Source organism: Bacteroidota bacterium, assembly GCA_017303905.1.
GTDB lineage: Bacteria > Bacteroidota > Bacteroidia > B-17B0 > Aurantibacillaceae > JAHEYG01.
The window spans coordinates 346,029-403,699 of the sequence record JAFLBH010000002.1 but is presented as its reverse complement, the minus strand read 5'-3'; the positions used below and the strand labels follow the sequence as shown (position 1 = coordinate 403,699).

At 37.0% G+C, this 57,671-nt stretch carries 48 protein-coding genes and 1 tRNA gene (2 of these 49 cut by a window edge); 15 read left to right on the top strand and 34 right to left on the bottom strand.

Annotated elements, in window-relative coordinates:
• From J0L69_09480 to J0L69_09470, 3 genes are all read left to right on the top strand, one after another.
• Nucleotides 1–159: the end of a thioredoxin family protein gene (locus tag J0L69_09480; GenBank protein MBN8693418.1), read on the top strand. 459 nt of this gene lie to the left of the window's left edge; only the last 159 of its 618 coding nucleotides appear in the window; the start codon falls outside the window, past its left edge; its stop codon occupies nucleotides 157–159.
• A gap of 149 nt (nucleotides 160–308) precedes the next feature.
• Nucleotides 309–638 (top strand): hypothetical protein, encoded by a 330-nt coding sequence (locus J0L69_09475; GenBank protein MBN8693417.1) that lies wholly within the window; start codon nucleotides 309–311, stop codon nucleotides 636–638.
• Entirely contained in the window at nucleotides 619–786 is a 168-nt protein-coding gene (locus tag J0L69_09470) for a hypothetical protein (GenBank protein MBN8693416.1), read from the top strand. The genes J0L69_09475 and J0L69_09470 overlap by 20 nt, the downstream gene beginning before the upstream one ends.
• Here the strand turns inward: J0L69_09470 and uvrA are convergent.
• Nucleotides 783–3,611, bottom strand: a complete 2,829-nt coding sequence (gene uvrA, locus J0L69_09465; protein ID MBN8693415.1) for an excinuclease ABC subunit UvrA — start codon at nucleotides 3,609–3,611, stop codon at nucleotides 783–785. The two genes, J0L69_09470 and uvrA, sit on opposite strands and share 4 nt — an antisense overlap.
• Before the next feature lie 276 nt (nucleotides 3,612–3,887).
• On the opposite strand from uvrA, the gene J0L69_09460 reads away from it, so the two are divergent.
• The gene (locus J0L69_09460) at nucleotides 3,888–4,487 is read left to right on the top strand and encodes a sigma-70 family RNA polymerase sigma factor (protein ID MBN8693414.1); all 600 of its coding nucleotides are present in this window, start codon (nucleotides 3,888–3,890) and stop codon (nucleotides 4,485–4,487) included.
• Nucleotides 4,488–4,584: 97 nt separating this feature from the next.
• Nucleotides 4,585–5,640 (top strand): hypothetical protein, encoded by a 1,056-nt coding sequence (locus tag J0L69_09455; protein ID MBN8693413.1) that lies wholly within the window; start codon nucleotides 4,585–4,587, stop codon nucleotides 5,638–5,640.
• On the opposite strand, the gene J0L69_09450 is transcribed toward J0L69_09455, so the two are convergent.
• From J0L69_09450 to J0L69_09390, 13 genes are all read right to left on the bottom strand, one after another.
• Nucleotides 5,637–6,071, bottom strand: a complete 435-nt coding sequence (locus J0L69_09450; protein MBN8693412.1) for a GNAT family N-acetyltransferase — start codon at nucleotides 6,069–6,071, stop codon at nucleotides 5,637–5,639. The genes J0L69_09455 and J0L69_09450 overlap by 4 nt on opposite strands.
• Nucleotides 6,071–7,144 carry a CoA transferase gene (locus tag J0L69_09445; protein ID MBN8693411.1) on the bottom strand — a complete coding sequence of 358 codons (1,074 nt, stop codon included), beginning with the start codon at nucleotides 7,142–7,144 and terminating at the stop codon, nucleotides 6,071–6,073. Before J0L69_09445 ends, J0L69_09450 begins: the two co-directional genes overlap by 1 nt.
• Nucleotides 7,145–7,335: 191 nt before the next feature.
• On the bottom strand, nucleotides 7,336–7,638 hold the full coding sequence (locus tag J0L69_09440; GenBank protein MBN8693410.1) for a GIY-YIG nuclease family protein: 303 nt from the start codon (nucleotides 7,636–7,638) through the stop codon (nucleotides 7,336–7,338).
• Between the two features lie 49 nt (nucleotides 7,639–7,687).
• Entirely contained in the window at nucleotides 7,688–8,674 is a 987-nt protein-coding gene (locus tag J0L69_09435; GenBank protein MBN8693409.1) for an aldo/keto reductase, read from the bottom strand.
• A 65-nt stretch (nucleotides 8,675–8,739) separates the two neighbouring features.
• Complete coding sequence (locus J0L69_09430; GenBank protein MBN8693408.1) at nucleotides 8,740–9,153, bottom strand: DUF1987 domain-containing protein; 414 nt, start codon at nucleotides 9,151–9,153, stop codon at nucleotides 8,740–8,742.
• A gap of 130 nt (nucleotides 9,154–9,283) precedes the next feature.
• Nucleotides 9,284–9,670 (bottom strand): DUF1987 domain-containing protein, encoded by a 387-nt coding sequence (locus J0L69_09425; protein MBN8693407.1) that lies wholly within the window; start codon nucleotides 9,668–9,670, stop codon nucleotides 9,284–9,286.
• A gap of 97 nt (nucleotides 9,671–9,767) precedes the next feature.
• A complete protein-coding gene (locus J0L69_09420) occupies nucleotides 9,768–10,505 on the bottom strand; it encodes a PAS domain-containing protein (protein MBN8693406.1) in 738 nt (245 codons plus the stop codon).
• Nucleotides 10,505–11,308 (bottom strand): alpha/beta hydrolase, encoded by an 804-nt coding sequence (locus J0L69_09415; GenBank protein MBN8693405.1) that lies wholly within the window; start codon nucleotides 11,306–11,308, stop codon nucleotides 10,505–10,507. The genes J0L69_09420 and J0L69_09415 overlap by 1 nt, the downstream gene beginning before the upstream one ends.
• Before the next feature lie 110 nt (nucleotides 11,309–11,418).
• Nucleotides 11,419–12,834 carry an aldehyde dehydrogenase family protein gene (locus tag J0L69_09410; protein ID MBN8693404.1) on the bottom strand — a complete coding sequence of 472 codons (1,416 nt, stop codon included), beginning with the start codon at nucleotides 12,832–12,834 and terminating at the stop codon, nucleotides 11,419–11,421.
• 79 nt (nucleotides 12,835–12,913) lie between these two features.
• The gene (pckA, locus tag J0L69_09405) at nucleotides 12,914–14,530 is read right to left on the bottom strand and encodes a phosphoenolpyruvate carboxykinase (ATP) (protein MBN8693403.1); all 1,617 of its coding nucleotides are present in this window, start codon (nucleotides 14,528–14,530) and stop codon (nucleotides 12,914–12,916) included.
• Nucleotides 14,531–14,599: 69 nt separating this feature from the next.
• Nucleotides 14,600–15,010 (bottom strand): hypothetical protein, encoded by a 411-nt coding sequence (locus J0L69_09400; GenBank protein MBN8693402.1) that lies wholly within the window; start codon nucleotides 15,008–15,010, stop codon nucleotides 14,600–14,602.
• 72 nt (nucleotides 15,011–15,082) lie between these two features.
• On the bottom strand, nucleotides 15,083–15,496 hold the full coding sequence (locus tag J0L69_09395; protein MBN8693401.1) for a DUF423 domain-containing protein: 414 nt from the start codon (nucleotides 15,494–15,496) through the stop codon (nucleotides 15,083–15,085).
• Entirely contained in the window at nucleotides 15,496–16,608 is a 1,113-nt protein-coding gene (locus J0L69_09390; protein ID MBN8693400.1) for a DUF4476 domain-containing protein, read from the bottom strand. The genes J0L69_09395 and J0L69_09390 overlap by 1 nt, the downstream gene beginning before the upstream one ends.
• 49 nt (nucleotides 16,609–16,657) lie before the next feature.
• Between J0L69_09390 and J0L69_09385 the strand changes: the two genes are divergently transcribed.
• Nucleotides 16,658–17,980, top strand: coding sequence for a saccharopine dehydrogenase NADP-binding domain-containing protein (locus J0L69_09385; protein ID MBN8693399.1), 1,323 nt, complete (start codon nucleotides 16,658–16,660; stop codon nucleotides 17,978–17,980).
• A 59-nt stretch (nucleotides 17,981–18,039) separates the two neighbouring features.
• Here J0L69_09385 and J0L69_09380 read toward each other — a convergent pair whose 3' ends face one another.
• The 5 genes from J0L69_09380 to J0L69_09360 all read right to left on the bottom strand — a co-directional run bounded on the left by J0L69_09380 (nucleotide 18,040) and on the right by J0L69_09360 (nucleotide 22,205).
• Nucleotides 18,040–18,972, bottom strand: coding sequence for a T9SS type A sorting domain-containing protein (locus tag J0L69_09380; GenBank protein ID MBN8693398.1), 933 nt, complete (start codon nucleotides 18,970–18,972; stop codon nucleotides 18,040–18,042).
• 73 nt (nucleotides 18,973–19,045) lie between these two features.
• A complete protein-coding gene (locus J0L69_09375; GenBank protein MBN8693397.1) occupies nucleotides 19,046–19,681 on the bottom strand; it encodes a VTT domain-containing protein in 636 nt (211 codons plus the stop codon).
• Between the two features lie 18 nt (nucleotides 19,682–19,699).
• Nucleotides 19,700–19,999, bottom strand: coding sequence for a rhodanese-like domain-containing protein (locus J0L69_09370; GenBank protein MBN8693396.1), 300 nt, complete (start codon nucleotides 19,997–19,999; stop codon nucleotides 19,700–19,702).
• An 11-nt stretch (nucleotides 20,000–20,010) separates the two neighbouring features.
• Nucleotides 20,011–20,796, bottom strand: a complete 786-nt coding sequence (locus J0L69_09365; protein ID MBN8693395.1) for a phosphosulfolactate synthase — start codon at nucleotides 20,794–20,796, stop codon at nucleotides 20,011–20,013.
• A gap of 2 nt (nucleotides 20,797–20,798) precedes the next feature.
• Nucleotides 20,799–22,205, bottom strand: coding sequence for a tetratricopeptide repeat protein (locus J0L69_09360; GenBank protein MBN8693394.1), 1,407 nt, complete (start codon nucleotides 22,203–22,205; stop codon nucleotides 20,799–20,801).
• Between the two features lie 154 nt (nucleotides 22,206–22,359).
• On the opposite strand from J0L69_09360, the gene glmM reads away from it, so the two are divergent.
• Together glmM and J0L69_09350 are read left to right on the top strand one after the other, a co-directional pair.
• The gene (gene glmM / locus J0L69_09355) at nucleotides 22,360–23,754 is read left to right on the top strand and encodes a phosphoglucosamine mutase (GenBank protein MBN8693393.1); all 1,395 of its coding nucleotides are present in this window, start codon (nucleotides 22,360–22,362) and stop codon (nucleotides 23,752–23,754) included.
• A gap of 85 nt (nucleotides 23,755–23,839) precedes the next feature.
• Nucleotides 23,840–24,982 carry a cysteine desulfurase gene (locus J0L69_09350; protein MBN8693392.1) on the top strand — a complete coding sequence of 381 codons (1,143 nt, stop codon included), beginning with the start codon at nucleotides 23,840–23,842 and terminating at the stop codon, nucleotides 24,980–24,982.
• Here J0L69_09350 and J0L69_09345 read toward each other — a convergent pair whose 3' ends face one another.
• Both J0L69_09345 and J0L69_09340 read right to left on the bottom strand, forming a co-directional pair.
• Nucleotides 24,983–25,468 (bottom strand): cupin domain-containing protein, encoded by a 486-nt coding sequence (locus J0L69_09345; GenBank protein MBN8693391.1) that lies wholly within the window; start codon nucleotides 25,466–25,468, stop codon nucleotides 24,983–24,985.
• Nucleotides 25,468–26,517 (bottom strand): nucleoid-associated protein, encoded by a 1,050-nt coding sequence (locus tag J0L69_09340; GenBank protein MBN8693390.1) that lies wholly within the window; start codon nucleotides 26,515–26,517, stop codon nucleotides 25,468–25,470. Before J0L69_09340 ends, J0L69_09345 begins: the two co-directional genes overlap by 1 nt.
• A 161-nt stretch (nucleotides 26,518–26,678) precedes the next feature.
• Between J0L69_09340 and J0L69_09335 the strand changes: the two genes are divergently transcribed.
• Both J0L69_09335 and J0L69_09330 read left to right on the top strand, forming a co-directional pair.
• Nucleotides 26,679–28,757 carry a carboxy terminal-processing peptidase gene (locus tag J0L69_09335; GenBank protein ID MBN8693389.1) on the top strand — a complete coding sequence of 693 codons (2,079 nt, stop codon included), beginning with the start codon at nucleotides 26,679–26,681 and terminating at the stop codon, nucleotides 28,755–28,757.
• Between the two features lie 108 nt (nucleotides 28,758–28,865).
• Nucleotides 28,866–30,479: a S8 family peptidase gene (locus J0L69_09330; protein ID MBN8693388.1), complete on the top strand. Its 1,614-nt coding sequence runs from the start codon at nucleotides 28,866–28,868 to the stop codon at nucleotides 30,477–30,479.
• Between the two features lie 73 nt (nucleotides 30,480–30,552).
• On the opposite strand, the gene J0L69_09325 is transcribed toward J0L69_09330, so the two are convergent.
• The 9 genes from J0L69_09325 to J0L69_09285 all read right to left on the bottom strand — a co-directional run bounded on the left by J0L69_09325 (nucleotide 30,553) and on the right by J0L69_09285 (nucleotide 47,338).
• Nucleotides 30,553–32,742, bottom strand: coding sequence for a glutamine synthetase III (locus tag J0L69_09325; protein MBN8693387.1), 2,190 nt, complete (start codon nucleotides 32,740–32,742; stop codon nucleotides 30,553–30,555).
• A gap of 127 nt (nucleotides 32,743–32,869) precedes the next feature.
• Nucleotides 32,870–33,940 (bottom strand): gliding motility-associated C-terminal domain-containing protein, encoded by a 1,071-nt coding sequence (locus tag J0L69_09320; GenBank protein MBN8693386.1) that lies wholly within the window; start codon nucleotides 33,938–33,940, stop codon nucleotides 32,870–32,872.
• Between the two features lie 40 nt (nucleotides 33,941–33,980).
• A complete protein-coding gene (locus tag J0L69_09315; protein MBN8693385.1) occupies nucleotides 33,981–34,382 on the bottom strand; it encodes a hypothetical protein in 402 nt (133 codons plus the stop codon).
• A 95-nt stretch (nucleotides 34,383–34,477) separates the two neighbouring features.
• Nucleotides 34,478–34,831 carry a hypothetical protein gene (locus tag J0L69_09310; protein MBN8693384.1) on the bottom strand — a complete coding sequence of 118 codons (354 nt, stop codon included), beginning with the start codon at nucleotides 34,829–34,831 and terminating at the stop codon, nucleotides 34,478–34,480.
• A gap of 859 nt (nucleotides 34,832–35,690) precedes the next feature.
• Nucleotides 35,691–35,765 (bottom strand) — tRNA-Glu (locus tag J0L69_09305).
• Nucleotides 35,766–35,875: 110 nt separating this feature from the next.
• Nucleotides 35,876–37,561 (bottom strand): T9SS type A sorting domain-containing protein, encoded by a 1,686-nt coding sequence (locus J0L69_09300; protein ID MBN8693383.1) that lies wholly within the window; start codon nucleotides 37,559–37,561, stop codon nucleotides 35,876–35,878.
• Between the two features lie 132 nt (nucleotides 37,562–37,693).
• Nucleotides 37,694–39,595, bottom strand: coding sequence for an OmpA family protein (locus J0L69_09295; protein MBN8693382.1), 1,902 nt, complete (start codon nucleotides 39,593–39,595; stop codon nucleotides 37,694–37,696).
• Between the two features lie 9 nt (nucleotides 39,596–39,604).
• Nucleotides 39,605–40,528 carry a type IX secretion system membrane protein PorP/SprF gene (locus J0L69_09290; protein ID MBN8693381.1) on the bottom strand — a complete coding sequence of 308 codons (924 nt, stop codon included), beginning with the start codon at nucleotides 40,526–40,528 and terminating at the stop codon, nucleotides 39,605–39,607.
• 27 nt (nucleotides 40,529–40,555) lie between these two features.
• Nucleotides 40,556–47,338 (bottom strand): gliding motility-associated C-terminal domain-containing protein, encoded by a 6,783-nt coding sequence (locus tag J0L69_09285; protein MBN8693380.1) that lies wholly within the window; start codon nucleotides 47,336–47,338, stop codon nucleotides 40,556–40,558.
• A 265-nt stretch (nucleotides 47,339–47,603) separates the two neighbouring features.
• On the opposite strand from J0L69_09285, the gene J0L69_09280 reads away from it, so the two are divergent.
• Both J0L69_09280 and J0L69_09275 read left to right on the top strand, forming a co-directional pair.
• Nucleotides 47,604–50,984, top strand: a complete 3,381-nt coding sequence (locus tag J0L69_09280; protein MBN8693379.1) for a methylmalonyl-CoA mutase family protein — start codon at nucleotides 47,604–47,606, stop codon at nucleotides 50,982–50,984.
• 47 nt (nucleotides 50,985–51,031) lie between these two features.
• On the top strand, nucleotides 51,032–53,008 hold the full coding sequence (locus tag J0L69_09275; protein ID MBN8693378.1) for a tetratricopeptide repeat protein: 1,977 nt from the start codon (nucleotides 51,032–51,034) through the stop codon (nucleotides 53,006–53,008).
• Nucleotides 53,009–53,010: 2 nt separating this feature from the next.
• On the opposite strand, the gene J0L69_09270 is transcribed toward J0L69_09275, so the two are convergent.
• The 4 genes from J0L69_09270 to J0L69_09255 all read right to left on the bottom strand — a co-directional run bounded on the left by J0L69_09270 (nucleotide 53,011) and on the right by J0L69_09255 (nucleotide 55,816).
• Nucleotides 53,011–53,484, bottom strand: coding sequence for a sterol desaturase family protein (locus J0L69_09270; GenBank protein ID MBN8693377.1), 474 nt, complete (start codon nucleotides 53,482–53,484; stop codon nucleotides 53,011–53,013).
• Nucleotides 53,481–54,317 carry a squalene/phytoene synthase family protein gene (locus J0L69_09265; GenBank protein ID MBN8693376.1) on the bottom strand — a complete coding sequence of 279 codons (837 nt, stop codon included), beginning with the start codon at nucleotides 54,315–54,317 and terminating at the stop codon, nucleotides 53,481–53,483. The genes J0L69_09270 and J0L69_09265 overlap by 4 nt, the downstream gene beginning before the upstream one ends.
• A 7-nt stretch (nucleotides 54,318–54,324) precedes the next feature.
• Nucleotides 54,325–54,807, bottom strand: coding sequence for an RNA polymerase sigma factor (locus J0L69_09260; GenBank protein ID MBN8693375.1), 483 nt, complete (start codon nucleotides 54,805–54,807; stop codon nucleotides 54,325–54,327).
• A gap of 133 nt (nucleotides 54,808–54,940) precedes the next feature.
• Nucleotides 54,941–55,816, bottom strand: a complete 876-nt coding sequence (locus tag J0L69_09255) for a MerR family transcriptional regulator (protein ID MBN8693374.1) — start codon at nucleotides 55,814–55,816, stop codon at nucleotides 54,941–54,943.
• A gap of 92 nt (nucleotides 55,817–55,908) precedes the next feature.
• Between J0L69_09255 and J0L69_09250 the strand changes: the two genes are divergently transcribed.
• The 3 genes in view from J0L69_09250 to J0L69_09240 are tightly spaced (at most 29 nt apart) and all read left to right on the top strand, a layout consistent with a single transcriptional unit that may run on beyond the window.
• Entirely contained in the window at nucleotides 55,909–56,523 is a 615-nt protein-coding gene (locus tag J0L69_09250; GenBank protein ID MBN8693373.1) for a DUF1684 domain-containing protein, read from the top strand.
• Between the two features lie 4 nt (nucleotides 56,524–56,527).
• Nucleotides 56,528–56,929: an AAA family ATPase gene (locus J0L69_09245; GenBank protein ID MBN8693372.1), complete on the top strand. Its 402-nt coding sequence runs from the start codon at nucleotides 56,528–56,530 to the stop codon at nucleotides 56,927–56,929.
• Nucleotides 56,930–56,958: 29 nt separating this feature from the next.
• A protein-coding gene (locus J0L69_09240; protein MBN8693371.1) for a SpoIIE family protein phosphatase crosses the window boundary here: on the top strand, nucleotides 56,959–57,671 show its 5' portion. 328 nt of this gene lie beyond the right edge of the window; the window shows 713 of its 1,041 coding nt (coding positions 1–713); it begins with the start codon at nucleotides 56,959–56,961; the stop codon falls past the right edge of the window.

Sequence of the window (57,671 nt, the reverse complement as noted above, 5' to 3'; positions counted from 1 at the left end):
CAGGAAATCATGCTTCATTGGAAGGCAAATCAGGATACTATTTCATGGGAAGATTTTGAAAAGAATTTACACTTATGGTATGCCAAAGATAAAGGCTTAATCATAATGCATGAGATTACTAATCTACTTGTGGCTATTAAATCCAAAATGGAGGTCTGATTTTTTAAATCACTCATTTTTTCTACCATAAATAAGGTATCATAATTCTATACTAACAGCTTTTTGTTATTAAGCCTGCCGTTTATTAACCTGTTTGCGGTATTGTAACTGCTTTGTTTAAAACTGAATTTTGGTGTATATAAAACACCATGTGTAATTTTAAAATCATTAATAGTAATTCGTTTGGTTGTGTTGTGGTATGTAGTGGATGCGATCATCTTCATTTAGGGTTCGGTAATTTGCTTGTCGCATATAATGCGAAGGAATTTTTACGCTTTGTAAAAAAGGTTCAAAATACTTACGATAGTAATTATGCTGAAATGCTATTAAGCGGAGATAAAATTTATTTTAAAACTGAATGCGAAAACATGGTGATTGCCTTTAATACTGACGAATTAAAATCCCTCTATGAATTATTAACAGAAGCAGCATTGATGCTTCAAGTAAATTACTTGCTTTATGAGAACAACAAAAACTAAAGAGAAAAGTACAAAGGAAAAGAGTTTCGAAAAACTGAAAAACATGAAACGTGAATTAATAGCAATCAAATCGGATGCAGCTATGACAAGAGTTTTCGCGGCCTGTATTTCTTTTTCAGATTTCCTGAATAGTTCGGGAAATATTTAATTATTCAATTTCCCTTTCAGATATTTTCCGGTATGTGAATTCTTACAGTTCACTAAACCTTCCGGTGTGCCTTCAAAAACAACAGTACCGCCGTTTTCTCCGCCTTCCGGACCTAAATCTATAATCCAGTCGGCACACTTAATAACATCTAAATTATGTTCTATTACTACAATGCTGTGTCCTTTATTAATCAATGCTTCGAATGATTTTAAAAGCTTGGCTACATCATGAAAATGTAAACCTGTGGTTGGTTCATCAAACACAAAAAGAGTAGGAGAAGTGTTGTTTAAATAAATTAGGAAAGAAGCCAGTTTAATACGTTGTGCTTCTCCACCTGATAAAGTGCTGCTGCTTTGTCCGAGTTGAACATAACCCAATCCAACCCTCTCAAGCGCCTCCAGTTTTTCAATTATTTTTTGTGCGGTACGATTTTCTTTGTCCTGTCCGAAAAACTGAACAGCATCACTCACTGTCATGTTTAATACATCGGAAATGTTTTTTCCTTTGTAATTAATTTCTAAAGTTTCCGCCTTAAAACGTTGTCCTTTGCAGGTGTCGCATTGCAATTGTATGTCGGCCATAAATTGCATCTCAACTGTTATCAGACCTTCCCCTTCGCACACTTCGCAGCGTCCTCCATCTACATTAAATGAAAAGTGTGAAGGTTTGTATCCGCGTTGTTTAGCTAAACCCTGATCGGCAAATAGATTCCGTATGTCATCGTAAGCTTTTATATACGTTACAGGATTACTGCGCGATGATTTTCCGATGGGATTTTGATCAACAAACTCCAATTGTTTAATTTGTTTGAGACTTCCGCCAATTAAATGATCGTGACTCACATTTTCAAAAAAGCCCTCTAAGTAACGTTGTAAAGTTGGCACGAGCGCTTTTTTTACCAATGTAGATTTTCCGGAGCCGCTTACACCCGTTACACAGGTTAAAGCATTCAAAGGAAATTTAACGGTAACATTTTTCAAGTTATTGTCACTCACATTTCTGATTTCAATAAACTCTTTCCATTTACGGCGGTTAAATGGCGTTTCAATTTTGAGTTTATTGGTAAGATATTTTGCTGTGTAACTTTTACTGTCTTTGAGTAATTCTTTGTGTGTGCCTTGAAAAACTAAAGTTCCGCCTCCGCTGCCGGCTTCCGGACCAATATCAATGAGTTCATCGGCTGCGAGCATAATTTCTTCGTCATGTTCCACAATGATCACTGTGTTACCTTGTTGCTGAAGCGACTTTAATACTTTAATCAAGCGTTCGGTATCGCGTGAATGTAAACCAATGCTAGGCTCATCCAAAATGTATAAACTTCCAACTAAACTGCTGCCCAATGAAGTCGCTAAATTTATACGTTGACTTTCGCCACCGCTCAGCGTATTCGCAACACGATTTAATGTTAAGTAATCTAAGCCAACATCCGACAGATATTGTAAGCGATTGGTGATTTCTGTTAATAAACGTTTCGCGATTTTAGTATCGTGCTCATTCAATTTTAAATCTTTAAAGAATGGAAGCAAATCAGCCACCGGCATTAAAATTAAATCGGAAATATTTTTATCTGCAATTTTTACATAGTTCGCATCTTTGCGTAAGCGAGTGCCTCGGCAATCCGGACAGGTTGTTTTACCTCTGTAACGCGCTAACATAACGCGGTATTGAATTTTATAACTTTCTTTCTCCAGCATTTTGAAGAAATCGTTAATACCTTCAAAGTGTTCGTTGCCCTTCCATAATAAATCTAATTGTGCTTTCGTTAATTCGGCTACCGGTTTGTGTACAGGGAAATTAAATTTATGTGCGTTCTTTAGTAATTGTTTTTTGTAATAGCTCATGGTTTCTCCATTCCAACACGCAACAGCGCTGTCGTAAACGGATAAACTTTTATTGGGCATCACTAAATCCGGATCGATGCCAATGATGCTTCCAAAGCCTTCACAGGTTTTGCAGGCGCCAATCGGATTGTTGAAAGTAAAAAAGTTGACATCCGGTTCTTCGAATTTCATGCCATCTGCTTCGAAAAGGTTGGAGAATAAAAAGGATTCGTATTTATTTTCACTCTTCTCCACATAAACAAAACACTCACCGTTGCCTTCTGAGAAAGCTGTCTGAACACTATCCGCAACACGATTCAAAAAATCTTCATCATTATTACTTACAACTAATCGGTCGATAAGTAAAAACAAATCTTCTGTATTTTTAATTTTTTTAAAATCAGTATCCGCGATTTTTTGGATAGTATTATTCATGAATACACGGGTGAAGCCTTGCTGCGATAGAAGATCAATAGTTTGCGCAAGGGTTCTTCCTTTTGGTACATGAATTTTTGAAAGGATGAGTGTTTTGCTTTCGTTTTTTAGTCCGTTTATAAAATCAACTACATCACTAATGTTGTGTCGTTTAACTTGTTTCCCGCTAACAGGACTAAATGTTTTTCCAACACGGGCGAATAATAATTTAAAGTAATCGTAAATTTCTGTGATGGTTCCAACCGTACTTCTCGGATTTCTTGAAATTACTTTTTGTTCGATAGCAATAGCCGGAGAAATTCCTTTGATATAATCCACCTGAGGTTTTTCTAAGCGGCCTAAAAACTGACGCGCATAAGCGGATAAACTTTCAACATAACGACGTTGTCCTTCTGCATAAAGCGTATCAAAAGCAAGTGATGATTTGCCGGAACCGGATAAGCCGGTTATTACCACAAATTTATTTCGGGGTATGGCCACATCCATGTTTTTCAGGTTGTGCATGCGGGCTCCCTTAATAAGTATAAATTGTTTGGGATTGAGGGTGCTGAAGTCGGAAGAATTACTCATTGCCGTAAAATTACGCTTTGTTTGAGGCATGGAATAGTATTGTTATTAAGATTTAAAATATTGATAATTAACATGTTAATAATATCTATTTCCTTTTTCGCTTCAATCTTTGAAAATAATCGTTTACTCATTCATATCTACAATTCACTCAAAGCCGAATGTAAAGTTTTTGTATTTAACAGTTAAGTTCTATATTTGTTTTAATAACCACTTAAAAACGTTGCCATAGAATAGACATTTACACCCTATACTTTACTTATTTAAAAAGGGATAATTATGTCAATTCAACGTTTAGAAGATAACGAGCTTGTACAGCTTTACATCAACGGCAACGAAGAATCACTAGCAGTTTTATTGCACCGTCACAAGCGCAGGATTTTTTCTTCGATTTTATTAGTAGTGCGCGACAAAGCTTTGGCGGAAGATTTGTTTCAGGATACATTTTTTAAAGTGATACAAACTTTAAAACGAAATCAATATTCGGAAGAAGGAAAATTCTTACCATGGGTATTACGCATTGCGCGCAATTTGATCATTGATCATTTCCGTAAGAACAAAAAACTACCTACGGTTCCGGTGTATGTGAACGAAGATGGAGAAGAAGTAGATGTGTTTGCTACAATTCCGAGTGATGATGACGGATTTAAATCGAATGAAGAATTTATCGGCTTTAAACGCAAAATACGCACCATGGTAAATAATTTACCGGATGAACAAAAGGAAGTGGTGATTATGCGTATGTATTATGATATGAGCTTTAAGGAAATTGCAGATTTCTGTAATGTAAGTATCAATACTTCATTAGGACGTATGCGTTATGCCTTAATTAATTTGAAAAAAATGATAGAAGAGAGCAAGAGCGAAGTGTTTATTTAGTTTTAATTGAGTTCTTGAATAATAAAAAATCCGGGTTGTGTGTCCCGGATTTTTTGTTTTTATAGTAACTTTGGTTTAAGAATTCATTATATACTTGATGGGGAAATTTATATGGATATTTATTTGTTTATTTTTTTCTTTTATTACAAAAGCTCAAAATGATATTTCGGCTTGTGAATTTGATTTAGCTTTTATGGAAGAAGTTATACCAGATAAGGAAATAACAAATTTAAATTTCAAAGAGGATATTAAAGGTAGAAAAATCAAGTCAATAAAAATCGATTCTTTTAGAAAATACAAGTTGGACAGTATTTATTCTGTAGACAGACCTTATTTCGATTTTCTTATTAAAGAACCTTTAGCGCTTCATCATATGGATTATTCCTTTACTAGGGTTTTCAGATATAATGATCTTGGTTACTGTACCTACTATGGAATTTATCCAATGACGAAATTATTTACTAAAGAAGATAGTATTAATTATAATCAAAACTTTAGGATTGAATTTATAGTAAAAGGTGATACCCATATAGTTAGTGAGTTGTACAAAAACAGCATTAATACAAAGAGAGCTTATATTAAAGGCAGAATAATGTATTTTATCAATAATGAAGACTGTCTTGTTATGAAAAATGCTTTGAACGATTCAATGCTTATTGATGAAAAACAAGTTTTGTATAAATATATATACAAGGGAGATAAGCTAAATAAAGTGTTTAGAAATGGACTTTTATATAAGGAAATAACCTACCCAAATTCAACTACTATAAAAGTTAAATGCAATTATGATTTTGGGTTTAAAGATAGTATTGAAGCAGAAAGTATAACAAAATTCAAGAATGGTAAGATTATTTCAGTTAATTTTTACTACACTCAAAATCATAAGGATTTGAGATCATGGATTATAAATTATGATGAATTTGGATATTGTACAAATATAAATAGGGTAAATAAGTATTTTGACTCATCAGATGAGGAAATCATCAGATTTAAGAATACGTACAAGAATAGTAAGCTTATTGTAAGTGAACCTAAATCTTATTATCCTGGTTACGGTGAATCAACGAAAAATACATTTTACGAAAATGGATTACTTAAGTCAAGAGAAAGTGAGTTGGGAATAGATACTTATGAGTATACTTTTTATGACTAAATAACTTTCTCCATCAAATAATGCTGAATAATTCCCCATAGCAGAAATGATTTTTCTTTGATAGTATAACCGCAGCTTTTGTAAAAATTCACAGCATTTTCACGGGCTTGCAATTCAATGGATTTTAATTTCAAATCGTGTCCGCGCTTTTCCAAATGCTGCACAATTAATTTTCCTAATCCTTTTCCCTGGTAATCGTCGCTCACCGCCATAAAGCGTATCTGCCCGATTTTATTTTCATTTTCCTGTAATCGTCCGCATGCAATAACTTCACCCTTGTTATCTTCGATGTAAGCATTGATGCATTTTTCTTCAATCGTGTCGGTAGCGGTATCGATGGGTTGATTCCATGGTGCGCGCAACACTTTATAGCGCAATTGTAAAATGCGTTCTACTTCCTGTGGATTCTGAGCTTCTTTAACAGTAAACATTAATCTAAAAATTTAAAGGCGATGGATTGTACCACTGTTTTTGAGTTGCCATTATCATTGAAATGCTTCAGCATGTTTTGTGCTTCCGGTAATTCAAAAACTTCTTTTAGGTTTCTGATTTTACCTATTGGTACATCATGCTGCAAACAATAATTGTAAATAGTCTCGAATGATTTCGTTTCTATTTTCAATTTCAGTAATTCAAATAATTCGGAACGATTAATCACACGGTTTTGATTGGTACTGAATTTCTCTTGCTCAGATAAATGAGTTAATTCGCATAACTCACAGAGTTGTTTAAATTGTTTATCACTTCCAATGGCAAATGTGATTAAATGATTATCGGAGGTTTTAAATATTTCTCCGTATGGTGCAATATTTGGATGCAAAGAGCCACTCGCTTGCGGCAAATGATGTGCGATCAACCAATTGGTAGCTTGATTAACTAAGGAGGCTAATGCACTATCGAATAGTGAAACAGAGATGTGCGAACCTTTTCCGGTTTGTTCACGCTTTAATAATGCAATCAGTATAGCTTCCTTCATTTGATGTCCTGCTAAAACATCAATGAGAGCAACCGGCATTTTTACAGGTAATGTATTTTTCTCACCGTTCATCTGCATAAATCCGCTCTCGGCTTGTAAAATTAAATCGTAAGCGGTTCTTGAACTTTCATGTCCAAATCCATTGACAGAAGCGTAAATGAGTTTAGGGTTTATAGTTTTGAGATGGGAGTAGGCGACTTTTAATTTTTCATCATCACCTTTTTTGTAATTGGTAATTACAATATCTGCCTCCTTAATAAGCGCGTATAATTTATTTAACTCTTCTTGTTGTGTAATATCTAAGAATAAAACTTCTTTCCCTGTATTTACACTCCAGTAATAAGCACCTGGTGCATTTCCTTTTTCTTCGGCTGAAATTTTCCAAGTACGGGTAACATCACCTTGCGTTTTTTTATTTTCAACCTTTATGACTTTTGCACCCAACTCACTGAAAAAAACACCAACGCTTGGTCCGGCAAGCACACCGGCTAATTCAATTACCTTTAAGTTGGAAAAGATGTTATTCATGTAGAATCGTCATTGCGAGGGAGGTACGACCGAAGCAATCCCTACTTATGGCTAAATTAAGAATTTATTTTTAAACGGGCGACCCGTCATTGCGAGGAGGTACGACCGAAGCAATCCTTTATTTGAAGTTATTCTATTAAGGATTGCTTCGCTAGCGCTCGCAATGACGAAATTAAACATCATAGCGTTATTTAATCTTCATAACCTAAATCATAAGATAAATCTCTCCAATCAGGATTCATTGAATTTATAAGAATTTCCTTTTTTGCTCTGCTACCACCTTTTATTTGTTTTTCCCTTGCAATAGCTTCTTCAATCCTGTTAAAGCCTTCATAATACACTAACTTATATAAATTATATCTGTTTGAAAAACTATATTTGAATTTTCCTGTTCTGTGTTCATAGAGTCTTTTCAGTAAATCTGATGTTACACCGGTATAAATAGTGGTGTTATTCTTATTAGTCAACATATATACGGCACCGCCTCTTTTCATTTCATTTTAATTTGAGATTGCTTCGCTAGCGCTCGCAATGACGAATTGATTAATACTGAGCCAATACGGGTTTATTATTTAAAATGCTTTCAATTTTTTCCATCACTTCATTGGTTAATAACGGAAGCACTTCTAATGACGTTAAAGTTTCTTTTAATTGTTCAACACGACTTGCACCTAGAATAGTTGTACTTACATGCGGGTTTTTTACTGTCCAGGCAATTCCTAATTTAGGTAATGTAGTTCCGATGGATTTAGCTAATTCATTGAGCTTTTTTACTTTCTCTAAACGCGTTGCATCGCCCAATGTTCTTTCCTTCAGCCATTCCATACCATCTATGTCTAATCGCGTTTTTTCATTCGACATATTGATGTATTTCTCGGTAAGCAATCCGCTGGATAACGGACTCCAAATGGTAGTTCCCAAGCCGTAATCGCGGAACAACAGTAAATAATCTTTTTCCATTTTGGTACGTTCAAACATGTTGTATTGCGGCTGCTCCATGGTTGGTCCGATTATTTTAAAATCCTTGGCTACAGCAATGGCCGCCATGATTTCATCATTCGCCCATTCGCTGGTTCCCCAATATAAAATTTTGCCTTGCTGAATCAGCGTATTCATGGCCAAAACAGTTTCTTCAATGGGTGTGTTTTTATCGGGGCGGTGACAATAGAACAAATCAATATAATCAACCTGTAAGCGTTTTAAAGCTGCGTGACAGCCTTCTATCACATGTTTGCGAGATAAACCAACCTGATTAGGCAATTTGTCTTCATATCCAAAAAACACTTTACTGGAAACGCAATAAGAACTGCGTGCCCAGTTTTTGGATTTTAAAATTTTACCCATTACTAATTCTGATTTACCCGCCGCATAAATTTCAGCGTTATCAAAAAAGTTAACACCGGCATCATAAGCAGTGCTTAATAAAGCATCAGCTGTTTTATCATCAATTTGTTTTCCGAAAGTAATCCAGGTACCAAAGCTGAGTGCGCTTACCTGTAAGCCTGATTTTCCTAGTCTTCTGTATTCCATAGCAAAATTTATACCTTTAAAGGTATTGGTATTTTACTTAAAAAGAAAGGAGAGGGGCGTGTGAATCAGCCTTTAATTTGATTAGAAACCAGTAGAATAGGATGCTTTAAGATTTTTTGCAACATTTCGCCTTGTTCATAGGCGTCTTCATCTTCCGGATCATACTTCCAAACTATTTTGATCATTGACTTCTCAATACCTATTTCAATGGTTCTTTTAAGAAACTTAAGTATGTGTGTAGTGCTCGATGTATTAATGTACTCTAAATCGATCAGCAGATTAACGCTATCGGATGGATTATTAGTAAAATCTTCTAGCCATAACATCAAAGGGTGAAAAAAGGCGTTGGCATCTTCCGGTATGCAACATCCAATAAAATTAAGATCACCATTTTTTAGGAAGGTAATTTCCGGTGTTTTCTTTGTTTTTTCGATGTAAAGATTAGCCATTTTTATCTGGCTGCAAATAACTGTATTCATAATTTTCAATCAATACTCAAAGATGAGTAAAGTAGATGAATACAAGGCGGATTTCATCATTAAGAAATGATTAAATACCCTGCGGATGGTATTGCCTTTTTGTTAAGTTATTGAAATGAGAGAAACCCGATTAGTTATTTTCGTAATCAATAGGGATGAACTTGAGTGGATGTTTGATTAACTTCTGAATTATTTCTCCGTGTTCTTGCGCATCTTCATCTTCTTTATCGAAATTCCAAATGATGGTGAGTTGTTCTGCAATGCTAATTCCCGCCTTAATTTCACTCAGCATTTTTAGCAAACAGGTGTTGCTTGATGTATTAATATAGTCTAAGTTAATTATCAAAGTTATTTTTGAAGGGTTTGTTAGTACAAACTCTTTTACCCAATTCATCAGCGGGTGATAAAAGGCAATGGCATTCTCAGATATGGAAGTTCCACTGATCAGTAAATTTCCATTTGTGTTAAATTCAATTTTAGGCGTACGTTTTGTAGCCTCAATGATGATGTTATTCATAATTAGACTGCAAAGGTCTACATAATTAAACGATAAGAAAGCTAAAATCGCTTAACAGATGAATAAACCCGATTAATGGATTAAGGAATGTGATAAATCAGATTATTCCGTTGTGTTTACAGAAGTTAATGAGTTCTACGGCATTTTTGCAGTGCGCTTTATTAAGTATTTTCCTTCTGTGTGTGTCAACAGTATGTTTACTTAAAAATAATTTCTCAGCAATTTGTTTACTCGACCATCCCTTATCTACCAATAAAATAATTTCTGTTTCCCGATCGGAGAAAAAACCTTTATATTCTTTGGTTACATATTTTCGGAATTCTTCTTTATCTAAACCGGGCGCATCAAATTTCCATTCCACTTTGTTAGCTGTGTTTAAGAAAGAAATGTCGGATATCATAGAGAGGTTACTGATTATTTTTCCTTCCTCGTCTAAGTCATAAGTGGTAGATTGTCGAAGTACTTTTACATAGGTATTATCCTTTTTTCGAATGCGATACGTCAGAAAAAAGGCGACATCTTTGCTTACATTGTTTTCGCTGGCAAACATTAGTGTGGCGCGCATTAATCTTTCTACCATGTCAAAATCATCCGGATGAAAATAACTGGAGGCTAATTCAAATGTAAATTCATGCGGTTCATATCCTAAAAATTCCTTTATGCCTTTTTGAAAACTTACTTTTTTACTTTTGAAATCTAATACATAAAAACATTGACCTAAGGCAATCGGATAATTACTAATATAACTAACCGGCTTGGTAATTACTTTCCTGTTGGATAGTTTAGCTTGTAAAGAATCAAGGTATTCGGATATCTTACTTTTATTCGCTTCCATTATGAAAAGACGGATTTGTAAAAATCGATAGTAAGTGAGTTGAATTTTTCGGCATTTTCCATTTGAGGAATATGTCCCACATTTTCAAGAATATTAATTTTATTATTCCATAAGTTAGGAATAGATAATTCTTTAATGTATTCTAAATTCACTAATGTGTCTTTATTGCCATGTGCTAAACAGATTGGTAAATTGGTTTTAGACACAAATCCTTTTTCGTTTTTAAATTGACCTTTGCCGATGGAAACGCCCAAATTTAATCGTGTATTACCGTCAGTATTTAATATCATAGCTTTCAAATCAGCTGCAAGGGTTTGGTTATTGAATACAAATTCCGTGCCAACTGTCATAGCATCCGATTCAGAAATATCTTTACTAAATAAATGCGCAATGTTTGGATTCGGTAAAAACATTTTGTCCATTTGAGGCGGAATACCAATTGGCGGAGTGCCGAATACGAATAAGCCTTTTGTTTGAGGTAATTCCTCTGTAGCTTCAATAGCAATATGTCCTCCTAAAGAATGACCTGCCAAAATATAATCACTCATTTCTAATTCAGTGATAATGTTTTTTAACGCCGTAATATATCCCGGCAAACAATAAATGCTTTCATAATCGCTGTGTCTATCCGACAATCCGTGTCCCGGTAAATCAAATGTCAATACCGGAAATGGAAGATTCTCAAGTTGAGATTGGAATGTTTTTGAACTTAATGAATTGCCATGAATGAAAATAACCGCTTTTTTCTTGATATCGCCTTTATGATACACACTCAGGCCATGGATATAACAATGAGAGATCATATGGAAATAAATGAATTAATGTAAGTTTTGAAGAGGAGGGGTATAGCCGTTAGTATCATAGTAACCGAAAGTTCGTTCACAATGATAGCATATTTAAAGAAAAATAAAAATTATTTCACCAGAATTCTAGGCTCCAGCATGTCCATAATGGCGTATTTTACCCCTTCACGTCCAAGACCACTTTCTTTAATTCCGCCGTAAGGCATGTGATCAAATCTTAAGGTTGGCACATCATTATGGATAACTCCACCTACTTCTAAATGCTTATAACATTCATTTAATTCAGAAATATCATTGGTGAAAACACCGCATTGTAATCCAAATTTACTGTCATTCACCTTATTAACAGCCTCGGTAATCTTACCGTTATATGTTTCAACACATACTATTGGACCAAAGGCTTCCTCACAATAAATTTTCATTGTATTGTTACAATTGGTGAGAATGGTTGGCTCAACATACTTTCCGGTACGTTTCCCCCCAACTAATATTTTAGCACCTTTTGTCACGGCTTCCATTATCCAGCTTTCAATACGTTGAGCATTGCCTTCATCAATCATATCACTCACATCTGTATCCTGCAATAAGGGATTGCCAAATTTCAGGGCGGAAGTTTTCTGTAAGAATTCTTTTATAAAGGCATTAAATATTTTTTCGTGAACAAAAATCCGTTGCGCATGAATGCATATTTGTCCGCTGTAAGCAAAAGCTCCCATCACACACTTGGCAACAGTGTTTTCATTCAATCCGCTTTCTGTTACGATGACGCCGGCATTGCCGCCTAATTCGAGTACCACTTTCTTTTTGCCGCATTGGGCTTTCATAGGCCATCCAACTTCAGGTGAGCCGGTAAAACTCAGGAGATTTATTCGAGTATCAGTTACCAGTAAGTTTCCGGTTTGTCGCGTCATGGGAAGAATAGAAACAGCGCCTTTCGGCAAACTTGTTTTATCTATAATTTTTGCGAGTTCTAAAGTGGAAAGGGGAGTAGAGGAAGCCGGTTTTAAAATTATGGGACAACCCGCAGCAATGGCCGGTGCAATTTTATGTACTGCTAAATTCATCGGAAAATTGAAGGGCGCAATGCCGGCTACAACTCCAACAGGAAAATAATTGACCAATCCTTCCCTTTTTTCTCCGTTCGGCGTCCAGTCAAGTGATATATATTCTTTTGGTAAGCGTTTACATTCTTCCGAAGCCACCACAAAAGTTTGAGCGGCACGGTCAATTTCGCTTAGCGCGTATTTTATTGGTTTGGCAGATTCTTTCGATAAAACTTCCGCAAGGTGTTGACGGTTCGTTTTTATTTCGAATGCGATTTGTTGAAGTGCTTCCGATTTTTTGTAAGAAGGAAGTTCCTTCATTTTTTCTTTGGCAGAGAGCGCTAAATTAATCGCAATTTCAAGCGTGCTTTCATTGGCAAGGAAGGTTTGTGCAAATGCTTCGTTCGTGTAAGGATTAATTACCGAAAGCGATTCGTTTGTTGTGATAAATTCACCTCCACAATATATTTTATACGTTTCCATGCCTTAAACAAATATAATATTTAAAAACAAAAAAGCCATTCGTGTTAGGAATGGCTTTTCGTTTTGTTATAGAATAAAATTAAGCAACCACTTCAACTTTTGGAGCTGCAGATAAGATTTCTTCGTTAGCGGCAGAAGCATACTGACTAAAATTCTTAATGAATTGTTCAGCTAAATTTTTCGCTTTTGCATCATACGCATCTTTATCCTTCCAGCTGTTGCGTGGATCTAAGATTTCAGTAGGAACATCCGGACAAACCTTAGGGAATTTTAATCCGAAGAATTTGGTTGTACCATATTCAACGTTATCCAATTTGCCGGTTAATGCTGCTGTGATTAATGAACGAGTATATGATAATTTAATACGACTTCCTACACCGTAAGAACCGCCTACCCATCCTGTGTTTACTAACCAAACATTTACATTTGGATGTTTCTTTAATTTTTCACCTAATAATTCGGCATATTTTGTTGGGTGTAATGGCAAGAAAGCTTTACCAAAACAAGCCGAGAAGGTTGTTGTTGGTTCGGTGATTCCCATTTCAGTTCCCGCAACTTTAGCTGTATAACCGCTAATGAAATTATACATAGCTTGTGCCGTCGTTAATTTTGAAATTGGAGGTAAAACACCAAATGCATCGGCTGTTAAGAAGAAGATATTTTTAGGCATATCTCCTACAGCAGGAGTAACTGCATTATCAATATAATTTGCAGGATAGCTTACACGTGTGTTTTCTGTTTTACTGATGTTGCCATAGTCAACTGTGGTTGTATCATCGTAAAAATTGATGTTTTCCAATAAAGAGCCAAACTTAATGGCATTGAAAATTTGTGGCTCTTTCTCAGCGGTTAAGTCAACGCATTTTGCATAACAACCACCTTCGAAATTAAATACACCTGTATCTGACCATCCATGTTCATCGTCACCAATTAACTTACGGTTCGGATCAGCTGATAAGGTAGTTTTACCTGTTCCTGATAAACCGAAGAAAATAGCAGTATCACCATCTTTACCAATATTGGCAGAGCAGTGCATAGATAATACTTTTTGCTCGTGTGGTAATACGTAGTTTAATACAGTGAAAATTGATTTTTTAATCTCGCCGGTATAACCTGTACCACCAATTAAAATGATTTTTTTGGTGAAGTTGATAATAGCGAAATTGTGCTGACGGGTTCCGTCGATTTTAGGATCTGCTTTAAAGCCCGGTGCGTTTAAAATTAACCAATCATGTTTGAAGTGTTTAATTTCTTCACGAGTTGGACGTAAGAATAAGTTGTATGAAAATAAATTACTCCAAGAATGCTCGTTTACAACACGAATATTAATACGGTATTTAGGATCAGCACAAGCGTAAGCATCGCGTACCCAAATTTCCTTCCCGCCAAGGTAAGCCAACATGCGGTGGTGTAATTTATCGAATTTATCTTCTTCAAAACGGTTGTTTACATCACCCCACCAAACAGAATCTTTGGTATTGTAATCTACAACGGCGTATTTATCTTTTGGAGAACGTCCGGTAAACTCTCCGGTATCGATGGCCAAAGCCCCTACATCTGTTAACACGCCTTGTCCGCGCGAAATTGTGTCTTCAACTAATTCACTTGGGTGAAGATTCCAGTAAGCCATTTCAACATTAGAAAGGCCGAGATCAGCTACAGAAAAATTCTCAGCTTTTAATCCGATTTCGTTCATTTTAATAAGAGATTTAAGATGTGCAAAGGTAATAAAAAAACGGGCTTTTAGAGGCCCGTTTTTCCACAATTATTGTGCGCGTTTTGTTCTTTCTAAATTTTCGTTAACAACCACTCTGTCAGAGCCTTGAGCAAGTTTTTTGATCTCCTCAATGAAGGTCTTTTGCTCTGAGCTGTTCATTTCTTTTAGTAGCATACAAACATCACGTTCGCCCTCACGCCCCATTGGCAATTCATCATAAGCCGGTTTTTTAGCATGCCCTTTAATATAGTTTAAAATCAAATCATATTTCGCGGCATCAATACCGGAAGCATGGCTTGTAAAGGATACGACGAGGCGGTATTTAATAGTTTGTTCTCCGTTGGTTACCATAGGTTGAGTGACTGAAGTATTTGAGGCAGTTTTTGTACTCGATTTTGCTTTACAGCTTGCTAATATCAAAGCAAGACTGCCGAAAAGTACGATTGCAATGTTTTTCATAAGTGTTTCTTTTTACGTTGTAAATATGCTAATTATTTTAGGAAAGGCAAGTTTGGTGCCACATGATATAAGTTATTTGTTTTTATCACTTTTTAACAGAGAAAGTCCTAGACAAATCCAGCCGATGATAAAACAAACCCCACCAATTGGCGTTACCGGCCCTAAAAACTTGAGCCAATCCATACCCATTAAGTTTCGGGTGGTTAAGAAATAGAGTGAACCTGAGAACATCGCAATTCCCCAAAAGAAGAAAGCGTAGGCCCACATAAAGTATTTATTTTCTTCTAGCTTATTAAGGATAATTAAAAGCAACATGCCTATCGTGTGATACATATGGTATTTAACGCCTTTTTCAAATCCGTCGAGCTGATCGCTAGTCATGATTCCGGCCTGCACTTTACTTTTTAAGAAGTGAGCTCCCATGGCTCCTAAGGCCACAGCTAAAGCGCCCAATATTCCGATGGTTAATAATTTGCGTTTATCCATTAGTTAGAAATAAAATTTAAAAAATCTTTTCTGTTCTCGCCAAACATAAAACTCTCGGCGGCCATTTTGTAATTCTCTTTATCGACAATGCTGTTATAAGCCGCTTTGGCAAGGTCTAGTTTTTCGCGGTCGTGTGTAAATATGTCCATTAATTTTTTGACCTGCGCGCTGCTGAAGCAATGTTTTTGGACCGCCTTTTTTGCAATGGCAATTTTGTCGTGATCGTATTTACCTTTAACTACCGATACGTAAATCTCATTGTATTCATTATCGGCAACAGCTTGTTTACAGTTTAATGATTTCTGATAATTCTCGGCGGCTATGTTTTTTAGAAAAATTTCATATTCCTCCGAAACCGATTTAAACAAAAAAGCATTCTCTATGGTTTTAGCATTGGACTTATCAGTCAGATGCGGAAAGGCAAGTTTAGCGTATTTTAATTTTTCTATCTCTGTATCGAAGGTATTGAGAAGTTTTACCAAGCGTTCGGCGGTGTAACAATTAAAAAGAATGGCACGGCGTGTGTATTTAATGCGCTCTGAGTAATCATTGGTGTTTTTCAATAAAAACAAATGGTATTCTATGTCTTTATCATCTAAATCAACCAAACATTTTGCACTCGCACTGTCATAATTTTTTATGTAAATGGGTTTTCTAAGGTGCATCTCATAAATATTTCCGAATTTCTTATTCTCGTCTAAAACACTCAAATTAACAGGTAAATCAGGCACAATGGGCGTTGCCGGACCTGACAATTCTCCTATGGAAATAAACTCAAATTTGTAATTGTTTTTTCCTTCCGTAATGCGTTCTTTCAAACTGAGTGTGATTTCTTTGTTGTTGTATTTTTCAATGCTTTTTAAATGAATGGAGTCGGTTATTTTACCGGCAACGCCTTCAATTTCCACCCTTAATTTAAGCCAACCCTCATGCACATTAAACGCCTTAACGATAGCTTGTGGTTCTTTATTTACAATTTCATCGTTCACGTAGAGGGTGAAAACTTTACCGTAGGGATTTATAACAACCAGATTGGCATTAATTTGCTGCGCCAGTGAAAAAGAACAAAGGCCTAATACAAAGCAGATAATATAAATACGAATAATGCTCATTACTTGATAAGAGCAAATTTAAGTTTAATTTTGTGTTCAATTCAGTGTTATGGTTAAAATATTAGTAATTGGCGCCGGTCGCTCTACTTCCAGTTTAATTGGATATTTATTGAAAAAAGCGCCTGCTTATAATTGGCAGGTAACGGTAGCCGATAGTAATTTGTCATTGGCACAAGAACGCGTTAAAAATTATTCGCATGCCGAAGCTGTTACTTTTGATGTGAGTAATGCCGTCGAACGTGAAGCTTTCATTAAAGCGAATGATTTTGTTATTTCCATGTTGCCAGCCAATATGCATGGCGATGTAGCTCGCGATTGTGTGCGTTTAGGTCGGCATATCGCAACAGCCAGCTATGTAAGTAACGATATGCGGGAGCTGGATGCAGAAGCGCGTGCAAAAGGTTTATTATTGTTGAATGAAATCGGATTAGATCCCGGCATCGATCATGCTTCGGCCATGAAAATCATTCATGATTTAAAGGCAAAAGGCGCTACTATTACTTCATTTAAATCGTATTGTGGCGGATTGGTAGCTCCTGAGAGCAACGATAATCCGTGGGGTTATAAATTCAGCTGGAATCCGAGGAATGTTGTTTTAGCGGGACAAAGTACAGCGCAGTATTTGCATAACGGGGAAATTAAATTTATTCCGTATAACCGTTTATTCAATCAAATTGAGACGATAGAAGTGGATGGATTCGGGAAGTTTGATGCCTATGCAAATCGTGATAGTATTGGATATAAAGAACCATACGGATTAAACAACGTAAAAACTTTGTTACGCGGAACTTTGCGTGAAGAAGGTTATTGTAAAGCTTGGAATGTGTTTGTGAAATTGGGATTAACGGATGACACTTCTAAGATTCACAATACTTCGAATATGACGTATACTGATTTGCTGAGTTCATTTTTACCACAAGGAAGCGGTTCGGTGAAGGAACGCTTAAAGCAGTTTGTTGGTTTTGGCTGGAGTAAGGATATCGAAGAAAAAATGGAATATCTTGAGTTATTCAACAACAAGAAAATTAAATTAAATGAAGGTACGCCGGCACAATTGCTGCAAAGTTTATTGGAAGAAAAATGGAAGTTGAAGAATGGCGATAAGGACATGATTGTTATGCAACATTTGTTTGAATATACCTTGAATGGAAAAACTCATCAGTTAAACTCTTCATTGGTGGTTATTGGCGACGATGAAGATCATACGGCGATGGCAAAAACCGTTGGATTGCCTCTGGCGATTACCGTAAAAAATTTCCTAACCGGACAATTCAAATTAAGTGGTGTACAAATTCCGATTGTAAAAGAAATTTATGAACCGCTATTAAAAGAATTGGAAGAATATCAGATTGTATTTAACGAAAGTTATTAAAATAAAAGCCTCGTTATTCTCACTTAATTTATGAGTAACGAGGCTTTAAAAGGAATTTATTATTCTACTATTAGTTTTCCGTACGAATCATTTCCAAATTCATCATGGTATTTAATAAAGTATAATCCGGAAGGGAAAGTACTTATGTCAACTTGTGTGTTCCCTCCCTGGATAAGCTCCTCCATGGGTCTGACTTCTTTTCCCAATACATCAATCAAAGCAAAGTTTATTTTCATGAAGCTTTGGTTACTTATGGTAAATACATCATTTGCAGGATTTGGAAAAACTTTTACGTTTTCTGTTACATAATTTTCTGTTACACTAACACCAACGCCGGCTATTTCAACCAGAGTAGCATAAGGACTACTTGAAGGGCTGGCATCATAAGCAAAAATAGAATAAACCGGATTGGTTGAGTAATAGTTATAGTACGGATTACCGAACATATTGGTAACTCGGGCAACGTTGTTATAAGTTTTCCCATTAACAATTAAAGTACCATATGCGTCGTAAGAAATTGTAAAACTGCTTGGCGAACACGACACACATTGGTAGGAATCAGTATACGAATTACCATAATTAAAAGGGAAAACCAAATGACGTTTAGGATCAGGAGTATAGGTAGCGCCTCCTGTTGCTGTAATAGCATCTCCTAATTGATCTTTAAATGTTGGTTGTACATTATCATACGTATAAACTGTTCCGGTAGGCAACGCTACTATTGCTGCCATTGTAGCGTTTGGAAATGAAGCTCCATATGGAGTAGACGCTGGAACAACTATTGATGCAGTACCTGCAGCTGTAAATGAAATAGAGGAGAAGTTCCATGTTACCCCGGCACCTGAAGGTCCTGGAGAAACAGGTTTTGGTCCAATTAAAATTGTTGCAGTGATTCCGGCCGACGGATTAGGCATATTAGTATATTGAATCACCGGCTGTGCAAATACAGCATTTACGACAATTATAAATACGAGAGTAAAGATTTTTTTCATAGGTGTTGTTTTTAGGTTTATGTAAACATACATAAAGCACCACCCTGAAAAAATACGTATTTATACGTATTTTTTACTGTTTGTTTGACGTCTTAGCCTTAAAGTAAGAGAAGATAATTGGCAGAACTGAAACGCCAATAATTCCTAAACATACTAAATCGATATGTTTACGAATCCATTCAACGCCGCCTAATAAATAACCGGCGGTGGTTAAACTACCAATCCATAATGCACCACCAAGTACATCAAAACTTAAATATTTTTTGTAATTCATTTCTCCAACACCCGCTGCAAATGGAGCGAAGGTTCTAACAAAGGGAACAAAGCGTGCCATGATGATAGCCTTTGTACCATGCTTCTCAAAAAACGCATGTGTTTTATCAAGATATTCCTGCTTCACCAGTGGCTTACCTCGAAACTTTAAATGAAATACTTTTAAACCTATTTTTCGTCCAATCCAATAATTGCAATTATCTCCTAACACAGCGGCTATAAACAATAGGATAACAAGGTAAAACATGTTAAGGTGACCTGAACTTGCGAATAATCCTGCTGTAAATAATAAAGAATCGCCGGGTAAAAAAGGCATCGCCACCAATCCGGTTTCAACGAAAATTACAAGGAAAAGTACCACATAAACGGCAGTACCATAGTTAGCGAATAACCAATCGAAATCGAGGTGAATAATGTGTTTGAATAGTTCAATCATAAAGACGGTAAAAATAAATTAAATGCCTACTTCTTCCATGTAGGCCAGGATTCCGCCTTTTAAATTATAGAGATTGTTATAACCTTCTGCTTCCAAAGCCTGAATAACAGCCGCGCTTCTTTTGCCACTGCGGCAATGCACCACAACTTGTTTATCCTTATTGATTTTATCGAGATTATCCATTACGTCGCCCATTGGGATTAATTCGCCGTTAATGTTTACTTCATCGAATTCATGCGGTTCGCGAACATCAATTAACTGAAAATTCGCTTTGCTGTCGATTAAGGTTTTTAACTCTTGTGCAGTAATTTCCTTCATTGTGTTTTTTCTTAGGTTGTTTGTTTGAATTTTTCAGGTAAGAATGTAAAAAAGGTATCTCCTCTTAAACCAATACGTAAAGTTTCTAAAGGAATGATATCATCCACGGCAATATTTCCAACGTTTACATCTGACCCGAATAATTTTAAGAAATATACTTGTTGAGATTTTTGTGGTGTTTCCCAAATGATGTTTTCTAATTTTATTTTATTAACGATGCGATTAATCAGTAAAGTATGCGCGCTTCCGTTTTTGTGAAAGATACCAACCGTTCCGCTTTCGCGAGCTTCGGCAATTACTTTGGTTGAGCCGGCATCCAATTCGTTTTGCATCATTTTAATCCAACGCGCCGGATGAATAATCACACCTTCCTCTTTGGAACCTACCTCTGAAAGAACGGTGTAGTTTTTCGCCAGCTTATTGATGTATTCGCATTTTTTCTCGTGCTCAATGGTGATGCTGCCATCAGATACTTCAGCAGAATCTAATCCCATTTCGTTTACGAACTTAATATAGTCTTCAAACTTATCTCTGATGATAAAGGCTTCAAACAATGTTCCGCCTACATACACTTTGATGTTGTTTTTCTGATAAAGTTTTACTTTTTCCTTTACGTTTTTTGAAATAACAGAAGTGCCAAATCCCAATTTGATAAAGTCAATGTAATCAGCACCGGTTTCCATTAAGTCCTCAGCCTGACGTAAACTGATGCCTTTATCCATTACCATGGTCATGCCGGTTTTACGCGGTTTTTGAGTGCGTTCAGGTAAAAACGGGAGATTAACGTTATACGGCATAATTAGTTTTTAAAAGAGTTTATTAATTCCAATACTTGAGCATCGTCTTTTAAAGCCGGGGCATATTCAAAAATATCGGTGTATTTATTAAAGTTTAGTTCAAGGGCTCTTGCAAATGCTTCCATACCTTCCAATCGTTTACCGGTTTCAAGTAGAATAACACCTAAGCGGTAATAAAGTTCGGCAGCTTCCGGAAAGTATTTGATTCCTTCGGTTAATGTTTCAATCACATCTTTGTAGTAGCCGGCTTCATCCAGTAAACGCGCATAATCTAACCACACATCAAACTCAGGATAATCTAACTCTATAACGCGTTGATAAGCCAGGGCTGCTTCTTCCTGAAAGCCCAATTTTTGTTGTATTTCTGCAAATACATACCAATACTCGGCATCATTCGGATTAATTTCGATGGCTTTCTTGATGTAATGAATTCCTTCTGTTAAACGATTGAGGGCATCCAAACACACCCCAATACCTAACCAGGCATCAGCATAAGCCGCATCGATCTTTACACAGCGATTGTAATTGACAATTGCCTCTTCAAATTCATTTAAATTTTCGTGGCATTCACCAATGTAATAATAGGTAGAAGCCTCTTTGTTTTCATGTTTGAAGGTTTCTTTATAAACTTCAATCGCCTCACGGTACATTTCCAATTGCGCTAAGGAATTAGCTTTGTTGAAATAGGCAGAGCTGAATTTTTCGTTGATAGCAATGGCGTAATCGTAAGCTTCAATTCCTTTTTCGTATAAACCAAATCTGTTATAAGCCAAGCCTAAATTAAACCAAGCGTAATAACTGTAAGGGAATTCATCAATGTAATCTAAAAAGAAAGAAATAGCTTCTTCTGATTTTCCGGTTAAATCATAACACAAGGAAAGTTCATTTAAGGCTACTTCGTTACGTGGATTTATCTTTAATGCTTTTTTTAAGTAATAGATGGCATCATCCGGCTTATCTTCATTTAAGAACTCAACACCTAATGACAAATAAACTTCGTCTTTATACTCGGCCAGGGGTAATGCTTTCTTGTAATTCTCAATCGCTTGCTCGCCCAATCCCATTTGGCTATAGATATAACCTCTGGCCATGTATAACTCAAAGTTGTTGCTTTCGGTTTGTTCTACTTCATTCAGCAAAGCGAGGGCTTCCTGCGTAAAATGCTGACTGCTTAAGTATTGGGCTTGTTTAATTTTAAGAATACTGGAGTAAGGGTATTGTTTCAATCCGAAATCAATGGCTTTTTTTACTAAATCGTAATTCAACCATTGAAAATAGTATTCAATTATATCTTCCAGCTCATCCACGTCGAAAAAACTATGATTACCATTGTTAATCATGTCTTCAAAACGCTTCAGAACTTCTTCAAAGTCTTGACCTTCAAAATCATCTCCGTCAAATTCGCTCATAAATGACCCTTGTAATTAATACAAAGTTAAGCTATTTTTTCGCATTTGCTTATTATGTTTTTAACAGAATTTTCTTAATTTATGTCAATAAAAAAAGCCTCAAAAAATCACCTGCCAACAGCATCATGCTAACTTTACACAAAATTTTTATAAAGTGACTTTAATCAAGAGTATTTCAGGAATAAGAGGAACCATTGGCGGAAAACCGGATGATGGATTAACTCCTTTGGATATTGTAAAATTCACATCAGCGTACGCTTCATTGATTTTAAAAAATCATTCAGGAACTACACCAAGTGTGGTGGTTGGACGCGATGCCCGTTTATCCGGACCTATGGTGAGCAGCATTGTATGCGGCACTTTAACTGGTATGGGAATTAATGTGTATGATTTAGGTTTGAGTACAACGCCAACCGTTGAAATGGCGGTGACCGAATTAAAAGCTCAGGGTGGAATAATTTTAACCGCTTCTCACAATCCAAAACAGTGGAATGCTTTAAAACTTCTCAATGAAAAAGGGGAGTTCATAAGCGAAGAAGAAGGTAAAATGATTTTATCGTTGGCGCAAAATGATAATTACACGTACGCGGATGTAAACGTGTTAGGAAAAATTACACAACCTGCCGACATGCTCAAAATGCACATCGATAAAATTTTGAAGTTACCGTATGTGGATACAAAAGCGATTGCAGCGGCAAACTTCACGGTTTCAGTGGATGCCGTAAACTCGAGTGGGGGATTTGCAGTACCGGCTTTATTGGAAGCTTTGGGTGTGAAGAATATTCACAAATTATATTGTGAGCCTGATGGACATTTTGCGCATAATCCTGAACCATTGCCTGAACACTTGGCTGATTTGTCGGCTTTAGTTGTAAAAACAAAATCTCATTTCGGTATTAGCGTTGATCCGGATGTGGATCGTTTGGCTTTAGTGTGTGAAGACGGAGAAATGTTTGGCGAAGAATATACTCTTGTAGCGGTAGCAGATTGTGTGTTATCGCATCACAAAGGCGGAAATACCGTATCCAATTTATCTTCCACACGCGCTTTACGCGACGTAACTGAAAAAATGGGAGGGAAATATTCAGCATCAGCGGTAGGAGAAGTAAATGTGGTGAAAATGATGAAAGAAACCAATGCTGTTATCGGAGGTGAAGGAAATGGTGGTGTTATACTTCCTGAATTACATTATGGTCGTGATGCATTAGTTGGCATCGCTATTTTCTTAAGTCATTTAGCGAAATTCGGAAAACCTGTTTCGATGCTTCGTAAATCTTATCCAAACTATTTTATTTCTAAGAATAAAATTGAGTTAACACCTGAGATTAATGTGGATAAGGTTTTAGAAAGTGTAAAAACAAAATATCAAAAACAACCGATTAACACGGTAGATGGTGTGAAGATAGAATTTGATAAAGAATGGGTGCATTTAAGAAAGTCTAATACCGAACCTATTATCCGTATTTATTCGGAAAGCGAATCATTGGCTACAGCTGATACATTGGCTAAAAAAATCATCAGTGATATCAAGGAAATCATAAAACAATAAGTTTAAAAGTCCTATAATAGGACTTTTTTTAAATCTGACAGCTCAAAAAAATATCGGATATTTGCATACTTAATTATTTTGAACAATGAGTAAAATTTATTTAGACAACGCTGCTACCACCAAGTTAGATGAGGAAGTGTTTAACGCCATGTTGCCTTTTATGAAAGAGGAGTTTGGAAATCCTTCTTCTATTCATTCATTTGGACGAAAAACACGCACTGCCATTGAAGGTGCGCGTAAATCAGTTGCTAAATATTTAAATGTTACGCCTGCAGAAATTTTCTTCACATCCGGTGGAACCGAAGCCGATAACATGGCGATTATTGAAGCGATTGAGACATACGGCATAAAACATGCCATCTCCAGTAAAATCGAACACCATGCAGTTGAACACACTTTAGCAACTCTTGAAAAAGAAGGTAAGGTAAAAGTGAGTTGGGTGAATGTAGATACAAATGGAAATGTAGATTTAAATCACCTCGAAGAATTATTGAAAAATAATGAGCGCAGTTTGGTTTCACTGATGCATGCCAATAATGAAATTGGAACTTTACTTCCTATCGTGAAAGTGGGTGAGTTATGCGAAAAATATAACGCCCTTTTTCATAGCGATACGGTTCAAACCATGGGACATTATAAACTGGATTTACAAAATGTAAAAGTTCATTTTGTGACCTGTGCGGCACATAAATTTCACGGACCAAAAGGTGTAGGGTTTCTTTATATTAATCATAATGTGAAAATTAAACCTTTCATTAATGGTGGTGCTCAAGAGCGTAACATGCGCGGTGGAACCGAGAATGTATACGGTATTGTGGGATTAGCCAAAGCCTTTGAATTAGCGAATGAGCACATGGACGAACACCAGAGCCATATAAAAGGCTTAAAAGCCTATATGAAGGGGCAATTGGAAAACAATATAGAAGGCATGGATTTTAACGGTGAAACAGGCGAGAACGGACTTTATACCGTGCTTAACTGTCGTTTTCCTCATCATCCGGATGCTGAAATGTTATTATTTAATTTGGACATTGCAGGTATTGCAGCGAGTGGAGGAAGTGCCTGTAGCAGCGGCAGCAATCAAGGTTCTCATGTGTTGCGTGGTATCGGTATTGATATGAGTCGCCCTTCCGTTCGTTTCAGCTTCAGTAAATACAACACGAAAGAAGAGATTGATAGTGTGGTGAAGAAGTTAAAAGAGATGTTTGCCGTAACAGCGAAAGCTTAATTAGCGCGTTAATTCTTCGATGATGGCAGCGTGCTGAGGAAATTCAGTACGAAGTGTTTTTCTATCTGCCATTTCAAAATCATTAAAATCAAAACCGGGAGCAACGGTGCAGCCTACGAAACTGAACTTTCCTCCTTTTTTTACTCTTGATCCAAACCAGTGATATTTTGGAACAAGGTATTGTGGCACTTCTCCTTCTAAAATAGTGTTGCCAATTCGCGTTATTTTTAATTCTCCGCTTAAAGTGATTTCAATTACCTCCAAGGGATCACCGCCATAAAAATGCCACATCTCATCCGATTTAATGCGGTGTAATGCCGAAAAATTGTTTTTCTCAATCAGAAAGTAGATTCCTGTGCAATAGTTTCTTTTTCCTTCAAATCCCGGAAAATTACTTTGTTCGGAACTGCGATAAGTTTCCTTATAATAGCCTCCTTCTGGATGAGGCAGTAATCCCAGCGTTTCAATAAGATGTTTTACTTCCATTATTCTTCGTTTACGTAGTAAAGCTTGTAATATTTTAGTCCCATCGCTTCATCGTAACCGCGCTCAACATAATCGTGTCGCCCATGAATATAAATGTGAAAGTTTTTATCCAGCTTCACCACACTGCGCATGTATTTCTGGTTTTTTTTAACGGCGGTAGAAGATATATCAAACTCATCTATTGTGTTTAAATCCAAGCGCTCGCTAAAATCTTTACGGTAATCTTTAAACGCTTTAATTAATTCGGGTTGTACCATTACGTCTTTCTCGAATTCTTTAATGTTGAATTTGTCTTTTTCTTTGAAATAAGCAGTGCTTTTATTCAACATCATCATTTGGTCTTCTTTCTTAACGTTATTGTCTTCCGTTAAGATTTCTTCACAAAATCCGCGACAGGTTTCAATGAAGTTACTGGTGTGATAATAGCCGTTTTCTTTAAGCGTTGCATTTAAGAAATCAACCTCCCAATACGTAGCACATTCAGCTACTTTATTGTTATTATCGATGATGCTGAGTTTATATCCTTTTTCTTGTTCTGTATTAAAAATCAAACAGCCTTTGTCCAGCTTATTAATGTTAATACCTGTATCGCAATCCATGTCAAAATTATCCACATGCTGATATACCTTCAGATAAGTTTCTTTATTTTCTGTTTTAAATAACCCAATAGTGTCACATAATTCACCGTCTACAATTACATCCTTAAAGAAGCAAACGTAAAATTCACCACCCTTAATTTTTGGGTGCATGCTTTGATTGTATAAATGCTCAGCTATATGTTTGGTTTGTTCAACAAAATTTTTACGTGAGTTGAAAATTTTTTCACTGATAGCTTTTATGTCTTTAATGTCAAAATCGCTTTTGTTTTTAAACTGATGATAGACATCCGTTTTAAAAGGTGATTGAAAATACCTGAGAACGGTATCTTTTACAAAATCATCTTTAAACTCAAAGCAGGTTTCGCTTAAGGTTAATTCTTCACCTAAGCTTTTGTTACCGGTGTAATGTATAATGAAGTGAGTGAGTTGTGCTCTCGAAAAATCTATCATAATCCTTGTTTCTTAAACACTAAATGTAAGCTTATCACCTTAAAGGCTTTTAACAAAATTTAAACAAAATAAAATGATAAGCGGCCAAATTAAAGTATCTAAAAGAGCGGTTTTTACGTTACATATATTAAATTTGTTATATGCACAAAACAGCACTTTTTATGAAACGTTACGCTATTTTGATTGCAGGGGTATTGCTCCTGTCTTCATTTACTATATATAAATTCACTTTCTCCCGTTATCAGGTTTTAATGGGAATCTTATTGGAAGGTCTCTCTCAGATGCATTACAGTCCAACCAAGATTGATGACGCTTTCAGTGAAAAGGTATACACTTTGTATATGAAACGCATTGATTACAACAAGAAGTTTTTATTGCAAGGTGATGTGGATCAATTAGCAAAATACCGTCGTGAATTAGACAATCAAATCAACGAGGGTGATTTTACATTTTACAAACTCTCTGTAGAGCTTATCAATAAGCGTATCAAAGAAAAGGAAAGTTGGTATAAAGAAATTCTGGCTAAGCCATTAAATTATAACGCGGAGGATGTGTATGAAACCAATGGCGAGAAAGCTAAATATGCTTCTTCACCCGAAGATTTAAAGAAGGAGTGGGAGAAGATGATTAAGTATCAGGTTATCTCTCGTATTGATGATGTTTTAAATCGTCAGGAGAAAGCGAAAGAAAAAAATGACACCACCGTAAAAATCAGAATTTGGGATAGCATTGAGGTTGATGCCCGCCGCAAAACTTTAAAAGCAAATGAGGCTTGGTTTAAGCGTTTGTATAAAATTACGGATAAAGATCGCTTCGCGAATTATTTAAGCACCATCACCAATATTTACGATCCGCACACCGAATACTTTGCTCCAAAGGAAAAAAAGTCGTTTGATGAAACCATGAGCGGACAGTTCGAAGGAATTGGCGCACGTTTACAGCCTAAGGAGGACGGAATCATTAAGGTTTCTGAAATTATTTTTAATAGTCCGAGTTACAAACAGGGTGAATTAAAAGCGGGTGATGAAATTCATAAGGTGGCCCAAGGCGCAGGAGAGCCGGTGGATGTAACAACCATGGACATGGATGAAGCTATTCTTTTAATTAAAGGTAAGAAGGGAACTGAAGTTCGTTTAACGGTAAAGAAACCGGATGGAAGTTTTAAAGTGATTCCAATTATCCGCGATGTTATTCCTATTGAAGAAACCTATGCAAAATCAGTTTTATTAAACAATAGCGGTAAAAAAATGGGTTACGTTTATCTGCCTACTTTCTATACCGATTTCACACGAACCGGCGCTCGTAAATGCGCAACAGATATGCGTAAAGAAATTGAAAAACTAAAAACGCAAGGCATCGAAGGTTTAATTGTGGATTTACGTGATAATGGCGGAGGTTCATTACAGGAAGTTGTGGAAATGGCCGGTTTGTTTATTCCTAAGGGACCTGTTGTGCAGGTGAAAGGTAAAAACAACATGACGAATATTATGGAAGATTACAACAGTGATGTAACCTGGGGCGGACCATTAACTATTATGGTGAATCACAATAGCGCGAGCGCTTCGGAAATTTTAGCGGCGGCCATGCAGGATTATAAACGTGCCGTTATTGTTGGAACACCAACGTTTGGCAAAGGAACTGTTCAATCCTTTTTAAATTTAGATCAGTTTATTTTACCTCAATTTGATACTATTAAGCCAATTGGTGAAGTGAAAATCACGATGCAGAAATTCTATCGTATCAATGGTGGCGCCACACAATTAAAGGGTGTTACACCGGATGTGATTTTACCGGATCCATATGAGTTTATAGAAACAGGTGAGAAGGAAATGGATTACCCGATGGTATGGGATGAAATTGAGCCAGCAAATTATTTAGCCTTTAATAATATTGATATTGCTAAAGTGAAAAAAGCAAGTGAAGAGCGTATTAAAAAGAGCGCTGCATTTAAATTAATTGAAACAGAAGCTAAAGAATTTAAAGATAAACGCGATGATTCAAAATATAATTTAGCGTTGGAGAAGTACAGAGCTGAACAAAAATTATGGCGCGAACAAAACAAAAAGTACGAAGATTTACGTAAAGATATAAAGGACTTCACGGCTGATTTGTTAGAACAGGATAAAACGAAATTAAGTGCCGATACTGCACGTTTAGGACGCGAATCACGTTGGGCAAAGAATGTGGCTAAAGATGTTTACATTCATGAAGCCAGTAACATCTTAAGCGGACTAAAATAACCTCCCCCACATTACGGTATTTTGATATCTAAAATGGTTAAAGCATGCTAAAGGCATTGCAAAGCCATTATTATTTGATTTACTTTATATAACTAAAAAGAAACACAGATGAAAAAAATATTTATAGCCATAGGATTTTTAGCTTTTTCATTAAGCTATGCACAGGAAGCTAAGCGTCCGGATAATTGGTTTAATCTCGATCCTTCTAAAGATAATGTGAACGGTGTTAGTACAGAGCGCACCTATGAAGAACTACTTAAAGGTAAAAAGTCAACCACTATTATTGTGGGCGTTTTAGATAGCGGTGTAGATTATTTACACGAAGATTTAAAAGATGTGATGTGGACCAATCCCGGCGAAATTGCAGGAAATGGCATTGATGATGATAAAAACGGATACGTGGATGATATTCACGGTTGGAATTTTATTGGAGGTAAAGATGGAAAAAATGTAGAGAGAGATAATTTGGAATTAACTCGTCTATACCGTTTATATAAACCAAAGTATGACGGTAAAACGGAAAAAGATTTAAAGACTAAACAAGAGAAGCAAGAATATCAAACCTACTTGCAGTTAAGCAAAGATTACGAAGGTCAGAAAGCAGAGTACCAAGCCACTTATAATCAAATCAAATTTTTAAAGGATGCTTTTGAAGTAATGATTAAAGAGCTGAAGGAGCAAGGAGTAGAGAAGATTGATTTAGAGGCTGTGAAAAAATACGAGCCAAAAGATTCTAAAGGTAAACAAGCTAAATTTTTTGCGACAAATATGTTAGGTCGCGCTTCCGGTGCCAGCATGGATGATGTGATGGAAAATATTAATGAAGGATTTGATCAGTTTGATAATTTATTAAACTATTCTTTAAATCTTGATTTTGATCCGCGTCCCATTGTTGGTGATGATTACAATAACAGCAGCGAGCGTTTTTATGGGAATAATGATTGTAAAGGTCCGTTTAGTTTTCACGGAACTCACGTAGCCGGTATCATTGCGGCATCACGTAAAAACGGAGTAGGGATGGATGGTATTGCTGATAATGTTCGAATCATGAGTGTTCGTTGTGTGCCTAACGGCGATGAACGCGATAAGGATGTTGCTAATGCAATTCGTTATGCAGTAGATAACGGCGCAAGTATTATTAACATGAGCTTTGGAAAGAAATACAGCTGGGATAAGAAAGCAGTAGATGAAGCTGTGAAATATGCTGAGAAGAAAGGCGTGCTTTTAATTCATGCAACAGGAAATGATGGAATTAATATTGATGAAACAGCGCATTATCCTTGCAAGAAATTTGAAGGCAGTAAAAAAGAAGCAAGTAATTTTGTAGATGTAGCTGCTTTAAACTGGGAGAAGAATGAAAAAATCGCGGCACCATTTAGTAATTACGGTAAACGTACCGCGGATTTGTTTTCACCGGGAGTAGATATTTATTCTACGGCACCGGAAGGAAAATATAAAGATGCAAGCGGAACGAGTATGGCTGCACCGGTTGTTGCCGGCGTTTCTGCTGTATTAAAATCATATTTCCCGACCTTAACACCGCAACAAATCAAAAAAATCATTGTGACTTCAAGCCGTAAAGAATTTAAAGATACCAAGGTGATTAAGCCCGGTACTAAAGATGAATTAGTCGAGTTCGAAGAATTGACAAAGTCTGGTGGTGTGGTAAACTTATACGAAGCCGTTAAAATGGCACAAGGCATGGTAAAGATTAAAGGTTAATTGTAATAGTTAGAAAATAAAAAAGCCCCGAGGTTTACACTCGGGGCTTTTTTTATTTGTGGTAGTTTATTGACTAGCGTAAATAAAGCATTTCGCGGTATTTTGGCAATGGCCAAGTAGCATCGTCTACAATGTTTTCTAATTTATCTACATTGTAACGAATGGTATCAAAAAATGGTTTTACTTTATCGCAATAAGCGTGGGCTTGTTTTTTAGCCGAATCTAAGTTGTTGGCTTTCTTACGTTCTTCCGTCATATCATCCGCCGCCTTTTTGATAATAGAAACGCGCTCGCTGATTTCCTTAATTAAAGCAATTTGTGTATCACTCGCTTTCTTGTAATCTGCCCCGCTTAAAATGTTTTTCAATCCGTTTACATTATCAATTAACACACGCTGATAGGTTAAGGCTGCTGGGATGATTTGATTATCTACCATGTCAGCAATAATTCTCGACTCAATTTGAATTTTCTTGGTGTAAGTTTCTAAGTTGATTTCGTAACGGGCTTCTTGCTCACGGTGAGTTAAAATTCCCAATGACTCAAACATGTCTAGTGATTTTTTTGAAATCATAGCTTCCAATGCTCCCGGAGTTGTAGGGATATTGTTTAATCCGCGTTTTTTTGCTTCTGCTTTCCATGCATCACCGTAACCGTTCCCTTCAAAACGGATTTTTTTGCTGGCAATGATGTATTTCTTTAATACCTGGAAAATAGCTTCGTCTTTCTCAACTTTTTTATCAATTAGAGTATCTACTTCTTTTTTGAATTTTATTAATTGCTCGGCAACAATTGCATTTAATACGGTCATCGGACCTCCGCAATTGGCTGAAGAACCAACAGCGCGGAATTCAAATTTATTGCCGGTGAAAGCGAATGGAGAGGTACGGTTACGATCGGTATTGTCTAATAAAATATCAGGAATTTTTCCGATGTTTAATTTTAAAGCTGTTTTTTGCTCCGGACTCATTTTCCCGCTGTGTACGGATTTCTCTAAATCATCCAATACTTTTGATAATTGCTCACCTAAGAATACACTCATAATTGCAGGTGGCGCTTCATTCGCTCCTAAACGATGATCGTTATTAGCAGATGCAATGGATGCACGTAATAAATCAGCATGTTCGTACACCGCCATTACTGTATTTACGAAGAAAGTTAAGAACTGTAAATTGGTTTTTGGAGTTTTACCGGGCGATAATAAGTTCTTTCCTGTATTTGTCGCTAAACTCCAGTTATTATGTTTACCGCTACCATTTACGCCTGCATATGGTTTCTCGTGTAATAATACACGGAAGTTGTGACGAATAGCAACCTTCTCCATCACATCCATTAATAATTGATTGTGATCAACTGCTAAGTTTGCTTCTTCGAATACAGGAGCACATTCAAATTGAGCAGGCGCTACTTCATTATGGCGTGTGCGAACAGGAATACCTAATAAATGCGATTCGTATTCGAAATCGCGCATGAATGCTGAAACTCTCTCAGGAATCGAACCCCAATAATGATCTTCTAATTGTTGTCCTTTTGCAGGTGCATGTCCGAATAATGTACGTCCGGTTTGTTGTAAATCAAAGCGTATATTGTAAAGTGCCGAATCAATTAGGAAATATTCTTGTTCCCAACCTAATGTAGCAACCACTTTAGTTACGTTTTTGTCAAAGTACTGACAAACATCGGTAGCAGCTTTATCAATTGCATGCAATGATTTTAATAATGGAGTTTTAAAATCTAAAGATTCACCTGTATACGAAATAAAGATGGTTGGAATACATAATGTTTGTCCCCAGATAAACGCAGGTGAAGTAGGATCCCATGCAGTATATCCGCGCGCTTCAAACGTGTTACGGATTCCACCGTTAGGGAAAGAAGACGCATCAGGTTCTTGTTGCACTAAAGCATTTCCGCTAAAACGTTCAATGGCACGTCCGCCTGCAATAGGTTCAAAGAAACCATCATGTTTTTCAGCAGTAGCACCTGAAAGTGGTTGGAACCAGTGTGTGAAATGTGTAACGCCTTTGCTTTGTGCCCAGGCTTTCATACAGGCTGCTACCTGATCGGCCATTTTACGATCAACAATAGTACCTTGGTTCATGGATTGCTGAATACTTTCGAAAGCTTCTTCGGAAAGAAATTCGCGCATGGCATCTAATCCAAATACATCCGAACCATAATATTGAGAAACCGGTTTGTCGGATTTCTCAATTCTTACAGGTACGCGTTTAACGACGTCCTGCATTGCTAAAATTCTTCTTGTGCTCATTTTTATAGGGGGTTAATGTAAAATTTCAATAATTTGGCACAAATGTATGCTTTTTTAGGGGGGTGTATCAAAAAAATATCAACTTTTTTGGAAAAATGGTTGAAAAATGAGGGGGGTAAGGGGGGAATTACCTTAAAATCGTAACTGAACCGGTGTAATTTCCTTTATCAGTACCACTTTCAAGAATGTAAAAGTAAGTACCTGTTGGAACTTTATTTCCTTGATACGAACCATCCCAGTCGTTTTTGTATCCTGCCGATGTAAAGATGACTTGTCCATAACGATTGTATACCTTCAATACATTATTAGGATATTTGAATATGTTGCCAATATAGAAGTAGTCGTTATCGCCATCACCGTTCGGCGTAAATGCGCTGTAAAAAATTAATTCATCATCAGGCGTAACACGCACTAATACGGTATCCATTCCAACACAACCGTTATTTTCGTTAATGGCAAAAACACTGTAGGTAGTAGTGACTAAAGGCGACACGTCGGCTTTATTGGTATTACCATATTGCAAAAAATAGTTTGGCGACCATGTATAGGATGTAGCTGGAGAAACGGCATAAAGGGAGATGGTTCTTCCTTCCAAGATTGTTGTATCATGAAAAGTGGTATATATATTTAAGCCGATAATAGAAATGTCTACTGTTCCTGTAAGAGAGGAGCAAGGTCCGTAGCTTACAGTTAAAGAATATACCGTTGATGTAGTTGGATTAGCGATTGGATTTGGAGCACTCGCATTATTTAAACCGGCAGAAGGACTCCAATTAAAACTATAACCTGAAATGGCAGTGGCATTATTAGCGCTTCCAAGAATGATATTAGAGGCTGTTCCTGCGCAATAGGCGGTATCTTTTCCTGCTTTAAATTGATTAAGGTTAGGAACAAAAACAAAAACAGTATCGTAGGCTTTTGTATCATTCGCATCACTTACCATTAAGAAATAATTTCCGGAGTTCGTAGGTGTAAGTGTTGGATTAGCGACCGAAGTGGAATTTAAGCCCGTAGCCGGACTCCAGGTATAGAAGTAGGGTGGAGTTCCGCCATTAGCCACATTAGACGTTCCAAGGACTACTGTTGTACCTGGACAAGCTGTAAAATCGGGACCAGCATTGGCCTGTAAAGGTACTTGAGAAAAAATACCTTTAGCTATAAAGAAAATAAATATGAATATTAAAGAATCCCTCTTCATCGGCACAATAGGGTAAATTTACAAATAATGAGGGGATTTTTTAATCGGGCTTATTTCTTATTTGTGCTTGAAGCCAGGCTATAGCCAAATCGCGGCTTGTAAATACTTTGGTTTTTATGTAAGGTTTGTTGAGTTTGACATATAAATTGCCAACTATTTTATGTCCGAGTGAATCAACCAGTATGGCTTTAGCAATAGTGTTCTGTGCAAAATCTTTACTGGCTGTAACTTCTTTTGCTTCTTTGCTGATGCTTGACAAATGACCGGCTGTTACTAAGATGCAATATGGTTTTCCACTCGTAAGTGAAAGGTTTGATTTTTTTATTGCCCAAATATCACTTTCCTCAATATGACTCATGGCTTTCACATGATTTTCGAGAATACCATCTTCTATTAGAAAAACATCTGCTTTTTCGAGTGATATTTTTGACTCGGCTACCATTTATATAACTAAGATACAATTTTTCGAGTAGGTTACAATAAAAAAAATCCCCCTGTCATCGACAGAGGGATTTTTATCTTTATCTATTAAATAGATTATTTTAAGTGCTTAGATAAGATTTTAGCTAAGTCAAACATGCTAACTTGGTTTTTGCCACCAAATAAAGCGTTTAATTTAGCATCAGCATTGATCATGCGACGGTTTTTCTTATCTTGAAGACCATTCTTCTTGATATAACCCCAGATTTTCTTAACTGCTTCTGTTCTTGGAAGTGAATTAGCACCGATTACGTTAGCTAATGTAGCGCTTGGAGCTAATGCTTTCATGAAAGCTGCGTTAGGCTTTCTTGCTGATTTCTTCTTAGCTACTTTCTTTTTAGGAGCAGCCTTCTTTTTTGCAGCAGCTTTTTTCTTTGGAGCTGCTTTTTTCTTAGTTGCTTTTTTTGCCATGATTAATAGTTTTTGTTTTTATTATGAGTCAAATGTATATATAAACTTCATTCCGCAAAAATTTTTCAGAGGGAAAGTAAAAAATAGTATTAACAAAATAATAACAATCCTCCGAGGGGAAATGTATTTTTCTCCTCTGAAAATCAAAATAACATTTGTTTTTTTAATGCGTGATTTTCAATTTTTCATTGGAGAAATTCATTTTTTTACTCTCAAAAATGATCTCTGAAAAAAGCATTTCAGTTGTTAACAATTGCAATTTTATCTGTTGATTACTTAGGGTAGTTTGTAGTTCTTATAGAGGGAATTGCTGTTTTCATTGGTAATTAAACATATTCAACTCTCTTTTTATCGGTTTTCTATTGGAGAAATTCACTTTTAATGGCTTCTCTCGTTTGATATATTATATAATTATATTGTGTTATGGGGATAGTCATGCCTGTTTATACAGGTAAAATCATTCCTTCGTTATAAATCGTGAATCTATATGCGAGAACAAAAGTGTTATTTATTATGGTTAAATATTATAAACGCTTGGGAAGGGGATCAAGAGCGTCATTTGTTGTGCTTCTGTCATAGTAGATCACATTCTTTTTTCTCCATCCCTTTTTATTTTATATACCGTATGATTTTAGCGTTTAAACTAGACCTATGGAAATTTGTTATTAAAGTCCGGAAGATTTAAAGCTGCTATCTTTTCATCTTATTTTTGAATTCCTCGTAATCGGTGTTTTATTTCGTTTTAACGCAAAGTTAATGAAGAAAAGGATGAATTATTGGCCGGCTGGCGAAAGACGCTTAAAACGAAGATGTGAACCGCATTTAAATAAAAAAGACCACTTTCGAGTGGTCTTTTGTTTGGTAGCCCGTACGGGAATCGAACCCGTGTTTCGTCCGTGAAAGGGACGCGTCCTAACCCCTAGACGAACGGGCCATTTTGTTTAAATGGAGTGCAAAAATAGTAATTTTTTTACAATTGCAAATTTTTGCAACAAAAAAAAAACCGCAGGATTTCCTGCGGTTTTTTGTAAGTGCTTGAGCTGATTAGCGCTCAATTACAATTTTAGTATTGCTGGTTTCTGTTCCATTCACAACTTTTACGATGTAAACACCTTTTGGAAGGTTGCTTACGTTGATTTTGCTGTTATCAGTAGAAATAACTGATGGCTCAATAACCATTTGACCGATTGCGTTATAAACTGCAACAGTTGCGTCACCTGATTGGCTTTGTAACTTAACGTTTACAAAAGTTGAAGCAGGGTTAGGGTAAACGCTAACATTACCTTCTACTTTTTCAACATTATTAATACCTGTAATACAAGCTCCGGCAAAATTCGCTTCAATACCCATGATACCTAAGTTGGTAGTTAATGGAGTTAATGCTGAAGCGGTCAATGTACGTGTACTGTATAAAGTTGCAGGAACACTCGAAACAGGGTATGTACCCATTGGGAAGTAACCTAATGCTGTATTTGCAGTCTGAACTAATCCGATATGGTAATCAGTAGCGCCGGTAATAGCTACACCCGGAGTGAAAGTAAAGCTCTGCCAAGTACCATACATCGGCGGCATAATAGTGATAGTGTTACTTGTTGCTAAAATATTTCCGCTGTTATCAACTAAAGCTGCATAAAGAGGGTTACCGGCGTTAGCAGTATTAGTAGATATGGCTAAGTTTGCTCCAACTACAGTTTGTGCTGTAGGTACATTGAAGCGACTTAAAATCATACCTTCACCTGTATTGAAACCAACCGATCCTGTATAAGTCATTGGATTTTGACCGAAGCCCCAAGTATTACAAGAAATTGTTTGGTTAAAATTTTGTTGGTTATTTGCGTTGTTTTGATCAGGTAATACCCCAACAGAAATAGTATTTGTTCCAATACTTGTTAAAGTATATGGCGCAAAAGTAACAGTTGCAGTGTTACCGGCACCAATAGATGGAATAAACTGAGCATTTGTAAATGTGTTTACACCTGTAACGTTTAATCCTACACCAACATTGGTTAAAGTTGTATTACTGTTATTTCTAACAACAGCAGTTACAGCATGGTTGGTGAAAATGTTATTAGGAATATTTCCTAATGAACTAATAGATTCCACCGACATGTCGTTAGTTAAAGGATTAGCAAATCCAAAACGGAAACAAGGACGGAATGCAGTTGAAGAAAGTGTAGTTGGTGCAGCAGAACCACTAGAACCAGAAACACAACTTGCAGCCATTCCATTGTTAGCGGCATATGTTACCGGAACTGTAGCGTAAGGTCCGGCCGAATAGAAATCATAAGCAACATACATAGCCCCACCCGTGTAAACAAACGGTGTGGTTAACGGAAGGTCAAAGGTAGTTGCCGTTGTTGGTAAGGTGATCGTTCCTGTATAAACTGTAGTCATACCGGTTGTGATAGTTCCCCAGTTAGTACCTTTGTTATAAGTTGCATCACCCGTGTTTTGCAAATAAACAACAATTGTACCTGTAACCGCCGCATCAGCACCTACAGTGGTTGTGTAACCAAAAGAAGTTAATGTTGTAGAGGCAGCAATACCTGTTAACTCGGATGCTTGAACAATTGCTGCACCGCGCATATAAGCTGATGTAGCTGTGCCGTTAGGGGCTCTTACTTGCGTAGTTGCGTTATTAAATGGTGGAGCAGTTACCATCATGGTGGCTTGACTAAAGCCAAGGGTAGCTACCGCCATCAATCCAAAAATTAGAGTAGATTTTTTCATTATTTAATTGGTTTAATAGATTTGAATATAAAATTAATGAAAACTTAATTTATAAATCAAATTGTTAATATAAAAAAACCGCCAAAAGGGCGGTTTTTTATTAAATAATGCCGGTATTTGTTAAAATCAGTTCTACTTAGAAAGTTTAATAGCCTTAAATTCGGTTCTCCTGTTTTGCTGGTGTAGTTCTTCGGAGCAATCAATGTTGTTTTTACACTGATTTACTAATTTACTTTCTCCATAACCCTTCCAACGCATACGTTTTGCATCTACTCCTTTTGAAACAATGTATTCAACGGCTGCTTTTGCACGCTTATCCGATAAAACAAGGTTATATTGGTCACCGGCACGAGAATCTGTATGAGAGCTTAATTCAATAGTTAATTTAGGATTGTCCATCATCACTTGCACCAAACGATCGAGTTCCTTGGCCGCATCAGGTCTGATAAACCATTTGTCTAAATCATAGTAAATGTTTTCCAAAACAATTGGTTTTTCAATGATAATCTGATCCAACTCAAAATTAGCAGTAAAGTTTTCAGATATTTTTTTACCAATCATACAAAAACTTTTTGGAGGGGTAATTGTAAAATACATCGGTTTCCAAGATTTAACCATGTACTCGCACTTAGCATTTAACTTAATCTTATAAGTTCCGGCTTTGTTCGTTAAAATCATTTCCTTTGTTTTTGTAGTTAGATTATGGATTTCAATGATAGCAGAATCAATCGCCAAACCGGGCTTCCCTTTCTGATTTACATACCCAGATAAAATAAAGGTCGGATCATTCTTCGTGATTTCATATATCTTGTCACTTTCTCCTCTGTTTGAAGAAACATAACCGGTTTTATTGTCTTCGTTTAAAACAAAAGCGAAATCATCCTTATTGGTATTTAAAGGATAGTTTAAGTTTTCTACCTGCAACCATTTTTTATTTCTTTCATCATAAGAGGTCATAAATACATCCAGTCCGCCTAAGTTATTATGCGCGTCCGATGAAAAATAAAGCGTACCATCGCTATGCATATAGGGGAACATTTCGTTTCCATTGGTATTAACAGCTGTTCCAAGGTTTTCAGGTTTAGTACATGATGCTCCATCGCAAACAGTTTTATAAATATCTGTTCCGCCTAATCCACCCGGCATGTCAGAAATAAAGTACAATGTTTTTCCGTCATCCGCCATTGTAGGGTGACCACAGGAATATTCATCACTGTTAAATGAACATTCGGTAACATTAGTCCATTTATCGCCAACTAATTCAGCTCTGAATATCTTAAGGTTGTTTTCATCCTTTGAGCTTTTAGCACGTTTCTTTTTAATGTAATTACTTCTGGTGAAGTACACAACTTTCCCGTCTTTGCTAAAACAAGCAGGACCTTCATGATATCTTCCGTTCACATCACCTTTCAATAACATCGGACTTAACCATTTTCCGTTTTCATCTTTGGCTGTAAAGTAAATATCCAGGTACGAACGTCCGGTCCAGGTGGAGGTATTCGAATTTTTGAAAGTTACTTTGTCGGCAGTAAACATGATGCCTTTGCCGTATGGCGTTTCCCCAAATGCAGTGGCGATTTCAGGAATTTCAGCTTCTTTTACTGAATAAAGGGTTGTGTCTTTTTTAAAGGTGTCAATTGATTTGCAAGACACCAATAGCATTTCCGCTACAAAATCATCCGGTACTTTTTCTAAATACTTTGTTAACCAGATTTTAGCCTCATCGTATTTACCCGCATTCATTAATATTTTACCATAGTAGAAATAATTACTTGGATCAATATCGGCTGAATTCACTACGCGCGAATACCATTTTTCGGCATTCGGGTAATCATTTACCAGGCGATAGGCGTTGGCTAATTTTACTTTAGCGTCAATTGGCTCATCCTTCTTTGTTAAGTACTTTTCAAAGTTCTCGATGGCTTTGTGGTAGGCCAGTTTGTCGTAATTTTTTACCCCTTTTTTATACAAGCCATTTGTACAGCTGGAAATAAATATGGAGATAGCTAGGGATGTTATTATAATCTTTTTCATAAAACTTATTTAGAAGTAACGTGGTGTTTTTTCTTTAATGATGTCTTTACCAAAATCGTAACCGATCATGATTTCATGGGTTCCTGCAGAGTACTTACGGATCTTAGTAGTGGTTAAATCAAATGCATAGCCAACTCTGAAGCGGGCATTGGTTTGATATTCTACCATAAATACTACGGCATCCATAGAGCGGTAAGAGCATCCAATCCAGAATTGATCATTATACAATAAATTCATGTTTATGTCTGCTTCTATCGGTGCAGCCGGTAAGTATTTAATTAATGCGCTTGGCTTTAATTTAAACTTATCGTTAAGCTTGAATACATATCCGCCATAAGCATAATAGTGCCGGTGTAAGAATGAACCTTTGTTCACGTCAAAACTGAAATCTTTTCTCGCGTCATAGGCAACTAAAGTAGGGATGGAGAGTCCTGCATACCAATTGTCGGCAAAGTAATAAGCGCCGAAACCAAATTTAGGTAACCAGGCATTTCTTCTTCCTGTAAACATTTCGTCACCTTGATCCCAAATAACTAAACCATCGCTCTTAAAAACATAATTCGAGACACCGGCTTTTAAGCCAAATGCTAATTTTCCTTTTTTAAGTTTTAACTGATAGGCATAGTTAGCATAGATGTCGGTTTGCTCAACGGCACCGATTCGGTCGTGGGAAACTATTAACCCAACACCCATGTTTTCTGATTTTGTTGGTGCTAATCCGTCAACGGCGAACAATAGGGTTTTTGGTGCTCCGGGAAAATTAACCCATTGGGTTCTGTGCAATAAACTGGATGTATAATACTTGTGGCTACCTGAATATGCAGGGTTTAGGAACAAGCCATTAAACATGTACTGGCTTATCATAGGATCTTGCTGAGCAAAGGCCTTCGATAAAGAAAGTACGCAGATGATTATTAAACTTATTTTTTTCATGATTAATATCTATTAATGTTTATGGTTTTATTTTCTTAATTCAACAAATCCTTTTAATACAATTTCTCCTTTGTTTACTTCAAGAATGGCGAAGTAAGTCGCGTTTGGCAATTCCTGTCCGTTGTTACTGTGTCCATCCCATTCGTTGAGATAACCTTCCTTGCTGTAAACAATGTTGCCCCAACGGTTGTAGATAGTTAACTTATTGTCAGGATAAGCTTCAATACCGTGCACAACGAAGAAATCATTTTTACCATCGTTGTTTGGTGAGAAACCTTGTGGCATTTCAAGAATTAAAGGCTGAGTTAAGGTGATGTCTCCTGAAATTCTGCAACCGTTAGTGTCGGTAACAGTTACAAAGTAATTTCCGGCAGTCAGGTTGCTTGGGTTTTGAGAGGTACTTCCGTTCGACCATAAGTAGGTGTAAGGAGTAGTACCGCCTGTTACATTCAGGTTAATTGAACCATCATTACCACTATAGCCACTGATGTTATAACCGCTGAACTGTATCGGACTCGTTAAGGTTAGCTTCAATGAATCCGGTTCAGTGATCTTTGTGGTGTCAGTGAAAGTACAGCCATTAGCATCTGTAATAACCAGTACATAAGTACCGCTGTTAATGTTCAGTAAGTTCTGAGTAGTATCCCCAGTCGACCAGCTATAAGTATAAGGAGCAGTACCTCCAACCGGGTTGATAAAGATGTTACCAATAGTATCGCCATTACATTTTAAATTATCAACTCTGTCGTCAATCTTAATCGAGTCGGGTTGAGTAACGCTTACACTAACTGTATCCTTACAACCATTATTGTCAGAATAAACTAATGTGTAAGTTCCTGCACCGATGTTGATCAAGTCTTCAGTTGTTGCTGTTGTTGACCAAGTGTAAGTGAAAGGTGTTACACCGCCGCCTAATGTTGCGTTGATAGATCCGGTAGGCACGCCATTACACAATGGAGATGTTACCGCAGCGCTAAAGGTAATTGCAGGAGGCTGTGTTAATGTAGTGTCGATAGTTGCATTACATCTGTTTTGGTCAGTTACCAATAAAGAGTAAGTGCCTGCAGTTACATTGGATAAGTTTTGATTAGTGCTGGTGTTGCTCCAAGTGTAGGTGTAGTTAGTTACGCCACCAATAACACTTACATAAGCAAATCCATTATTTCCGCCGTAACAACTAATGTTGTATCCATTGTAATTACTCAAAGAATCTATGGTAACAACTAATTGTGTTGGTTCTGTTAATGGTACATTTAATGTGTCTTTACAACCATTTATATCAGTCACAACTACAGAGTAATTACCGGCTGTTAACCCGTTTAAGTCTTGGGTTGTTGCAGCATTCGACCAAGTGTAAGTATATGCACCTGTTCCGCCATTAACTGTTATATCGATATATCCGTTAGATGCACCAAAACAGCTGATGTTATAACCTGCGTAGTTACTTAAGTCAAAGATCTGCGCATTTACTACAGTTGGTTGAGTTAATGTAACAGTACTTGTAATATTACAACCATTTACGTCGGTTACGGTAATACTATATGTACCGGCTCCGATATTGTTGGCTGCTGCCGTAGTTTGACTAGGAACAGTTGTCCAAGAGTAAGTGAATGGAGCAGTACCGCCTGTTGTCGTCACACTTGCAGATCCATTCGTAGAACCAAAACAGCTTACGTTTTGTCCGTTATAGTTTGAAGTGATTGAAGTTGTAGCTGCTATTGCAGGAGGCTGAGATACTGAAATGGTGCGAGTGTAATTACAACCGTTAGCGTCTGTAATGATCACACTGTATGTTCCTGCGCCAACACTTGTTGCTAAAGTTCCGGTTTGAACAGGAGTGGTTGACCATGTATAAGTAAACGGTGCAATACCATTAGAAGCTACAGCAGTGATTGAACCGTCTGTTGCTCCGAAGCAACTTACGTTTTGACCGTTGTAATTAGAAATCACAGCTAAGGTAGAAGTAATTGCAGCAGGCTGGGTTAAGTTAACTGTTGTTGTAATTGAACAGTTATTCACGTCTTTTATTACTACTGAGTAGGTGCCTGCACTTAAACCTGTGGCTAAGGCTGTGGTTTGTGTTGGAATAGAGTTCCATTGGTAAGTATATGGACTTGTTCCGCCATTGGCTGTTACTGTAGCCGTACCATCGCTGTAACCATTACAGCTGATGTTTTGACCGTTATAGTTAGATGTAACTGCAGCAGTTGATGTAACCGCAGTTGGTTGAGTCAATATAACTGTATTGGTAATTGTACAGTTGTTGATGTCTTTAATAGTCACTGTATATGTGCCGGCACTTAAGTTAGATGCTGCAGCTGTATTTTGAACAGGGACAGTTGTCCATGTATATGAATAAGTACCGGTACCGCCTGTAGCTGTTGCTAAAGCAGAACCGTCGCTTAATCCGAAACAACTGATGTTTTGTCCATTGTAGTTAGATGTAATTGACATGGTAGAAGCAACAGCGGTTGGCTGAGTTAATGTTACTGTTTTTACAGTTGCACATCCGTTTACGTCGGTAACTGTTACACTATATACACCTGCACCTAAGTTAGTCGCTGATGCTGTAGTTTGTGCAGGAGTTGTGGTCCATGTATAAGTATACGGAGTGGTTCCGCCGGTAGTTGTAACACTTGCAGAACCATTGGTTGATCCGAAGCAGCTTACGTTTTGTCCGTTGTAGTTAGACGTAATAGAAGTGCTTGCAGCAATAACCGGAGGCTCTGTAACCGTGATGGTTTTAGTGTGGCTACAGCCATTTACATCGGTAATTACCACACTGTATGTGCCGGCGCCAACACCAGTTGCAATGGTTCCTGTTTGTACAGGAGTAGTAGACCAAGTATAAGTGAATGGAGCAGTTCCATTGGATGCAAGAGCGGTAATCGAACCGTTAGTTGCGCCAAAGCAAGATACTTGCTGACCGTTAAAGTTAGAAGTTACAGATACTGTTGAAGTAATAGAAGCAGGCTGAGTTAATGTAACTGTTTTTGTTATGCTGCAATTATTAGCGTCTTTCACAACAACTGAATAAGTACCTGCGCTTAATCCGCTCGCGCTAGCTGTTGTTTGAGAAGGAATGGAGTTCCATGCATAGGTAAATGGAGATGTTCCGCCGCCGGCAGACACACTTGCTGTACCGTTGCTGAATCCAAAACAGCTGATGTTTTGTCCGTTGTAATTAGATGTAGCTACCGCTGTTGCAGTAACTGCTACCGGTTGTGTTAAGGTTACGGTTCTTGTAATTGAACAAGAGTTGCCATCCTTGATAATTACGCTATAGGTTGCAGCGCCTAAATTGGATGCTGCTGCTGTGTTTTGTACAGGACTGGTAGACCAAGTATAAGTATACGCACCTGTACCACCGCTTGCAGTAGCCAAAGCGCTACCATCAGTTAATCCAAAGCAGCTAATGTTTTGACCATTGTAATTAGAAGTTACTGTTGCAGTGCCGTTTAATACTGTTGGAAGAGTGATAACCTGAGACCCTGAAATACAACCTCTGGAATCTTTTACTACAACCGTATAAGAAGCACCTACTGGTAAATTACTTGTGTAAGTTCCTGCAGCAAGGTAGCTGGTGCCATTATTGAAGGATACAGAGTAACTGCCGGATGCTCCACCGCTAGGGTAGGCTGTTACCATAGTAGAAGTTGTACCTACAGTATAACATTTTGCGAAGCGAACACTGTCGATTTTAACTTCATTCAAGATGCTTAAAGTTTGAGATAATGGAGATATACATCCGTTTAAGTCTTTGGCTAAAACAGTGTATGTTGTGCCATTCGCTAATAGGGTAGGTGTTCCAGCAGCGATATAAGATCCTCCGTTATAAGAAACAGAATAAGATCCAACGCCTCCGGTTGGAGTTGTATAAACTTGAGTTAATCCTGAACCCGGTACAGAACATGAAACACTGAATGTTCCTACTTTCACTGAGTCAGGAGACTGAATACCGATTACAACAACAGATGGAGTAGCGATACAATTATTAGCATCTTTTACTACAACTGTATATCCACCACCTGCTAAATTAGAAACGGTAGAAGTGGTTGCTCCGGTCGACCAAGTATAAGTATATGGTGCAGTACCACCACTTACGTTGATGGATGCAGAACCATTGGTTCCGTTTACACATGAAACACTACTTGATGTTACAGCGGTAATAGTTAATGTGTTTGGTTCAGTAATTACAGCTGAAGCTATAGCAGTACAACCATTCGCGTCGGTGATTTGAACAGAGTAGGTTCCCGGACTCAACCATGTCAAGTCTTCAGAACCTAAGCCTGTATTCCAAACAAAATTATATGGGAATGTTCCGCCTGAAACAGTTAAGTTGATAGAACCATCGCCTGCACCCGCACAACTTACATTAGTTGGTAATAAACCAACAGATAAAAGTGGTGGTTGTGTAATTGTAAAATTGAAATTCTCGTAACATTCTTTTGTGTTTACGGTAACAGAGTAGTTGCCTGCAGATAATCCGTTAATTGATAATCCGGTTGCTCCGGTACTCCAATTCACCGTGTAACTTCCGCTCGCACCACCAACAACCGCAAGGGCCGAACCGTTATTTCCTCCATAACATAAAATATTATTGGTAAGAACATTTAAAGTTAATCCATTACAAGGAGGTTGTGTAATGCGCACGCTATCCGCTTTTGTACATCCGTTCTTATCCGTAATGTTTACTGAATAAGATCCCGCAGTTAAATTCGTAATCAAAGAAGTTGTAGCTGCAGTACTCCATAAGTATGTGTACGGAGTGGTTCCGTTAAATGGATTCGAAGCAGCAGCACCATTATTTCCACCTACCGTAGAAACATTGGTGTGTGTCATTACATTTAAAAGTTGTGATGGCTCAGAGATAACTACATTAGCCGTTTGAAAACAGGCCGGTACATTTGAATCTTTAATTAAAACAGAATACACACCGGCAGGTAAACCTGTAGCGGTTTGTGTAGTTTGCTGAGGTGAGGAATTCCAGGTATATGTATAAGCCGGTACTCCGCCTGAAACTGTTACTGTAGCAATTCCATTCGCATCACCATAACATAAAACATTAGTTGAGGTTGCATTGGCGGTAAAGGCTAAACATCTTGGTTCGTTCACTACAGTGCTACCGGAAATATCGCAACCATTTGCGTCTTTAATTGTAGCAGTGTAGATACCGTAAGTTAATCCGCCAATGGAAAAGGTATTCGCTCCACCAGGTGTCCATGTTACAGAGTAAACAGGTGTACCGCCTGTAACGTTTACAGTTGCAGATCCGTTATTTCCGCCATTAACTGTTACGTTACTTACATTAAATGTTAATGCTAATGCAGGAGGTGCAATTACATTGATATATGGAATTGTTGTAGCGCTACATCCCACACTGTCTGTAACGGTTACTCCATAATTTCCTTGCCCACCTGTTATCGAACTTGTAACTGCACCAGTCGACCATAAATAAGTATATGGTGCAGTTCCACCGCTGAAGGTTGCATTTAATGTTGTTGTACTATTATAACAAGCTAGTGTTCCAGAATTAATTCCCACGGTCATTGAAGGCGAGAAATAAATTATAGTGGAATCTTTCGTGTTAGAACAACCTCCACCTGAACCAGAACTTGTCAAGTATAACTTTACAAACCCGGCAGCAATTTCAGCCGGACTCGCTGTATAATTTGTGTTTAAAAATGTATTGCCCGGATTGAAAGAACCTGAACCTCCTGACCATACACCTCCGCTTGCATATTGAACCGTTCCGGTTAAAGTGGCTGTAGGAGTATTGGCACACACTTTTTGGCTAGGTCCGGCATTTACTATTGGTAAAGTGCCCTGACTTACTGATACAGGCGCAAAATAAGCCGGACAAGTACCTGGATTAGATAACGCATCGTTAATTCTTAATTGATATGAACCCGCCGTATTAGCGAAGTAGGATGTTCCTGTACCAACAACAACACTCGACGTATTAATCCATGCATAGGAATATGGCGCCAATCCGCCGCTCGCAAGACCTGTTAAGTTAACACCACTCCCTGGGCCAATATTACAAAAGGTAGCAGGATTAGGTGTTACTGTTCCTGTTAGAGTTGGAAAGTTGTAGATGCGAACTGTATCGCATACTGTTAAGCTGAATCCGCAAGCCGAAGCCGTTGGATAACCACACACTTTATAATCAATATACGCTGGTGCATTTGCAGCCGGACTATAAGTCGGACTTGCAATATTTACTGAATCTAGGAATGTATTAAAGTAGGCGTTCTGTGCTGCAGATGTACCTGAGATGGCTGCCCAAACAGCAGTACCTTTTAAAATTCCATAAGAATTTAATTTTTTCTTACAACCAATCCTTACAGTATCGTCCTTTGGGAATAAAGGTTTAGATACAGAAGTAATGATGTAAACGTTTTTATTTCCACCGGGCTTACAAAAAGTGATTTGATGAGGACCAACCCCACTAATACACTTAATTGTTCCACCTGGATAACTTCCTGTACAACCGATATCATAAAACAATGAACCTGCCGGATCAGCACCAACCATGTCGATTTGAATACCCGCGACGTTTGGATCTAGTGTCAGGTTAAAATAAATACATTGAGCAGGTGATGTTGCCGAACAACATTGGTCATTACGAGAAATGTTTGGCGAATACCATACACTATCAGGATTACCGGTAAGGTTAATTGTGAAAGAAGGAACTGTTGGCATGCAAGGACTTTGAGCACGTGTTGTGTTGAAAGTTCCTGTTAGCGCAATAACTCCTAGTGCAAATAATTTTAATGATTGCAAGGAGTTCTTAATTGTTTTTTTCATTGCGGGTTTTTTTTAGTTCAGCAGCAAAACTATCTGCTAAAACATTTAGAGAAATTGACTTGAGACAGTCCTATTTATGACTTAAGTCACGAAAATGACATGTTGTAACATTAAATAGTAGCTAAAAAATATGATTTGTTCTGAAGCAGGAAATGCTTAATTAAGTAATTGATTAACAAATGATTTTATTCTTATTAGTTATTGTATTAATTTGTAAAAATCCACTCAGAAACTTAAATTTGGTTGGATATTTTGTACTTAGACTATGGAAACAACCCCTTACCAATCAAAAAATAAAATTCGCATTGTAACAGCCGCTGCTTTGTTCGATGGACATGATGCCGCTATCAATATCATGCGTCGTATTATTCAATCAAGCGGAGCTGAGGTCATACATCTTGGTCACGACAGAAGCGCGCAAGAAGTTGTAAACTGTGCGATTCAAGAAGATGCAAACGCGATTGCAGTAACTTCCTACCAAGGAGGTCACGTGGAATATTTCAAATACATGTACGACTTATTAAAAGAGAAGGGATGCAGTCATATTAAATTATTTGGCGGCGGTGGCGGTGTTATTCTTCCTACAGAAATTGAAGAATTACATAATTATGGCATCACTCGTATCTATTCTCCCGATGACGGACGTGCGATGGGATTGCAGGGAATGATTAATGACTTATTACAGAAGTGTGATTTCCCAACAGGAAAAAATTTAAATGGTGAGGTCGCTCATTTAATCGAGCGCGATCATAAATCAATCGCAAAACTAATTTCAGCAGCTGAAAACTTTAATGAAGAAAGTACCGCTATGCTGAATAAAGTTCGTGAGAAAGCAAAAGTTTCTACCACTCCTGTGCTTGGTATTACCGGTACCGGTGGTTCGGGTAAATCGAGTTTGGTGGATGAATTGGTTCGTCGTTTCTTAATTGATTTTAAAGATAAACAGGTAGCGATTATTTCAGTTGATCCTAGTAAACGCAAAACAGGCGGTGCATTGTTAGGCGACCGTATTCGAATGAACGCTATCAAGAACGACAGAGTTTACATGCGTTCCTTAGCTACGCGTCAGAGTAATTTGGCATTAAGCAAACACGTTCAGGATTCAGTTGATATTTGTAAAGCTGCCGGATTTGATTTAGTGATTCTCGAAACCAGTGGAATCGGACAAAGCGATACAGAAATCATCGAGCATAGCAATATGAGTTTATATGTGATGACACCGGAGTACGGAGCAGCATCACAATTAGAAAAAATTGATATGCTGGATTTCGCGGATATTATTGCGGTGAATAAATTTGATAAGCGCGGCGCACTTGATGCTTTACGTGATGTAAAGAAACAATACAAGCGCAATCATAATTTGTTTGAAGCGGATGATGAAACATTACCTGTACACGGTACTATTGCCTCTCAATTTAATGATCCCGGCATGAATCGTTTGTATCGTGCCGTGATGGATAAAATGGTAGAGAAAACAGGTAACCAAAAGTTAAAATCCAATTTCGTTATTACGAACGAAATGAGTGAGAAGATTTACATCATTCCACCATCAAAAACACGTTACTTAAGTGAAATCAGCGAGAATAATCGCAATTACGATAAAAGAGCAAAACAACAATCTGAAATTGCTCAGCGACTTTACAGCTTACAAAAATCCATCGAAACTTTGAAAGCGTCATCAGTTGACGATAAAGACAGATTGATTAAAGGATTGCAAGAAGCATTCGAGAAAATAAAACTGGATTTAGATCCGCATAACTTAAAATTAATTGAAGGCTGGGAAGCGAAGAAGAAATTATATAGCGATGAGTTTTATGTTTTCAAAGTGCGCGACAAAGAATTAAAGATTAAAACACATTACGAGTCTCTATCTCATACACAGGTTCCGAAAATTGCTTCACCGAAATACACGGCTTGGGGCGATATTCTGCAATGGAATCTCCAGGAAAATTTTCCGGGAGAATTTCCATATACCTCGGGAATTTATCCGTTTAAACGTGAAGGTGAAGATCCAACACGTATGTTTGCCGGAGAGGGCGGACCGGAACGTACCAACAAACGTTTCCATTATGTAAGTAAAGGTTTACCTGCTGCACGTTTAAGTACAGCTTTTGACAGTGTAACACTTTATGGTAACGACCCTGATTACCGTCCGGATATTTACGGGAAAATCGGAAACAGCGGTGTAAGTATTTGTTGTTTGGATGATGCCAAGAAGCTTTACAGTGGATTTAATTTGGCGGATCCTAAAACTTCAGTATCCATGACTATTAACGGTCCGGCTCCAACCATGGCCGCATTTTTCATGAATGCAGCCATCGATCAACAGTGCGAATTGTACATTAAGGCTAACGGTCTGGAGGCAGAGGTTAATAAGAAAATCGAAGCCATCTATAAAACCAAAGGAACCAAGCGTCCGCAATACCAGGGAGCATTACCTGATGGAAACGACGGATTGGGCTTAATGTTATTAGGTGTAACCGGTGATCAGGTTTTACCAAAAGATGTTTATGAAAAAATCAAAGCCAGTACGTTATCGCAAGTACGAGGTACTGTACAGGCGGATATTTTGAAAGAAGATCAGGCGCAAAATACGTGTATATTCAGTACGGAGTTTAGCTTACGTGTGATGGGAGATGTACAGCAGTATTTCATCGATAACAAAGTAAGAAACTTTTACTCTGTTTCTATTTCGGGTTATCACATTGCGGAAGCAGGCGCGAATCCAATTTCTCAATTGGCATTTACCATTGCAAACGGATTTACATTTGTGGAATATTATTTAAGTCGCGGAATGCACATTGATGATTTCGCACCTAACTTATCTTTCTTCTTCAGTAATGGTATTGATCCTGAGTATAGCGTAATTGGTCGCGTTGCCAGAAGAATTTGGGCCAAAGCCATGAAATTAAAATACGGTGGTAATGAAAGAAGTCAAATGTTGAAGTATCATATTCAAACATCAGGACGTTCGTTACATGCACAGGAAATTGATTTCAATGATATTCGCACCACCTTACAAGCCTTGTATGCAATCTATGATAACTGTAACTCATTACATACAAACGCGTATGATGAAGCCATCACAACTCCAACCGAAGAATCGGTGCGTAGAGCTATGGCCATTCAGTTAATCATTAATCGCGAATTAGGCTTAGCGAAGAATGAAAATCCTTTACAAGGTTCATTTATCATTGAAGAATTAACCGACTTAGTAGAAGAAGCTGTATTAAGTGAGTTTGATAAGATAACAGAGCGTGGTGGCGTGTTAGGTGCTATGGAAACCATGTATCAACGCGGAAAAATACAGGAAGAAAGCTTGTATTATGAAATGTTGAAACATACAGGAGAATATCCGATTGTAGGTGTAAATACCTTCTTAAGTTCTAAAGGTTCTCCAACCATTATACCACAGGAAGTAATTCGCTCAACCAAGGAAGAAAAAGAATATCAAATTGCCATGTTGCAGGAATTACATAAATCTCATAAAGAGAAATCGGCTGAGGTTTTATCTAAGTTGCAACACACCGCCATTCAAAACCAAAATATTTTTGCGGAATTAATGGAAGTGGTGAAATATTGTTCACTCGGACAAATCACCAATTCATTATTTGAAGTAGGCGGACAGTATAGAAGAAATATGTAAGGTATTGCTGTATCAAGAAAGTACTTTACATATTCGCGTTTTTAACCATGGCGTTAAATAAATTATCAGCTGATGGCTTAGATAGTTTGTTTAACGTTTATAAAAACGCGGAGAGCAGACCAAAAAGTGTTTCCAGTTTATTGGCGTTTACTTTTGAATTCAAGAATGTAAATGTTGATTCGGCACAAAAATGGATTCGTGTGGCGTATGAGGAAGCCATCGATATAAAAAATGAAATCCTGCAGGCCGAAGCAGCTTTGCAGTTCGCGTTTTGTGAAGAATACAAAAGTAATTTCCGTGCTGCCTTAAAGTATAATTTATTAGCAGCAAATCTCTTTACAAAAAATAAGCACAAGGCAGGCTTAGCTAAATGTTATACCAGTATGGGAGTTATCTACTGGTATCAGGGAATGTACAATCAGGCGCAGGATTATTTTTATAAGAATATTCGGTTAAGTAAGGAGCTGGGTGATGAAGAAGGAATGGCTGCCAGTTATGGAAATCTCGCTATTATATTTGATGAGTTGGGTAGATTAGACAGTTCATTGGCTTATTATAAAAAGGCATTGGCAATTTATCAGAAGGATAATAATCAGATGCAATTAGGTTCTTGTTATGATAACATGTCACTTATTTATTTGCAAAAGGGAGATTTTAAAAGCGCGTTGGAATTTCATGGCAAAGGTTATGAGATTAGAAAAAATATTGCGGACACCATGGGAATAATGGCCAGCATGGAGAATCTCGGAACTATTTATATCAAACAAAAGAATCCGGATAAGGCCATTGAAGTTTCGAATCAGGTTTTAGGTATAGCACGAAGATTTCAGGCAAAAGAAGATGTTAAGTATGCCTTGTTTAATTTGCGAGATGCCTATGAAATGAAAGGTGATATTAAGTCGGCCTATCAAATTCAAAAGCAATTAATGGGTTTAAAAGATAGCATACGCAATATCGAAAATATGAATCATATTGCGGAGATGGAAGCTCGATTTAAAAACAAGGAACAAGAAGCGGAGTTAGGAGAAATAAAACTTCAACAAAAATTAAAGGAGCAAGAAAATGAAATCAGTAATCGTAAGAAAAATTCACTCATCATTATTTTGGTTGTAAGCGGAATTTCCTTTTTGCTGGTATCTACTTTAATATTTAAACGATTTAAAGATAAACAAAAAGTAGCCGAAGAGTTAGAGAAAAAAAACACAGCCATCGAATCACAAAAACTTATTATTGATAAAGCTTATGCTGAATTAGCCGAGTTTAATAAGAATATTACAGATAGTATTCGATACGCAAAGCGTATTCAACAAGCTATTTTTCCGACTAAGGAAAAAATGCAACGCTGTTTGCCTGACTCGTTCGTGTTTTTTCAGCCAAAGGATATTGTGAGTGGTGATTTTTATTGGGTAGAACACATTGGCGATGATGTGTATTTTGCTTTGGTGGATTGTACAGGACATGGAGTTCCCGGTGCGTTTATGAGTATTGTGGGCGTTAATTTATTGAATCAGGCATTGTTTGAAAGTAAGCTTACTTCTCCCGCGCAAATATTAAATCAGATTAATATCGGCCTCGAGGCAACGGTAAAGCAAACAGAGGAGGAGAGTGTGATTAGAGACGGAATGGAAATTACTTTGTGCAAATGGAATAAAAAGAAAAATGAATTTGTTTTTGCCGGCGCCAATCATATCATGTATCAGGTAAGAAACGGTGAATTGATTACACATCGTGGCGACAAACATCCGATTGGGGCTTCTTATACGGAAATGCATCGTGATTTTACAAACATTAATATCACGATTGAGAAGGGAGATATGTTTTATTTAACCTCCGACGGATATCCGGATCAGTTTGGCGGACCTAAAGGCAAGAAATTTAAATTCAAGCAGCTCGAAGAAAAATTTGTTCAAATAAGTACCCAATCATTATCCGAGCAAAAGGAACAATTAAGTAAAACTTTCAATGACTGGAAAGGTGCTTTCGAGCAATTGGATGATGTTTTAGTAATGGGAATTAGAGTTTAGAATCAGCTTTGTTTAGCGAGAGTTCCAATTTCATTGCGAAAGTATTTCATCGGAACAATAAGCATACCGAAACATTCGCCGCCATTTTTTTCAGTTTTCTTATGATGCACTTTATGTGCGCGGCGTATGGCAAGTAAATATGGGTTTGTGGAGTTTCTGAATAGCTTGAAACGTTGATGAATAAACACATCGTGCACTAAAAAATAAGCAGCGCCATAAAGTGTAATTCCAAGTCCGGCAAAAAACAACTCATTAAATCCGTTCATAGTACCGGCAATGATTAAAGAAGCACCGGGTAGGGCAAAGATGACAAAAAAAGCGTCATTACGTTCAAATGCGTGCTTATGTCCGGTGTGATGATCCTTATGTAATACCCATAATAAACCATGCATAATGTATTTGTGTGTAAACCATGCAACGAATTCCATGGCACAAAAAGAAACGATGGTTATTATAACATAAGCTGCAATCATTATATCATATTTAAACTATGCTTCACGTAGGAGCGTAAAAGCAGAGAGTATTTTTCATTATCCGGCACACGTATACGTTCATTCATGATACGATGAGCCGGTGTGTTTTTTATTTTTTTGAAAAGCGCGTAATAATAAACGTAAGCGATATATACACCAAAACGAGAATTTTTAGGTAATTGCTTAATGCCTTCATATCCCATTGAGAAATCTGCTTCTATATCACGTTCTATTTTTACTTTTTCAGTTTCGTTAAACGTTTCGAAATTGATGCCCGGGAAATAAGTGCGCCCCATGACGTGGTAATCGGCCTGTAAATCACGAAGGAAATTGATTTTTTGAAAGGCTGCACCCAACTTCATGGCGTAGTATTCAAGCTGATTATATAAATCGCGGTTACCGTTTGTGAAAATTTTCAGACACATTAAACCAACCACTTCAGCCGAACCTAAAATATATTTATCGTAAAGGGCTTTGTCGTATTCCTTTTTATTTAAGTCCATTTCCATGCTATCCAAAAAAGTAGTGATAAGTTGCATATCAATATCAAATTGATGTACCACTTTTTGAAAGCTGTTAAGAATGGGATTTAGGCTTATTTTTTGTTCGATGGCCTCCATCGTATCTTTTCTGAATTTATCGAGTAAATATTGCTTATCGTAATCGTGAAATGTGTCAACGATTTCATCGGCAAAGCGAACAAAGCCATAAATGGAATATATAGGCTCTCTGAATTGTTTATCTAATAGTTTAATACCAAGTGAAAATGAAGTACTGTAGCTTGTGGTTGTTAGCTTACTGCATTTTACGCTTACTGTATCGAATAGCTCTTTCATCTAAAGATTAATTGTTTTGGTATGATTTAATAACTTTATTTCGAGCAAAAAAGATACGACTTTTTACCGTACCAATTGGCAAATTCATTTGTTCTGCTATTTCTTGATATTTATAACCGTTAATAAATTGTTCAAGCGGATATTTATATTCATCACTTAATTCGTTGATTCTCTTTTGTAATTCCTTAGTGTTAATTATATTTTCGGTAGAGTTGTACTTCGTATCGCTGGTATAAATTATTTCTTTAAATGAATTTTCACGAAGTTTATTTCTTCTATAATTATTAATAAATGTGTTTTTCATGATGGTTAGCATCCAGGCTTTGAAATTCGTGGATCGCACAAATTTATCACGATACTGGATGGCTTTAACAATAGTATCTTGCAATAAATCGGCGGCAGCTTCCGAATCACGGGTTAGATTAAGCGCAAACCCCTTTAAGGATTTGGATTGCTCAACTAATAAGGTATTGAATTCTATCGTTGTCATTGTTTAATGATTTAATAATATTATTAAACAAATGTAATATATTGTTTAATAATAACAATAAAATATTAAACAAAAAAATGTAAAAAGAGAGCATTTGTGTCTTAAATACTTGTAATTGAACAGATTAAAGTTGTTAAAGTAATTGGATAAAGTCGCCCGGTGTTTTGAAAACTGTTACGTTTTTTGGTGACTTTATTGGATTTTGAACGGCTTGATAGCCCGAAACGAATATTTTTTGGGTAGGTAGAGCTTCTGATAGTCGCTGTAAATAGTCAGATATTTCAATTTCTTTTAATGCTTGAGTAATTACGCAAACAAAATAATCACTGGCACTAATACTATTGACTTTAATTAAATCATTAAACGGTACTGATTGCCCTAAATACACGGTATTGTAGCCACGGGTTTTGGCCATGTAATTATACAACAAAAGAGAAATTTCATGTAATTCGCCTTCCGGTAAAAAGAAGGTGATTTTTTTTGAGGTTTCGCTATGATAACCATTAACATTGTCGATGGCAGCGATTAATTTTTGGCGGATTAAATTTGTAACAAAATGTTCTTGGGCCGGATTAATCGAATCGGTTTGCCACATCACGCCCGTTTTTTTTAGAAACGGAAATATCACTTCTATAACAGTCTTCTCAAAGCCTTCTTTTACTGTGTTAATTGAAAAAATCCGATTGAACATTTCTTCATTTAAATCCACCATCGCTACTATGAGCCCATCAATTAATCCATCTTTATCATCGGCCGTTACAATCAGTTTTTTTACCGCCTCATTTATTTCCGCTTCCTGTAATTGTGCGATTTTGGATATTTTAATACCGCTTTTATTTAGGGTACTTACGTTTAAGATGCGTTTTAAATCTTCGTTACTGTATAAACGAATGTTTGTATCGGTTCTTTGTGGATGTAAAATACCGTAGCGCTGCTCCCAAATGCGCAGTGTGTGTGCCTTAATGCCGGATAGCACTTCAAGGTCCTTAATGTTATATTTTCCGGTCATGTTTTCCATAAAACAACAAACAAGTTTATTTGTTCACGCGGAATTGAATTATATTTATCCTAATTTCTAAAATTCACATAATTAATCGATAAATGAAAGCCAGTAACATACTAGTTATCCTCTTCTTATTGTTAACTGCAAAGTATCACGCGCAAATTAAGAAAGACAGCATTCTGCAAACCATTGATGTTTTTCAAAACGACATGAATAATGAATATGCCGATTCTACCCACTCACCATTAACGAAAGAAGATCGATTAAAATTTAAGGGGCACGATTTTTATCCCATCAATATGAATTTAGTAGTTGTTGCAAATTTAAAAGTAACGCCGGGACAAGAAATTTTTGAAATGCCAACCACCACCGAACGAAAACCTAAATATGTGAAGTACGGTGAGATTACTTTTAAAGTAAAGCGCAAAAAATATAAACTAAATGTTTATCAAAGCATGGATTTGCTGAACAAACCGGAGTACAAAGATTATTTGTTCTTGCCCTTTAAAGATTTAACCAGTGGTTCTACCTCTTATGGCGGCGGACGGTATATTGATTTGAATGCTACAGATGCTAAGCGCATCATTATTGATTTTAATAAAGCGTACAATCCGTATTGCGCTTACAATCACAAGTATTCTTGTCCCATTCCTCCAAAAGAGAATTTTTTAAAACTGAAAGTTGAAGCCGGCGTAAAAGCTCCTAAGGAATAACTATATGAAATCACTCATTATTTTACGTGGACTCCCCGGGAGTGGTAAATCTACCTTGGCTAAACTCCTGAGTGAAGCGGGAAAATATCCGGTGTTTTCGGTGGATGATTATTTTACAAATGAGAATGGCGTTTATAATTTTAAATTCGATGAAAATCATTTAGCCTATAAACACTGCGAATTGAATACGCAAAAAGCCATGGAGCAGGGAAGCAAGAAGATTTTTTTAGATAATGCATTTACGCTAGAGTGGGAGATGGAACCTTATTTTAAATTAGCACAACAGTATAATTATCACATTCATGTTTTAACGGTTGAGAACAGACATCACAGCAAAAATATTCACGCTATCAGCGATGAACAAATTCAAAAAATGGCGCAAAAGTATAAAGTCGTTCTGTTTTGATTCCGATATAATTTTCTTAAGTTTAATCGATGAAATTCAAATTATTCTCAGCTATTTTATTCCTCGCGCTTGGTGTTACTTGTTTTGCGGGATTACCAAAAGACACTTCAAAATTTAAAGAGCATTTGAGTTTCAAAGATGTTTTTTTTGGAAGTGAAGATGCTTACATGGTATGCTACCCCAAAGACCATAAAATGTTACTGAACAATATTATTTTATTATCAGTAGCCTCTATCGTTTTTCTTTCACTCTTCTTATACAACCGTTCAAAAAACGCAAAACTTCACCGCTTAAATGCAGAGTTGTTGACGCAAAAAAACAAAGACATCACCGATAGCATCAATTACGCGAAGCATATTCAAAACACCATATTACCCGACAGCAAAACCATGCAATCTATTGGAGAACATTTTGTGTTGTACAAGCCAAAAGACATTGTGAGCGGTGATTTCTATTACGCCTGTCATACCGGTGATTGTGTTATTTTAGCTGTTGTAGATTGTACCGGACATGGCGTTCCCGGTGCGTTTTTATCTTTAGTCGGACAAACTGCATTGCAACGCGCGGTGATGGATGAAAAATTAAAGAATCCATCTGAAATCATGGATAAGATGAATTCATTAGTGAAAGCAACCCTCAAACAAAATAATGAAGAAGCATTGCGCGATGGAATGGAAGTGGGCATCGTTCATATTAATAAGAGCAAAGGCATCGTTGAATTTGCCGGAGCCACACGAAGCAT

What these genes read in the sequence shown, in the direction of transcription:
- pckA (MBN8693403.1), bottom strand. Translation starts at nt 14,530, where the DNA reads ATGAACGAAATCGGATTAAAAGCTGAGAATTTTTCTGTAGCTGATCTC.
- J0L69_09360 (MBN8693394.1), bottom strand. Translation starts at nt 22,205, where the DNA reads ATGAGCGAATTTGACGGAGATGATTTTGAAGGTCAAGACTTTGAAGAA.
- J0L69_09250 (MBN8693373.1), top strand. Translation starts at nt 55,909, where the DNA reads ATGAAAGCCAGTAACATACTAGTTATCCTCTTCTTATTGTTAACTGCA.
- J0L69_09315 (MBN8693385.1), bottom strand. Translation starts at nt 34,382, where the DNA reads ATGGTAGCCGAGTCAAAAATATCACTCGAAAAAGCAGATGTTTTTCTA.
- J0L69_09440 (MBN8693410.1), bottom strand. Translation starts at nt 7,638, where the DNA reads ATGAAAAGAGGCGGTGCCGTATATATGTTGACTAATAAGAATAACACC.
- J0L69_09415 (MBN8693405.1), bottom strand. Translation starts at nt 11,308, where the DNA reads ATGATCTCTCATTGTTATATCCATGGCCTGAGTGTGTATCATAAAGGC.
- J0L69_09475 (MBN8693417.1), top strand. Translation starts at nt 309, where the DNA reads ATGTGTAATTTTAAAATCATTAATAGTAATTCGTTTGGTTGTGTTGTG.
- J0L69_09300 (MBN8693383.1), bottom strand. Translation starts at nt 37,561, where the DNA reads ATGAAAAAATCTACTCTAATTTTTGGATTGATGGCGGTAGCTACCCTT.
- J0L69_09285 (MBN8693380.1), bottom strand. Translation starts at nt 47,338, where the DNA reads ATGAAAAAAACAATTAAGAACTCCTTGCAATCATTAAAATTATTTGCA.
- J0L69_09425 (MBN8693407.1), bottom strand. Translation starts at nt 9,670, where the DNA reads ATGAATAACATCATCATTGAGGCTACAAAACGTACGCCTAAAATTGAA.
- J0L69_09445 (MBN8693411.1), bottom strand. Translation starts at nt 7,144, where the DNA reads ATGAATAACATCTTTTCCAACTTAAAGGTAATTGAATTAGCCGGTGTG.
- J0L69_09455 (MBN8693413.1), top strand. Translation starts at nt 4,585, where the DNA reads ATGGGGAAATTTATATGGATATTTATTTGTTTATTTTTTTCTTTTATT.
- J0L69_09380 (MBN8693398.1), bottom strand. Translation starts at nt 18,972, where the DNA reads ATGAAAAAAATCTTTACTCTCGTATTTATAATTGTCGTAAATGCTGTA.
- J0L69_09245 (MBN8693372.1), top strand. Translation starts at nt 56,528, where the DNA reads ATGAAATCACTCATTATTTTACGTGGACTCCCCGGGAGTGGTAAATCT.
- J0L69_09320 (MBN8693386.1), bottom strand. Translation starts at nt 33,940, where the DNA reads ATGAAGAGGGATTCTTTAATATTCATATTTATTTTCTTTATAGCTAAA.
- J0L69_09385 (MBN8693399.1), top strand. Translation starts at nt 16,658, where the DNA reads ATGGTTAAAATATTAGTAATTGGCGCCGGTCGCTCTACTTCCAGTTTA.
- J0L69_09325 (MBN8693387.1), bottom strand. Translation starts at nt 32,742, where the DNA reads ATGAGCACAAGAAGAATTTTAGCAATGCAGGACGTCGTTAAACGCGTA.
- J0L69_09390 (MBN8693400.1), bottom strand. Translation starts at nt 16,608, where the DNA reads ATGAGCATTATTCGTATTTATATTATCTGCTTTGTATTAGGCCTTTGT.
- J0L69_09345 (MBN8693391.1), bottom strand. Translation starts at nt 25,468, where the DNA reads ATGGAAGTAAAACATCTTATTGAAACGCTGGGATTACTGCCTCATCCA.
- J0L69_09375 (MBN8693397.1), bottom strand. Translation starts at nt 19,681, where the DNA reads ATGATTGAACTATTCAAACACATTATTCACCTCGATTTCGATTGGTTA.
- J0L69_09460 (MBN8693414.1), top strand. Translation starts at nt 3,888, where the DNA reads ATGTCAATTCAACGTTTAGAAGATAACGAGCTTGTACAGCTTTACATC.
- J0L69_09330 (MBN8693388.1), top strand. Translation starts at nt 28,866, where the DNA reads ATGAAAAAAATATTTATAGCCATAGGATTTTTAGCTTTTTCATTAAGC.
- J0L69_09340 (MBN8693390.1), bottom strand. Translation starts at nt 26,517, where the DNA reads ATGATAGATTTTTCGAGAGCACAACTCACTCACTTCATTATACATTAC.
- J0L69_09395 (MBN8693401.1), bottom strand. Translation starts at nt 15,496, where the DNA reads ATGGATAAACGCAAATTATTAACCATCGGAATATTGGGCGCTTTAGCT.
- J0L69_09335 (MBN8693389.1), top strand. Translation starts at nt 26,679, where the DNA reads ATGAAACGTTACGCTATTTTGATTGCAGGGGTATTGCTCCTGTCTTCA.
- J0L69_09410 (MBN8693404.1), bottom strand. Translation starts at nt 12,834, where the DNA reads ATGGAAACGTATAAAATATATTGTGGAGGTGAATTTATCACAACAAAC.
- J0L69_09420 (MBN8693406.1), bottom strand. Translation starts at nt 10,505, where the DNA reads ATGGAAGCGAATAAAAGTAAGATATCCGAATACCTTGATTCTTTACAA.
- J0L69_09265 (MBN8693376.1), bottom strand. Translation starts at nt 54,317, where the DNA reads ATGAAAGAGCTATTCGATACAGTAAGCGTAAAATGCAGTAAGCTAACA.
- J0L69_09435 (MBN8693409.1), bottom strand. Translation starts at nt 8,674, where the DNA reads ATGGAATACAGAAGACTAGGAAAATCAGGCTTACAGGTAAGCGCACTC.
- J0L69_09470 (MBN8693416.1), top strand. Translation starts at nt 619, where the DNA reads ATGAGAACAACAAAAACTAAAGAGAAAAGTACAAAGGAAAAGAGTTTC.
- J0L69_09280 (MBN8693379.1), top strand. Translation starts at nt 47,604, where the DNA reads ATGGAAACAACCCCTTACCAATCAAAAAATAAAATTCGCATTGTAACA.
- J0L69_09290 (MBN8693381.1), bottom strand. Translation starts at nt 40,528, where the DNA reads ATGAAAAAAATAAGTTTAATAATCATCTGCGTACTTTCTTTATCGAAG.
- J0L69_09255 (MBN8693374.1), bottom strand. Translation starts at nt 55,816, where the DNA reads ATGACCGGAAAATATAACATTAAGGACCTTGAAGTGCTATCCGGCATT.
- J0L69_09400 (MBN8693402.1), bottom strand. Translation starts at nt 15,010, where the DNA reads ATGAAAAACATTGCAATCGTACTTTTCGGCAGTCTTGCTTTGATATTA.
- J0L69_09430 (MBN8693408.1), bottom strand. Translation starts at nt 9,153, where the DNA reads ATGAATACAGTTATTTGCAGCCAGATAAAAATGGCTAATCTTTACATC.
- uvrA (MBN8693415.1), bottom strand. Translation starts at nt 3,611, where the DNA reads ATGAGTAATTCTTCCGACTTCAGCACCCTCAATCCCAAACAATTTATA.
- J0L69_09365 (MBN8693395.1), bottom strand. Translation starts at nt 20,796, where the DNA reads ATGCCGTATAACGTTAATCTCCCGTTTTTACCTGAACGCACTCAAAAA.
- J0L69_09450 (MBN8693412.1), bottom strand. Translation starts at nt 6,071, where the DNA reads ATGTTTACTGTTAAAGAAGCTCAGAATCCACAGGAAGTAGAACGCATT.
- J0L69_09310 (MBN8693384.1), bottom strand. Translation starts at nt 34,831, where the DNA reads ATGGCAAAAAAAGCAACTAAGAAAAAAGCAGCTCCAAAGAAAAAAGCT.
- J0L69_09260 (MBN8693375.1), bottom strand. Translation starts at nt 54,807, where the DNA reads ATGACAACGATAGAATTCAATACCTTATTAGTTGAGCAATCCAAATCC.
- J0L69_09295 (MBN8693382.1), bottom strand. Translation starts at nt 39,595, where the DNA reads ATGAAAAAGATTATAATAACATCCCTAGCTATCTCCATATTTATTTCC.
- J0L69_09370 (MBN8693396.1), bottom strand. Translation starts at nt 19,999, where the DNA reads ATGAAGGAAATTACTGCACAAGAGTTAAAAACCTTAATCGACAGCAAA.
- J0L69_09350 (MBN8693392.1), top strand. Translation starts at nt 23,840, where the DNA reads ATGAGTAAAATTTATTTAGACAACGCTGCTACCACCAAGTTAGATGAG.
- J0L69_09275 (MBN8693378.1), top strand. Translation starts at nt 51,032, where the DNA reads ATGGCGTTAAATAAATTATCAGCTGATGGCTTAGATAGTTTGTTTAAC.